The organism is Fulvivirga sp., from assembly GCF_040218215.1.
GTDB lineage: Bacteria > Bacteroidota > Bacteroidia > Cytophagales > Cyclobacteriaceae > Fulvivirga.
Map to the genome: position 1 here is coordinate 1 of NZ_JAVJQL010000017.1, position 57,671 is coordinate 57,671.

A 57,671-nucleotide genomic window follows, 5' to 3' on the forward strand; every position below is an offset into this window, starting at 1 on the left:
GACGCATGACGGTGCAGGCACGTTGAGCAATGAGACAACGGACTCTCCAACTTACACACCAGGTGCAGCTGATGCAGGAACTACTGTTACATTATCAGTAGAGGTAATTGGCAATGGTACTTGTGCGACAGTAAATGATACCAAGCCATTATTTATTAATATTCCACCAACACCAACATTCACTTCGGGTGCTGCAACAGCATGTTTGGGTGATAGTGAAATCTATACTACAGAACCTGGGCAAACCAATTATATTTGGAATGTATCTGGTGGTGTGATTTCTATAGGCGGTTCAGGTAGTTCTATTGTGGTTGATTGGACTGGTGTTGCTCCCTATGAAGTTTCAATAAATTATACAGATGCTAATGGGTGTACAGCTTCAACTCCAACTGTTTTGGCTGTAAATGTCATTAATACAAATTTAACCCTAACACAAAGTCCTGATCCTGGCTTATGTGTTGGTTCATCTATTGAGTTATCTGCAGGTGGTGATTTTGATACATTTGAATTTAGAAATGGAGTAGGCGGACCAGTTTTGCAGACAGCGTCTGCTGATAATACATTTGATGCGACTTCATTTACAGATGGTCAAATTATTGAGGTTGAAGGGTTCTCTGCAACTTGTGGCACATTTACTGAAACTATAACGGTATCTGTGAATCCGGCTACTGCTCTTGTCTTATCTCAAGATCCTAACCCTGGTTGTAATGATGGCTCAACAATTGAAGTACTGGCATCAGCTGGATTTGATACTTATGAATTTAGAAATGGTGTAGGTGGACCTGTACTACAGGCTGCGTCAGCAGATAATAGTTATGATGATATAAATCTGACAGACGGTCAAATTATTGAAGTAGTTGCTACTTCAGCAACTTGCGGTAACTTAACAGAGACGATTACACTTGATGTGGTTGCGCCAATAGTGTTGACATTAGCTCAAAGTCCTGACCCTTCATGTTCGGGTGCATCGGTTGAAATAATAGCTACTACTGGCTTCGATTCTTATGAATTCAGAGACGGGATAGGCGGACCTGTATTGCAAGCGGCTTCAGGTGATAATACTTATGATGCGACTAACTTTACAGATGGACAAGTTATTGAAGTAGAAGCAATATCTAGTGCATGTGGCACTACAATTCAAACCATTTCAGTTAATATTTCTTCGGTACCTGCTCTTACATTAACACAAACACCGGATGCTGGGTTATGTACTGGCACTTTCATTACAGTTGAGGCAGTCGCAGGTTATGATACGTATGAATTTAGAAATGGAGTAGGCGGACCAGTTTTACAGGCAGCTTCAGCAGTAAATACCTTTAGTTCAACCTCATTTACTGATGGTCAGGTTATTGAAGTCGAAGCATTTTCAGCTACCTGCGGTACGATTATAGAAGTAATTACAATAAATATTAATGTAACTCCAACTTTAACCATAACTCAGAGTCCTGATCCTGGGTTATGCGCAGGTTCATCAATAGAAATAACTGCAACAGCAGGTTTTGATACTTACGAATTTAGAAATGGTGTAGGTGGACCTGTGATTCAGGCAGCATCTGCTAATAATACATTTGATGCTATAACTTTTGTAGATGGTCAAATTATTGAAGTGGTTGCCACCTCAGCAACATGCGGTGATATTACAGATAATATAACAGTATCTGTTAATCCTGCATTGAGTTTGACCTTATCACAATCTCCTGATCCAGGATGTTTAGGAGGAAGTATTGAAGTTAGCGCGACAACAGGTTTTGACACCTATATCTTTAGAAATGGAGTGAGTGGACCTGTATTGCAGGCTGCCTCAGCAGATAACAGCTTTGATGCGACAAACTTTACTAATGGACAAACTATTGAAGTAGAGGCATTTTCAGCAACTTGTGGAACTATTATTGAAACTATTAGTCTGAATGTTTCCTCACCCATAACTCTGACTTTAAATCAAGTTCCTGATCCAGGTTGTGCTGGTGGTAATGTAGAGATTTCGGCAACAGCTGGTTTTGATACTTATGAATTCAGAGATGGAGTAGGTGGACCAGTACTTCAGGCAGCTTCAGCCACTGAGACTTTTAATTCAACTGCCCTTACAAATGGACAGATCATTGAGGTTGAAGCTATCTCAGGAGCTTGCGGATCGGTATTAGAAACCATAACCGTTTCAGTTTCTACTGCTCCTACTTTAGCACTAGTTCAAACACCTGACCCTGCGTTATGTCCAGGAGTATCAGTAGAGATTTCAGCTACTCTTGGTTTTGATTCCTATGAATTTAGAGATGGTATAGGTGGTCCTGTGCTTCAAGTGGATTCTCCGTCCGAGATTTTCACATCGACTTCACTTACTGATACACAAGTAATTGAAGTTGCAGCAACTTTAGCCGGTTGCGGTACGGTCACTGAAACAATTACTGTTAACATATCAGCTACCCCAACTTTGAGTTTGAGTCAAACTCCTGATCCAGGAATTTGCGCTGGAACTGCAGTTGACATTGAAGCAACACCTGGTTTTGATACATATGAATTTAGAAATGGAGTTGGAGGACCAGTTTTACAGGCTGCTTCTGCTTCAGAAGTATTTAGTTCTTCTTCGTTGTCTGCGGGACAGGTGATAGAAGTAGAGGCTGTTTCAGCTACCTGTGGTACCTTTACTGAAACAATTTCAGTCAATATTATTCTAGCGCCATCAGCACCTAGTGTTTCTGGTACAACTATTTACTGTGTCAACGAAACGACAATAACAGATTTAACCGTTGCTGGTGGAGTTGATATTAATTGGTATAGTGATGCCGGCTTAACGAATCAGATTGGTTCAGGAAACACATTTGATCCTGAAACAGGAATTCCCGGGTGGAGTGTAGCAGCAGCAGGTACTTTTAATGTTTTTGTTACTGAAACAAACCTATGCGATGAGAGTGTACCAACTGCAGTTACTATACAAATTGTAAGTACTACACCTGCCCCAACGGGAGATTCGAACCAATCGTTCTGCAGTACTTCTACCCCGACAATAGATGATATTATCGTATCTGGAACGGGAATACAATGGTATGATGCTGCTTCTGGAGGTAATCTGATTGCTGCAGGTACGGCATTAACAGATGCCACTACTTATCATGCATCTCAAACAATAGGCGGTTGTGGTGAAAGTACAACAAGATTAGCTGTAGCGGTATCATTATTTACCTCAACTCCTGCGCCAACTGGCAATGCAACTCAAACCTTCTGTAATGCTTCATCACCAACAATTGGAAATTTAGCGGTTACTGGAACTGGTATCCAATGGTACGATGCATCAACAGGTGGTAATTTGTTAGCAGATACTGATCTACTGGTTGATGGAACAACTTATCATGCATCACAAACTGATGCAGGATGTGGTGAAAGTACTAGTAGACTGGCAGTTACTGTGTCCGTTGTGACTTCTACTCCTGCGCCAACTGGTTCTTCAGGTCAGACTTTCTGTCCGGTAACTAATGCTACATTAGCTAATTTTAATGTATTTGGAACTGGAATAACTTGGTATAGCACGTCTACCAGTACAACACCTCTTGCGAATAATACTCCATTGGTTAATGGAACGACTTACTTTGCAACGCAAACAATACCTGGTTGTGGCGAAAGTACAACTAGATTAGCAGTTACGGCAACAATTCTTGCCGCTAATGATCCACTTTGTTCAGGTGGTGGCGGTGGCACCGGTGGGCCAATCTGCTCTGATATTGCTTCACTGAGTGTTACAGATGTTATAAATCCTGATTGTGGATTAGAGAATGGGTCGTTGACCATTAGTGTTGAATTTAATGCTGATCCGGGTAACATTATATATGGATTAAAATATTTTGATGCGGATTTGGCTGATTCTGTTTTCACTACTCAACTAAATGATTCGGTGTTTAACACCCTTGCAGCACTTAACTATAGATACTTCGTTACAGCTGGGGTTGATACTTGTTTCTTGGACTTTAATCTTGCATCAAGAACAACTGTAGATGCTTCTATTACAAGTACGAGCACAGTTACATGTAGTGGAGAGACCGGAACTGCTGTTGTTCAGCGATCTGGTTCTTCAACGGGTAGTTACTTCTATTCCATAGATGGGGGCGTTAGCTGGCAGTTGCTATCCGGTGATAATACAATATCGGGACTCACAGCAGGTTCTACAACTACAGTCCTGATTGGAGAGTCAGTTGGAGATACCTGTCCGGCTGAAGTAGAGGCGTTCATACCAGACAATAGTGTGCCAATTGTTTTTGATGCTCGTGTTACTCAAAACCTAACCACATGTGACTCCAATGACGGAGAAGTTCAGGTTGATTTCCCTCCATCTGGTGGCGCCAACGCAGCTGGTGATACATGGGAGATAGCTTTTAAGCCTTCTAATATTGCATTGCTGGAAAGTGACTTTGGAGCATTTACAGAATCTCTGACTTTCAGAAACTTGGTATCCAATACTTATACAGTATTTATAAGAGATATATCAGGGTGTACAGTAACTGAGGAATTTGTTATTACAACACCTGGCCAAATAGAAATTGATGAGTTCAACTCCTTTGCACAGTCAGCATCATGTGATGCTCCTTCTTCAGGAAGTGTAGTAATGAGATTGGCTAACCTTGGTGCTGTTTCACCACCATTTAATGTAAGCATAGCTACCGCAGATGATCCTGAAAATCCGGTTTATGTTGATGATCAGGGATGGAATGGAGATACAAGAATATTCCCAAGAACCGGTGATGGATTATTAAGTGGTGATTATATAGCTACAGTTTCATCCAATACTGATGGTATCTGTGCTGGAACATTTGAATTTACAATAGATGGTGGGCCAGTACCTGTTAGTTTCGATTATGAGCTGCAGCAGTCATGCTTTGGTACCACCAGAGAGTATGTGAATGAGTTACTGCTAACCGATATTACTGGTGAAGCAGGTATTGACTATGTTTTGACTGTATTTAATGACCAACAGCAGGTGGTTGATATGCTGACTTTGACGCTTCAAATAGGAAATCAAATTCGAGTGACCAACAGATCATTCCTTCAAACTCCTGATAGGACATTTAGATTAAGGTTAGGACAAAGTCAGAATGCATGTCCTGATAATATCTTCTTTGACCATCCTAGTTCATTAGAAGTACCTGAAATTGTGGCTCCATTGTCAGTAGAGGTTGGAAACATAACAAGTTCATTACCAGAGAGAAGTACAGGAACATTTGACATCGTTAGCATTTCAGGTGGTGTGTCACCTTTTAATGCAGTGTTGGAAGGAGATGTACCTGGATTTGGAGGCCTCGGTCCTGATGAAGTGCCATTTGATGCATTCTCAGGTAAGTTCACACTGGGTTATAATGATTTAGGGGTAGGGGATTATGATCTGTTTGTAATCGATGCATTGGGTTGTGAGATTGAATTGGATATTGATATACCCAGGGATTCTTCACTATTCATTCCTAATGTGATTACACCTAACGGTGATGGAATTAATGACTATTTCGTAATTAGAAACCTTGATATAAGTTCAGCAGATAAAGGCGCTAATTTAATCATTACCAGTAGATGGGGTAAGCAGATTTATAGTAGTGATAACTATACCAATGAAAACCCTTGGGGTGGTGATGAAGCTGCGGAAGGTTTGTTCTTTTATAAACTTGAAGCGGGGGGCAAGGTGTATACAGGATGGCTCGAGGTAATATTTGGAGGCAGCCCTTGATAAAAGTTGATATGAAAAATATATAGCGGAGTTTAGCTCCGCTTTTTTTATGCCCGGATAATTGAGGTTACCATTAGCCATAGTCTTTATGCCGATTAGCACTATACTAAAATTTTGAGATTATTTATTCTTAAATTGTACTTCATTTATAAGAAAAGAAGTATTTTACATTGAATTAAATAAACTTAAATGACTGATAATTTATCCACTTGGTGGGAAGCGTTGGAGCTGTTGGAAAAGATTTATTGGGGGATAGCAATTCCCTTCACCCTGTTTTTCTTTTTGCAGATGCTGTTGACATTCTTTGGTGGGGACATTCCTGATGATGCTGGTGCAGATGCTGATGTAGAAGGTGATGGCGGAATCGGGTTCCAATTTTTCACCTTAAAAAATATGGTGGCGTTTTTTACCATATTTTCATGGACTGGTATTGCTTGTCTCGATTCAGGTTTGTCCAATGGTGTTTCTATTGCTGTTTCCCTAATTGCTGGCTTGGCAATGATGTTTTTGATGGGCCTTATATTCTATTACCTGAGCAAAGCCAATGAAAGTGGCACCTTGAAAATGAAAAATGCAATTGGTGTGGTCGGGGAAGTATATATGGAAGTGAAAGCCAATAGAGGGAATATAGGAAAAGTGCAGGTGAAAGTTCAAAATTCATTACGAACCCTGGAAGCCATCACTGATGATGAAATAGACTTAAAGCCAGGTAAGGTAATCACGGTAAAGAATATTGCAAACGATAATTTATTAATCATAACCACTAATAAAATAAACTGATGAGCGTACAGTTTCTCCCCGTTCTTGCCCTTGCGGCATTTTTCGTATTTGTTGTTTTAGTCACTTTTTTCCGTAGGTATAAACGTTGTCCATCGGACAGGATTTTAGTTGTATATGGAAAAGTGGGTGGCGATTCTGCCAAGTGTATTCACGGTGGTGCGGCATTTATTTGGCCGGTTTTTCAGGATTATGAGTTTCTTGACCTTACCCCAATTTCCATAGAGGTGATGCTTACCAATGCCTTGAGTAGACAAAACATTCGGGTGGATGTACCGTCACGTTTCACCGTAGGTATTTCAACGGAGCCTGGCGTAATGAACAACGCTGCGGAACGTTTGCTTGGCCTTTCTCAGGAAAGTATTCAAGATCTTGCAAAGGACATTATTTTTGGTCAGTTGAGGTTGGTTGTGGCTACAATGGACATTGAGGAAATCAATAGTAATAGGGATAAATTCCTTGAGAATGTGGCCTCCAATGTGGAGACAGAACTTAAGAAAATTGGCCTTAAGCTGATTAACGTAAATGTTACCGATATTAAAGATGAGTCAGGCTACATTGAAGCATTAGGAAAAGAAGCTGCAGCCAAAGCCATTAATGATGCAAAAAGATCTGTTGCTGAAAAGGACCGGGATGGAGCAATTGGTGCCGCCAATGCTGTGCAGGATCAAAGAGTAAAAGTAGCAGATGCAAATGCAAGTGCTGTTGAAGGAGAAAACTTAGCGAAAATAAAGGTAGCACAGTCAGATGCTTTAAGGCGTGAAAGAGAAGCTGAGTCTCAAAGACAGGCGATAGCTGCCGAAAAGGTGCAATCAGCAAAGGCGCTGGAAGAAGCATATGCTGCTGAACAAGTTGCTGAAAATGCCAGGGCCACCCGCGATAAGGCTGCCCAAACAGCAGATATAGTTGTTCCAGCTCAAATTGATAAGGAAAAAGTAGAAATAGCAGCTGAAGCCCAGGCTGAACAAATTAGAAGATTGGCGAAAGGTGAAGCCGATGCGATCCTTTTCAAGAAACAAGCTGAGGCACAAGGTTTATATGAAATCCTTACTAAGCAGGCGCAAGGCTTGAAACAAATTGTTGATGCCGCTGGTGACAATGCCAAAGATGCGGTCTTGCTGTTGGTAGCTGACAAATTACCTGAACTTGTAAAACTTCAAACTGAAGCTATTAAAAATATCAAAATTGATAAGATCACGGTTTGGGAAGGTGGCGGAAATGGCCCTGAGGATAAAACCTCAACTGCCAATTTCATTTCAGGTCTATATAAGTCAGTTCCTCCCTTGCAGGAAATGTTTAATATGGCTGGTATGGATTTACCTGAATACCTAAAAGGCAAGTCTCCTGAAGAAATTAAGCTCATGGCTGAGAAGGTAGTGGAAGAGAAACAAAAACCAGAATCTCCAACAGCTAAACCAACACAGAAATCTGATAAAGGAAGTCCCGAAAAGGGCGGCAAATAATCAATGACTAATAAAAAATGCCTGCTCACTAAGCAGGCATTTTTTATAATGACTCAAGAAATTTCATTGTATCTACATTATCTGCGTAATCATCTAAACCTGGAGATTGAGCTTGTCCAAATGGCAAGCTCCCTGTCAAGAAGCCTTTTTTGGAAACAATACATTGAACCTTTTCTACTTGTTTATCCAGAGTTAGCTGCAATGCTTTATCTGTTTCATAATACTCATAATATAACACCGAAATAGGGGAGACAAGATCGGGTGATTCTTTTAGCAGAAGAAAACCATTGTCCAAATGCTTTTCATTGTTTACTAAATAGATGGACTTGTTGTATTCGTAGTTGTTATTATATTTATGATGATGCCTTACCTCATTAAATTGCTCAATTGCGCCAAAGAAAGTATTTAAATCATATCCTTTTGGAATAAATATTTTGGAGACATTTCTGCAACCAAGACCAAAGTAAGTAAAAATATCATCGCCTAAAGACTTGAGGTCGTCCTCTGCCTCTTCTCCTGTAAGTATACCAACTGATGTTCTGTTCCTTCTAATAATATTTGGATACTTAGAAAAGTAGTATTCAAAGTACCGTGAAGTATTGTCGCTCCCTGTAGCTATAATGGCATCCATGTTAGCCAGTCTGTCCACAAAAGTAATTTGCTTTTTAAATTCGGAATTTAGTTCAATTAGCAAGTTGCAAATGTGTTTCATCAGATACTCATCCTGAGAACTCACCTTAATCATAGCCTTATGTCCACTAATGAGAATGCACAGTAGGTCATGAAAACCTACCAATGGGATATTGCCGGCCATCACAATACCAATGGTTTTTGAGGTGTTATCAAGTGAATACTTACTAGTCCAGCGCTCTAGATCACTTTTGGTAAGAAACTGATTAATCCCATTTAGAGCATGTTGTATGCTGCTTTCTACAAACCAGCTGTTATTATTTTTGGCATGGATACACAGATTTTCAAACTCTTTTTCTGATATATTTCTAATCTTATTTCCTAATTCGGAAAAGGCCTCTATTCTTTGTTGAATATTCATGTGCATAAGTTAAACCATTCATACTCAGATGTTGTTTGTATGCATGGATATAGTTTATATTTTTGCAAAGTTCTTAAATTAACTGAAGGATTAAAACTAGCTGTTGATATGGCGATAATGATAACAGATGAATGCATAAATTGTGGGGCCTGTGAACCAGAATGCCCAAATACTGCAATTTATGAAGGTGGGATAGAATGGAATTGGAGCGGAGGTACCGAGCTCAAAGAGGTTGAGATGGAAGGTGGCGTTGTGATTGATGGAAATGAGTCGCAAGAACCCGTTTCTGACGAGTTTTATTATATTGTTTCAGGTAAGTGTACGGAGTGTATGGGTTTCCATGAAGAGCCACAGTGTGCCGCTGTTTGTCCTGTAGATTGCTGTGTCCCTGACCCTGATTATGAAGAAACAGAAGAGGAATTGTTAGAAAAGAAGGCCTGGATGCATAACGAATAAAGGCACGTATATTAATACACAATAAGCCAATGCCTCAAGCATTGGCTTATTTCATTTTAGCCCTTTTAATTAGGTATGCTTTGAGTATCTCATTATAATCACCAGCAATATCAACTTCAATAAAATCTATTCTTAGCTGCGCGCAACGTAATTTCAGGTTTTTATAAAATTCTTCGGCCTTTTGCTGATAGTGCTCCTTTACTTCATAAGGTTGCAATTTAAGTCGCTCCCCAGATTCTAAATCTATAAACTCGTGCGGACGATCTTCAAAGTCAAAGTCATATTCGGTAGTCTTGTCTGTAACATGAAATAATAGCACTTCATGTTTGTTGTGTTTCATATGCTGAAGTCCTGAAAATATTTCATCAAGATCCGCAGCATTATCAAACATGTCACTAAATATTACTATCAGGGATCTTCGGTGAGTTTTTTCAGCAACCTCATGGAGGATCCTGGCCACCTGCGTAGACTTGCTGACCTGATTTTGGTTAAAAAGCTCTTGAAGCGAAGTAAATATTTTATTAAGGTGAGTAGAAGTAGATTTGATTTCAGTCATCAGCTCTATCTTATCAGAGAAAGTACAGATACCAACAGCATCTCTTTGCCTTTGCAATAGATAAGCAATAGCCCCAGCTGCTATTATACTAAAACCTATTTTACCCTTATTAGCTTCAGGGTAATACATAGAAGAACTGTTATCTATGATGATTTGGCACCTGAGATTGGTTTCTTCCTCGTATCTTTTGGTAAAAAGCTTGTCAGTCTTGGCGTATACTTTCCAGTCGATATGTCTGGTGCTTTCACCATTATTATATAGCCTGTGCTCGGCAAATTCAACACTGAAACCATGATAAGGAGACTTGTGAAGACCTGTTACAAAACCCTCTACAAGCTGTTTTGCAAGAAAATCTATACTTCCTATGTCCTTTACCTTACCTAAATCTAATTTCATTACCCGAATTTACAAGAAGTCATTATCAAAACCCCGTCAACGACAGAATTGTAAAAATGTTTTACAATTAATATGGTCTGTTTGCTTTAAATATAAATATTATACTATATTTAAATTCTATTTAATGTAAATGTGGGCATAAATTTGATAATTAAACACTAGGACTGTGGAAGAGAATAACAATGAAAGAGAAGAAATTTATTCTGAAAGAGTAAGAGCTGGAAAGAGAACCTATTTCTTCGATGTGAAGGCCACTAGATCAAATGATTATTACCTAACGATTACGGAAAGTAAAAGGAGGTATAAGGATGAGGGCTATACTTATGAAAAACATAAGATTTTCTTGTACAAAGAAGATTTCAATAAGTTTACTGCAGCACTGAACAATACAGTCAATCACGTGAAAGATGAGTTGCTTCCTGATGTTGATTTTTCACAATATGACAGAGACGAAGAAGCTTTGGACAACGAGACCGCTGACGTGGATACAGAGCTGAAGTGGGATTGAAAATAAAAGTAATTAGGTAAAAGCCTTGACTCCTTGGTCAGGGCTTTTTTTATTATGTTTGTTTAAGATCATGTTAAGAAATACGTTACTGTTCATATTCATATCTTTGTCCTTGCTCATTTTTCTGGCTTGGATATTTTCGGATATCTTTCTTTATCTGGCATTTGCCATTGTCCTTAGCTCAATATTAAGACCCCTGATGCGGTATTTGAGTAATACTCAGTTTTTCGGCTTAAGGATGCCCAAGTTGCTTGCCGTAATACTCTCCTTCGCAATATTGACTTTATTGGCCTCTTCCTTTGTTGTGCTTTTTATCCCTCTGATATCTGAGCAGGTAGAGGTGCTTTCAGGGCTGAATTATGAAGGTCTTTATGAGCGCTTTACTACACCTCTACATAACCTTGAAGTATTTCTTATCTCAAATGACTTAACTACCCAGCCTGGAGGTTTTATTGTAAATAGCCTAAAAGAAAATATAGTGGAGATTATCTCAACAATACAGTTCAGTAACCTCCTTAACGCAATATTGTCTTTTACAGGTCAATTTTTTGTTGGGATAATGGCTGTCACCTTTATTTCTTTCTTTTTTCTTTATGAAATGGGCTCTATGCGTAAGAAGCTGATAGCGCTAATTCCCAATCAATATTTTGAAGTAACTATTACCGCCTACAATAAAATAGAAAAGTTGTTGTCAAACTACCTTACGGGGTTGCTCTTTCAGATGTTTTCGATTTTTAGTATAGCAGCGTTAGGCTTAAGTATTGTTGGTATTAAGTATGCTTTAACTATTGCCTTGTTTGCTGCAGTAGCTAATTTAATCCCATATCTTGGGCCAATATTAGGGGCTACCTTTGGAGTAATTGTGGGGGTGAGCACCGGGGTGGACATTACCAGTTTCCAATCAGTATTAATTCTTTTTCTTAAAATAGTTTCTGTTTTTGGCATTGTGCAAATAGTAGATAATGTTTTTCTTCAGCCTATAATCTTCTCTAAAAGTGTCAAAGCCCATCCATTAGAGATTTTTATAATTATATTTGCAGGCGCTTCTTTGGCAGGCATACCAGGCATGGTTGCTGCCATTCCTTTTTATACAATTTTGAGGGTATCATTCTCTGAATTGTATGAAGGGTACAGGAGCTACAATATTTTTAAAATACAGAAAAAATAAACTTTCATGGCCCTAAAATGTGGTATTGTTGGATTGCCAAATGTTGGTAAATCAACATTATTTAATGCGATTTCTAATAATAAAGCCGAAGCGGCAAACTTCCCTTTTTGTACTATAGAACCAAATGTTGGTGTTATAACTGTTCCTGATGAGCGCCTTCATATTTTGGAGGACTTAGTTAATCCACAAAAAGTATTGCCAACAACGATTGAGTTTGTTGATATAGCAGGGTTAGTGAAGGGGGCCAGCAAGGGTGAGGGTCTCGGAAATCAATTTTTGGCCAATATCCGCGAGGTTGACGCTATCGCACACGTTGTGAGATGTTTTAATGATGATAACATCGTACATGTTGATGGTAGAGTGAATCCTATGGCTGACAAAGAGGTAATAGATTTTGAGTTACAGCTTAAAGATTTAGAGTCAATTGATAAAAAGATTCAAAGAATAGAAAAGCAGGCAAAAACCGGAGATGCTAAATTTAAAAAGGAACTTGCTATTCTTCAGGAATATAAAAAGCACCTGGAGTCTGGAGAGAATGCCAGAACAATTGAAATGGATGCTGAAGATAAAAAGGCGGTTGCAGATTTACAGCTGCTTACTGCCAAACCTGTTATTTATGTGGCAAATGTTGAAGAGTCTGCTTTGCCAGCAGGTAATGAGCATTCAGAAAAACTAAAAGAAGGTGTTAAAAATGAAAATGCGGAGGTAGTTGTTGTTTCTGCATCAATAGAAGCTCAAATTGCTGAATTAGAAGACCCTGATGAACGCGCTATGTTCTTAGGAGAATATGGTCTCAAGGAATCTGGTCTTAATAAACTTATTAAGGCAGCTTATTCTATTTTAGACTTGATCACCTATTTTACTGCAGGTGTTAAAGAAGTTAGGGCATGGACAATTAAGAAAGGGTGGAAGGCACCACAGGCAGCCGGAGTAATCCACACGGACTTTGAAAAAGGGTTTATCAGGGCAGAGGTAATCAAACTTATCGACTACGAAAAGTATAAAACTGAAGTGGCGTGTAAGGAGGCTGGTAAAATGTCAGTGGAAGGAAAGGAGTATGTAGTTTCGGATGGAGATATCATGCACTTCAGGTTTAATGTGTAATAATTAAACTTTTATTTAACCTCTGCTTTTAGAATTGATTTTTTAGACTTATTTTTATTAACTATTGCCCAATGGACCGCCCTGTAATAAGGAGCATTGGCAGTTTTTTATGATTGAACTATCTGAATAGTTCTTGTGTGACCGAGGTCCTTATTTTTTTGAACGGTTAATTTTTAGTCAATTGAGAGTCCGTATTGTTTTTATTTTAAAGAACAGAGGAAGCCACGTCCCCTTCCATCACCAGTATATGCTGGCGCAGATGATTAAAGGGATACTGATGAAAGGTGGTAATAAGGATATGATCGACTATGCCTTTTATAATTTCTCAGGATTAAAGGGGCAAACCAAAGTCAGTAGAAAGGGACTTCATTTCTATTCAAGCAGGGTTACATTGGTACTTTCAAGCCCTAATAAGGATTTTATCGATTACTTCTTATCCAACCTTTTCAACTTTGATCAGGTAGAAATTGGCAGCTTATTTTTAAAGCCAGAATCTGTTGAGTTGGAAGAAAGTATCAAATTTGAGGATTCCATAAAGTTTATCTGTATTTCGCCATTGGTACTGCTCAGTTCATCATTTAATGACAGCACTGCTAAGAGGTTTATACAGCCAGAGACAGATACCTTTTCTGATCTGCTGTATGAGTCAACCATACAAAGAATGCAGGATACCGGTATGTTCTCAGAAGAGCAGTTGACCAGCTTCTTTAAGTTTCAGGTGGTGCCGGACAAAGGGTATATTGCCAGGCTCACCGCAGCTCAAAAGAAATTCGCCAGAATCTATCCGGTTTTTGATCAGGATGTGAAATATGAAGTGCGCGGCTATACCTTTCCCTTTACCTTATATGCTGCACCAGAAGTACAGGAATTCGTATTCCATTGTGGCTTAGGACAATTCACTCATAAAGGCTTTGGTATGCTGGATGTTGCTAATTCAAACCCAAATAGTAGGGTTTTAAAATACGAATTTAGCTACGCTTAATTGTCCCGGTTGTTTAAAGTTATTTGCCTGTAAGCAAGTAATAAGTCCCCTCTGAGGCTTGGTGCCCTGTAATACACAAAAATCTCGTAATCATTTTCCGTTTCAAAATGATTGCCTTCAAGGTAGTTGTTATTAAGGCTATCACCTTTAATAAGGTACTTGTAGTCATATATACCCTGTTTTAGAATTTGGGAATTGGTATAGACTTTACGTTTTGGATTATATTCCATTTTTGTAGAATTGTCCATTTTATAATTGTTCATTTTACCTACTACATATACCTCCCCACCTAATGCTTCATTGGCCAATAATGTGAAATTGGTATACAAGTAATCTGATTCTGAGGAGCCACCTGTGTCCTGATTCTGGATATAAAAGTCACCATTAAGGTCATTATATTGAGCATAGGCCTGATATATTCTGGGTTGGTCGGGCATGATATTTACTGTTGTAGGCCGTGTTCCAAAGTCTACATTAGCCACTCTCTGACCAGGATATCTTAATGAGCGCATGTCAAAAAAACGATATTCGTTACCAGCGCTAAAATTGTTTTCATAGTTAAAAAACCTATACTCCAGTTCTCCCTCATGAAAGAAAGTAGGCCGGTCAAGGGTAATTGTATTATACCATTGCTGATTTTGCCGCAGCACGACCTTAACCGATTCCATAGGATTGATCAACTCATAATTTTCATAGGTTATTTTAAAATCAATTTGTTGGTTAAGTCGATTGGTTGAACTTATCCCCATCAAATTAGTCATTAACTGAATGTTTAAATTTGGATTGAAAACCATGAACCGCTTACTTAATATGATGTCTTTCTCATCGGTTCCCCTATAGGCTACCAGCAGATAATTGCCAGGTAATTTTATTGGTGGCAGGTTAAATGTATAGTGTATGTAGGCGATTTTAGTATCTGTTGAATACTCATACTTTGTGATGTTAAACTCATTAAAGTCATTTAAAATATCGAGGTTATTAACCTGGCTGGGCTTCCAGTCATAAGTGCATGGTACTATCTTTACCCGATATTGTTCGTGCGACTCTACCAAATCATCAAACTGCAAGACTAAGTTGTTGCTGCCTAATGCTGTTACAGGGGGCGAGAATACATCAGTGGCCCTACCTGCGTTGGGGTATAAAAGCACTGTCCTTATTTCTTCTTCATAATTTGCATCTTCATAGAGCAATTTTTTATTATTTGGAGGGTATTCATTAAGAGTGAAACCTAATGAAAGTACTGTGACAACTGCTAATGAAGCTCGGAGACCAAAATTCCTCATAAATTTGAGTATAATTTTTGCTAGCTAAGATAAGTATTCCAACCTTAACGACTTAGACTGTGTCTAATAAACACGATAAGTACTGAAATATTTTAAATGGACTCCGAAAAGGCGCTGATTCAAGGATGTATCAAAGGTGACCGCAAAGCCCAAAAGCAATTGTATGACCAATTTGCTGGACGGATGCTTGTTGTTGCTATGCGTTATTCCAAGTCCGATTTGGAAGCCGAAGACATCATTCAAGAGGCATTCATTAAAATATTTGAAAAAATAAAGACATTCAGAGAAGAGGCAAGGCTAGGATTTTGGATTAAAAGAATTGTAGTGAACACAGCATTAAACCATCAAAGAAGTAAACTTTATATGTTTCCTATGGTGGATGTGCAGGAATTGAACAACATTTCAGACGGTGATTTTTCACTATCTAATTATCACTTCAAAGAACTTTTGGCTTTTATAAAAGAGCTGCCTTCGGGGTGTCAGATCATCTTCAATTTATACGCTATTGAAGGTTATTCGCATCAGGAAATTGCGAAGATGTTAGATATAAGTATTGGAACGTCAAAGTCACAATACTTTAGAGCTAAGGAGCTATTGAAAGCTCGAATTGGTCAAGAAGAACAAAAAAGCTATGAAAGAGTCAGATAGAGGGATGTTTGAGAACGAGTGGGAGAGTGCATTTGAAGGAGCTGAAATGGCTCCATCTGAAACTGTATGGTCAAAAATAGAAGTGGAAGTTGCCAATAATGAAGGCAAGAATTACAAAAGAAGCCTTTTGTTTTTTAAACTTTTAGCAGCGGCCTCAGTATCATTTGCCATGAGTATTGGAGGCTGGCAGTTGTATGAAAACTACTACAATCAGGGAAATTTATTCGAGGTTACGGCAGATCAGGAATCGGATAATTCTAGTCAACCGGAAGTCGACACTAAAGAAAAGCAACCGTTAATTGCTCAAGAAAAAGAGAGCGTAAGTAAAAGAAATGAGCGCAGTGTGCCAAGCTCGAAATCAAATGATAATGAGGGTTTAGGCTTAGATGAAACCACTGATAAAGAGGGGAAAAGTACCGAAAAGGAAACATCCGCTAATCAAACTTTATTGGCAGTAAATGAGAGTGGTTTAAATGATGACGTGACTGATAGTGACAATAGTGTAGCAATAAATAATGCTGCTTTTACTGCCCAAAATGAGACCAGTTCCCCTAATAGAATGGAACATATGGGAGTTGATTTTTTTGAAGTAAATGGGGAGCTTGTTGAACCCAAAATGGTGCCTTGGTTATCCAATATTCCGTCTGGTAAATCAGATGATTTTAAAGGGCTTTGGGCAGGGGTTGGTATGAGTGCAGGGAGTTTTAACAATAACAATTCTTCTTCGAGTTCACTTGCTCAGGGTATTCTGAATTCCGATGCAGGTCAAGCCTCTTCACTAGATGTGGCAAATGACGAATCGAATGGAAATGCATACAGCTTTGGCTTGAACGTGGGGACCCAAATATCTAAGCGATTTGTGTTGATGAGCGGCTTAAATTATGTTCAACAATCTAATACGTCTAGCTCAAACATAGTGGCGCTAAATACAGAAGGATTTAGTGCGGTGAATAGGAGTGCTTCATTGTCTTCTGAAGAGTCATATGCCTATACAGATTCATATAAAATCTCCAACACTTATGAGCTTTTGTCAGTGCCGTTGCAGGCTGGTTACATCCTGTTAGACAGGAAGTTTAATATCCTTTTGCTCAGTGGGGTCTCCAATGATATCTTCTTAAGGCAGAAGATTACTGACGAGTCTGGCAGGGCGCAATCTGTAGAAAATAATGGTAGCGATAATGGTTATTCTACATATTCTTTAAGTGGTTTGATAGGCTCTGAATTTAGCTATGACGTTGGGGAAAGCTACATGCTTTCCCTCCAGCCACAGCTGAGACAAACTATAAATTCGTTCACACCAGAAGGTAGTAGACCTACCTATTTTGAAGTAGGCTTTAAGTTTAAATACATCATTAAGTAGCATTTCTATATCTAATTATTTTCTAAAGGAAGTGATTAGATATTTCTTTAATAATCGACTTTTAAATAATTGATTAATAATTATTTAAAATCTCATTATTGAATTATCACTTACATTAAAACGGCTCTTTTTTTTACTGACAGATTGTCTTAAAGAACAATTTCCTCACTTTCCAACCATTTCATTTTAATGTGTGTCTATAAGCCACACACCAATTAAAATTTAAGCATATGAAACCGATAAAAATGGAAATGTCCAGAAGGGAAAAACTAATAATTGGCTTACAGCTCTTGGCTTATTTTTCTTTACTGACACTAGTAGCTTTTGTGCTACCGTCTTGTACAAATGAATGCGATGTTGAGAACACATACTTCTATTATGAACCTGTGTATACATCGATGGAAGAGATAAGGAGTTCGGTAGAGTTGCTGCCTCCGGTGGAGTTAAAGCAAGTTGGTAAAATCTATTTTAACAATGGATATCTTTTTATCAATGAACCTAATGAAGGTGTTCATATTATTGATAACAGAGACCCAGCCAACCCTATTAATTTTGCTTTTATAAATATCCCGGGAGCTTTTGATTTGGCGGTAAGAGGAAATATACTTTTTTCTGACAGTTATATGGATTTGGTGGCCATCGATATTAGTAATCCGACAGCGGTAACTGAGCTTGGGAGAATCGAAGGTTTGTTTGAAGAATACAACTCTTATGGGTACTATGCAAGTGCTGAATATGGTGTGGTAACTGATTGGCAATTGAGAGAAGAAGTAACAGTTACAGAATCGTCTTGTGTAGAGCCACAATATGATTGGGGAGTGCTTTATGCAGAAGGAATTGCTTTGACTAATGACGCCAGTTTTAGAGCCTCTCAAGCTGTATCTCCTTCTAATCCTGGTATGGGTGGCTCGATGGCTCGCTTCGCATTGGTAGACAACTTTCTGTATGCAGTAGATAGCTATAACCTCAGAACAGTTGATGTGACCAATACTACCACCATGACATCTGGGAATCAAGTGCAGTTGAACTGGGGAGTAGAAACAATTTTCCCTAATGGTGAGAATCTGTTTATAGGAACAACAAGCGGTATGCATATCATGGATATTTCAGATCCTTTGTCTCCACAATTGATCTCTACCTATGAGCATGTGCAAAGTTGTGATCCGGTTATCGTTGATGAAAACATAGCCTATGTTACCTTAAGATCTGGCACAGAGTGTCAAGGATTTACAAATCAGCTTGAAGTAATCGATATTTCTGATTTAACCAGTCCGCAATTACTTTACACTTATGAGATGTTCAATCCGCATGGTTTGGGTAAAGATGGGGATGCTCTTTTTATCTGCGATGGTACTGATGGACTTAAGGTCTATGATGCCTCTGATAATTCTAAAATAACAGACAATCTGTTAGCACACTATCAGTCGATTCAGGCATTTGATATTATACCATTTAATAATGTAGCCATGATGATTGGTGAGGATGGGTTGTACCAATATGATTATTCTGATCTTTCAAATATTAAGTTTCTAAGCCATATCAATATCAGCAATGAGTAAGCTCTTATTTGTTTTTCTCGCTAATCTTTTTGCTCTGGCTTCTTTTGGTCAATCGGATTCTGTTGAGATCGAAACCAAACCCAAAAGGTTTATCCATCAGATTGAGGCTGGTTGGATGAACTATGAGAATGAAGAGAGTGGGTTGCTGTCTGATCTCACATCAAGCTATGTCTTTTCTTATGCTGTGCAGCCGGAAATATCTGTAGGCTTGGGTATTGGCTATGAGCGCTACATGGTTTTTAATGCAGTGCCTTTTTTTCTGCAAGTAAGAACAAAACTCGTTGATAGGGATAACCATCCATTTTTGTACCTAAGAGGTGGAAAGACTTACATGAATGACCGAAGTGAAAGGTATAAAGAGGTCAATGGTGGCTATGCTTACGCTGGTGGGTTAGGATATCAGTGGAAGTTTGAAGCCGCCAGTCTCTCACTAAGTCTTGGGTATAAAAATCAGTTATTGAAGACAGTTAGTGATCAGAATTACTACTATTATTTTGATGCATTATCTTCATACTTCGCACCATACCCGGATAGCCGAAGAAAAACAGATTGGAAAATGCAGCGTGTGGAATTTAAAATAGGTATTAGTTTCTAACACCTATTCCATTTCATCAATCGCTTCAGCTTTATCTTCCCAATCTTTATTCAACGTTTCCAATGTTGATTTTAAATCGTTGTACTTTGTGTTAATGGTTAGCAGCTTGTCAGGGTTGCCAAATACATCCGGCTTAGACATCTCATTTTCACAATCTTTTAGCCCCTTTTCAGTGGCTTCAATTTTTTGTTCTACTTTTTCAAGCTCCTTTTTGGCATTGATCAATTGCTTCTCTTCCTGATCGTTGCGCTCTCTTTTAGGCTTTTCCTTTTTCTCCATTTTAGGAGCTGGCGCAATATCCTGAACTTCATTTTGACTTTTCCAGTAGAGGTACTCATCATATGTGCCAGGGTATTCTTTTATTTGATGGTTCTCAATGTACCAGATTTTATTGGCCACTTGAGTCACAAAGTGTCTGTTGTGAGAAACAGTAATAAAAGTACCTTGATATTGTTGCAACGCCTGAATCAAAATGTTCTCTGATAGGAAATCCAAGTGGTTGGTTGGCTCATCGAGTAAAAGGAAATTACACTCCGAGATCAGGGTTTTAGCCAAAGCTACCCTTGATTTTTCACCTCCTGATAACACCTTGATCTTTTTAAAGACATCATCATTAGTAAATAAGAAACAACCTAGTACTTGTCTTAATTCCAATTCAGTTTTTGAGGTTCCCGCTTGTTTAAGCTCTTCCAATATTTCATTCTCTATTCCCAGCGATTCTAGCTGGTGCTGAGCATAGAAGCCTGTAATTACATTATGGCCTTGCTCTCTTTTACCAGAGATATTTTCTGTGCCGGCAATAATCCTTAACAGGGTGGATTTACCTTTTCCGTTGGCACCTATTAACGCAATCTTGTCGCCACGCTCAATATGGCCAACCGAGTTTTTAAGGATTTGCAAATCTCCATAAGCCTTGCTTACATTATCCAGTCTGATAACATGGCGGCCAGATTGCTGTTTAAAATTGAATTTGAAGTTTACTACAGCAGAGTCATCAACCACATCTTCAATGACATCCATACGCTCAAGGGATTTTACCCTTGATTGTACCTGGCGGGCTTTTGTCGCTTTAGCTCTAAAACGCTCTATAAATTTCTCGGTCTGCTTTATTTTTGACTGCTGATTTTCAAAGGCATTTTTCTGAATCTCACTTCTCATTTCTTTCTCTTCAAGGTAGAAATCATAATTACCCTCATAAGACGTGAGTTGAGAGTTGGCCACTTCCACAATTTTAGAAACAGTATTGTTTAGGAAGTGTCTATCGTGAGATACAACTATCACAGATCCCTCATAAGTTCTCAGGTAGTTTTCTATCCACTCTATGGAAGGTAAATCGAGGTGGTTAGTAGGCTCATCGAGCATGAGTAACGATGGCTTTTCCAATAAAAGCTTAGCGAGCATCACACGCATGCGCCATCCACCTGAAAACTCCTTTAAAGGCCTTTCTAAATCTGATGTATTAAAACCAATTCCCTCAAGAATCTCTTCGGCCTTGGCCTGCATGGAATAACCCTCAAGCCTTTCAAACTTTTCCTGCTGTTTGGTTAGTTTTTCTACAAGATCATCAGAATAATCCGTTTCGAGCTTTTTAAGAATGGCTTCTATCTTTTTATGTGCATCTACGGCCTCTTCGAAAGCCATCATGGCCACATTTAAAATGCTGTCTTCAGACTGATAGGAGAGCAGGTCCTGATTTAAGAAACCAATGGAGCAATCTTTGCTCATGCTAATATCGCCAGCATCGAGCTTGTAGTCACCATGTATTAGTTTTAGCAGCGTAGATTTTCCTTTTCCATTGAGTCCGATAAGGCCTATTTTGTCTTTGGGCTTAATGTGCAGGGATGCATTTTCATAAAGCGCACGACCACCTATGAAATAAGAAATGTTGTTGATAGAAATCATGGCCGCAAAGGTACTCTGCCTTTGGCCAAAAGCCAATGAAGGCTCAAATTATATAATCTGGGCCTCATCTTTATTTTGAGTTTATTTTTTACGGGTGTAATTAATCTGCCAGAGGAGATTCCATGTTTTTCCACCATCCTGAGTGCCTTCCCAGTTCCAGGTGAAACTGTCTGGTGTAATGTCGTAAAAAACCATTCTTTGGATGGCTATTTTACCATCCTTTTCCACGGGAAGCGTTTTAAATATCTTCTTGTCCCCATCTATTTCGCCAACAAGGTTGATAAAACCACCTTGATTATCTACCCATGCCTGGTGCCACTGTTTTGTTCTGGGATTGTAAACGGATACACTATTGCCAAGGTATCCTGCATTCTGGCCTTCCAGAACCCTAAAATCCTCATTGATGACTTTATCATCCAGCTTTTTTGTAATGGTGTTTGTGCCACTTCCGGCTGTTTCTCCTTCTCCCCATTTGGCATCCCATTCACCTACCCAGAAGTCAAATGCTTTGGTTATATCATTATCTTGAGCGTTGGCGCTTAGAGCGGAAGCGATTAATAAAATTGTAAAAATTGTTTTCATGTGTTTATATGGATTTAATTGGCCACATGGAATTCGCATAAAGGAGCTTTGTTATTGGATAATACTTCTCATAAATGCTCATTTCATAGTTTTTTTGAATGAAGATCATTCAAAAGGAACTACAGGAGGGAAAAACTTATAATATTTTACCAAAAACTCAGGCAATGAGTTTATTTCTACTCATCTGCTGAAACTCAGAGGGCGAGTAACTGGTGAATTTCTTGAAAGCGTTATTGAAAGAAGTCTTATTATTAAACCCAGAGTCATAGGCCACTTCAATAAGCTTTAGGTTTTGGTTGTCATTAGTAATGATACGTTTGGCTTCTTCTATGCGATATTGATTGATAAAGTCTGAAAAGTTTTGTCCAGTAATATCATTGATCACCTGAGAAACCTGATTAACAGATAGTGAAAGTTGTTCTGCTAACAAGTTCAGTTTTAATTCACTATTTAAGAATGGCTTTTCTAATTCCATATGCTTTTTTATACTTTCAAATATTGATTGAGAAGCAGCTGAACCTATTTGAGTTTTTTCATATTTGAGTCGCTCCAAAGATTTTAGGGTTGATGGATTCTTATGACTATAGTATCCAACGTAATAAATAAAAAATGACGAAGCCAATGAAATGAAGTAGTCATACTCAATTTTCAATGCTCCTGTCCACACCAGTAAATAGTATAGATTAAAACATAGTGTGTAGCCAATAAATGACCAGGCGATATTCTTTTTCCACACGGCCTCTTTTGATGCACTCGCTTCCTTAATGGCCGTTTTGTAGATGAGTAATGAATAGATAATCAAGTGAATATTCTGAACTATAGCCACGACCATTCCTGCAGTCATTCTTTCTTCGTGACTCAGAGATGGGGCAATGGCAAAGTAGATGCAATACAGTAGAAATGGGAGAAAGTGAATAGGTTTAAAGTATAAGCTGCCTTTACCTGATTTAATATAAAACCACAATAGTGGCGGAAAGATAAAAGTAAAGGCTCCTGCGATGCTTATGATTCGGGGCAGCGATTCATGCAGGCCCGTCCAGAAAGTAATGTAAAAGATTAACATCAATGAAAACGACAGCACCACACCTGCCAGCAAGCTGCTGATCTTAGATTTTCTTGAAAAGATGACAGCAGATAAGAACAATCCTTGTCCCGCAGCCAGCCAGAAAATGAGCATCCATATATTGATTCCGGCTAATTGCACTAATTGTTGGGATTAAATTTTTGCTTGCCTGTAAGCAAGTGAAAGAACAAAATAAAATCTGATGCAAGGCTATAGCCAGGATAGTGAAATGTGGCTGGTTTGTTTTTTTCAAAGAAGAAATGACCAACCCAGGCAAAGCCATAACCCACAAAAGGTATGGCTGCAAGCAACAACCACTGCTGCTGAATAATAGCTATGAATAGAATTACAAAAACCAGTCCCGTGCCAATAAAATGTAACACACGACTGGTCGGATTACTATGCTCTGTAAGGTAGAATGGATAAAATTCTTTTAATGATTGGTATTTCTTTTCCATTCTACAATTTAAGAAAAATGTCTTTTAATCAGTAATGAAAGTCACAGGTATTGATACCTCAGTTTTCTCCCACATCATTTTCAACGCGGCATTTTCATTCTTTTGCTCAAAAGCAATGGTGAATGGTTCATATACTACTTTTTCAATTTTTTGAGTAGGCACTTCCACTCTTATTACGTCTGCATTTTCTGAATAGTTATATGCACCCCACTGTCCCAGTTGTTTGTTGAAGATAATTGTCCATCTGTCAATATTAGGAATTGTGAAAATGGTATAAGTACCGGCTGGCAATAGCTGATCTTTCACCTCAAGGTCACCTGTCAAAGTAATTTCGGTAGCTTCATTGGCGCCTGTTCTCCAAACCTGTCCGTAAGGCACTAACTCACCAAATATATTTCTTCCTTTTTTGTGGGGCTGGCAGTAGGTTATTTTAACATAAGTATCCTCGTATTTCATGGTTACAATAGCGGTAGGGCTTGGGCGGGGTGTCACTGCCTCCTGAGCTTTAGAAGCACCAAAAACCAATAGTAAGAGAGTTGTTAAGATAAAAAGTCTGGAATTCATAGCTTTGATTTAGTTTTGTTTGATTTCGATTTTAAAGTTAGTCAACATTCTACCAAATATTATACCGTATAAACAATGATGTAATGGAGAGACCCAAATTTGATGACATTTACATGGAACTAGCGGTAAACCTCGCTAAAAAATCTCATTGTATTAAACGGCATGTAGGTGCTGTTCTTACTAAAGAAACAAGAATTATCTCCATTGGTTATAATGGTCCACCGGCAGGCACACATAATTGTGATGAACAGTGGCCAGAAAAAGGCTGTCCCAGGGACTCGAAAGGAGGTTGTTCACTAGCTATTCATGCCGAGCAAAATGCATTGTTATATGCCGTTAAAAATAAGACCGAAGTGGTAGGTGCCACTTTATATGTTACACTATCTCCTTGCCTGGCTTGCAGTAGAATAATTTTCACCATGGGTGTCACTAAGGTCATCTATCTCAACTCCTATGCTGAATATAAAGGGATAGGCAGCGATGAAGGACTGGATTTCCTAACAAAGTTCGGGGTGGAGGTTGAGCGTTATTCAGGGCAGCTACAGAATGTTACTCATATGATTTAAATCAAACTTTATTCAAACTGGATAATGTATTCATACCTATCCATTTTATAAGTGCCTTTAAATTTTATGAAAGAATTATTAGATAGTTCTTTTGCTGAAAACTCATAAAAACCTAAAACATCCTCATCTCCAAGGTATTTTTCGATCTCAGAATAATTTTTCTGTCGAAATGCATCGTTAATCTCTTTGTGATGAACCCTTAAGACCGGCTCGATTTGTTCAGTTGAAACATCAGAATCCCTTTCAACTAACACCAAAAGGTATTTTTTAACAGCTGATTGATTAAAATTATTCCAATAAATTAGCCTTGAAGGATTTGATTTATCTACATTGAATTGTTTCTGAAGTACAGGTTCACTAAGTGCTGCTGTATCTTTCAATTCATATATTAGAATTAACAGTTCATCATTTTTTGTTGAAATTACGCTTAAATCCTCACTCAAATTGATGGCGGAAATCTTTATGCTAATGCTATCACCAAATTGAAATTTTTCTTCCAAACTATCACGAGATTTAGAATTGGCGCTATTGCAAAAAGTTATGAGGGTGCTTATTAACAGAGGTAAGACGATCAATAATTTTATGTTCATTATGGTCAGATAAAATTCACTTCTGGTGTCAGTTCAATACCAAACTTATCAATTACCGACTCCTGAATTTCTTTTGACAAGGCCGCAATATCACTGCCTTTGCCACCTCCGTAATTTACAAGAACGAGTGCTTGGTTTTTGTGTACGCCAATCCCGCCTCTTTTTAACCCTTTCCAACCGCATTGTTCAATGAGCCATCCGGCAGGTACTTTAATTTCATTTTCGGAAACTATATATCCGGGTATATTCGGAAACTCAATTTTTAACCCCTCATAGTCGATTTTATCGATAGTGGGGTTTTTAAAGAAACTGCCAGAATTTCCTATTTCTTTTGGGTCGGGAAGCTTACTTTGCCTTATGCTGATCACCGCATCACTTACATCTTTTATAGCAGGGTATGAAATGCTTCTTTCCCTCAAAACATCTTGTATTGCGCCATAGGATGTATTGATTTTATGATTTGATTTAGTCAGCTTAAAAGTAACATCAGCTATAAAGTATTGTCCTTTCGCTTCTAGCTTGAATATGCTTTCCCTATATCCAAATTGGCATTCCTCTTTATTGAACAGTCGCGTTTCACCAGTTTTAAGGTCTAAAGCAGTTAGTGATTCAAAGACCTCTTTTATCTCAATGCCATAGGCACCTATATTCTGCATTGGGGCGGCACCAACTGTACCAGGGATAAGTGACAAATTTTCGATACCTCCCCAATTGTTATCAATAGCATGAAGCACAAACTGATGCCAAATCTCTCCGCCACCAACTTTTACAAAAACATGATCCTCATCTTCGCTGACAATATCAATTCCAGTAATCTGGTTTCTAATAACCAATCCGCTAAAATCACGGGTTAATAAAATGTTGCTTCCACCACCAAGTATCAGCACTTCATTATTTTTAAATGCATCTGAAGTAATTACCGATTGCAGTTCAGCTATTGAGTTAACCTCCATGAACAGAGCTGCATTCGAATCCAGTCCGAAGGTATTGAATGGTTTGAGGGATACTTCTTTTTGTATGATCACGCTTGCGAAATAAACAAATTAACCATTAAAAATGGGAAAATGAGATTGGAATTAGTACATTATTACCGATTCTGAAACTAATAAAATAAAATGAAAAAGAAGGAGTGCCCGTCCTGCGCCATGGAAATTGATAACAAAGCAAAGGAGTGTCCCATCTGCGGATATGAATTCGCTACATTCAACACCTCTCAACGTGTCGTAGCAGTTTTGCTGATTTTGGTGATTCTTTGGTTTCTTGTTTTTTAAAATTAAGTGATTTACATCCATTATTTTTTGATAGAATATAGCCTACACTCTCATTTATAATCTATTTTAGAGGTTTGCGATTGAAAATATGACAAAATTAAAATGTTTGCTGCTGTTCGCTTTTTTTGCAGCCATTAATCAATGCGTATTCGCTCAAGAAGTTTTGAGCAATAACCCCACTTCAACTAAATGGAAGCAGATTAAAACACCAGGCTTCAAGATAATCTTCCCTGAAGGTTTTGAACAATCAGCCAATGAGGTGGCCAATACCCTTGAACACATAAGAGAGCCTGAAACCAACACAATGGGCAAGAAGAATCCGAAGAGGATTTCGATTATTCTTCAACGCAATAATGCAGTTTCTAATGGCTTCGTAACACTTGGGCCAAGAAGATCGGAATTTTATACCATGCCACCACAAGATTATAATTTTGCTGGTACCAACAAATGGTTGAGTTTGCTGGCTGTTCATGAATACAGGCATATAGTCCAGTTTCAAAGAAGCAAGACAGGATTAAATAAGGCCTTTTCGATATTGTTTGGTGAAAATACGCAGGCAGGGATGGCCTTTGCTGCTGCACCCAGATGGTTTTGGGAAGGTGATGCTACTTTGATGGAAACGGCAGTGACAAGCAGTGGCCGCGGCAGAATTCCATCTTTTGACAGGGTTTTCAGAACCAACTTGCTTTCCGGAAAGCGATTCAATTACAATAAACAGCATTTACAGTCCTTTAAAGATTACATTCCTGATCATTATAAGCTCGGTTATTACTTTACTGCCCATTTGAGAAAACGCACTAAAAATCCTGAGATATGGAATGATATTGCTAAGAGTGCCTTTAACACCCCCATTATTCCATTTACATTCTCCAATGCCATGAAAAAGCATACAGGAATCTATTTGGTAGAGAACTTTAACATGATGATGGATGACCTGGAAAATACTTGGAGTGAACAAATTGCTGATTTACAGCCATCATCCTATGAAACAATTAATAAGAGAGGGAATGATGTATTTACAGAATATGCTTTTCCCCAGACTCTGGAAGATGGATCCATTGTAATTTACAAAACGGGATTAGGAGATGTTGGCCAGCTGGTAAGGTATGATTCTGAGGGTAATCAAATTGACAGGGTAGTTACAGGTGTCAATAATAACACAGGCATGCTGACGTCAACCCAATACAAGGTTTACTGGAATGAATATGAGTTTGACCCTAGATGGAGGGCCAAATCGTATTCTGTTATTAAGTCTTATGATTTTGCTACTGGCGATCTTAAGCGAATAACAAAGAAGACACGCTACTCTGGTGCAGGCATTTCACCTGATGGGTACAGGCTTGTGACGATAGAGAATGATCTTGAGAATAAGAATAACATTGTAATTCTGGATGCTATTTCTGGCAATGTCATCAAGAAGCTCAGCAACGATACCGATGCTCAATATGGTATGCCAAGCTATAGTGCAGATGGTGAATCAGTAGTAATGATTAAAATTACAGAGACCGGTAAGTCAGTAATAAGTATTAATGTTGAAACAAGTGCTCAGACAACACTGATTGAAGAAAGCAATGAGAATATTGGCTATCCCGTTCTTACTGACCAGTACCTGTTTTATAATTCCCCATTCAATGGAATAGATAACATTTATGCTTTGGAGCTTACTACTAAAAACAGGTTTCAAATAACGAAAAGTAAGTTTGGTGCATATAACCCCAACCTGTTAGATGATAAGACATTAGTTTATAATGAGCATACGCCAAACGGTTTAGACATAGTCAAGGCCGAATTGGCACCAGGTAGCTGGACTCCATTAGAAAACGTAGTGGATAGAAATGTTAGATACTATGAAGAGATCGTAGAGCAGGAGGGGCATGCAGATTTATTAAGTGGAGTACCCGATAAGCAATACGAGACAAAGAACTATAGCAAACTGGGACATGCTGTCAACATTCACAGCTGGGGACCTTTTGCCTCAACCGATGTAAACAATATACAGGCGGGCATTTATTCACAGGATGTACTTAGTACAACTAAAATGTCTGTAGGATATGCTTATGATGTGGAGGAGGAGACAGGTTATGCATCCGCTAAATTTAGCTACCAGGGTCTGTATCCTATTTTTGATCTGGAAATTCAGAAAGGCAACAGGACTTCAAACGAAGGCGTTATAAATGGAGAAGAGTTAATTTTTGATTGGAAAGAAGAAGGAGCTCTTGGAGAGTTAACCGTTCCATTACTCTTAACAAGGTCTAAATATAACAGGCAATTAAATTTTTCAGCAGGAGTGGGTTATACTGATGTTTATGATTTTGAGAATAGTGTTTTAGGTTCAAGCCGTCTGGCTCCGATTAGTGATACTTTGGCTTTTTTCTTTAGGGATATCCAAAGCAATGGCAAGTTGTTTTATAACAAGCTTGGTTTAACTTTTAATAATTTTTTTAAAAGAAACAGCAGAGACATACTTAGCCAATGGGGTCAATCAGTGGCATTAGAGTCTTATAAATCTGCGTACAATAGTGATTTTGAAGGAAGTCTATTTGCTCTAAGAATGGCAGCATACTTCCCATCACCGTTGCAATTAATAAGCACGAATGTCTTTAAACATCACGTTCTTAATTTTAGGTACGGTTATCAAAATAGATTGGGTGATTTGTCATCTAACCTTTATTACTTTAGGAATAGGATCAATAAACCCAGAGGGTACAGCTATCCTCTGCATGATGAGTTTGCGTCATTCTCAGCCAACTATACCTTTCCTTTAATCTATCCTGATATAGCACTAGGTCCTTTTTTAAATATTCAGAGAATCAGGGCTAATGCGTTCATGGATTTTGGACGAGGTATAGGGAAGAACTATTTTGTTGAGTATCAGGAGAATGACCCATTAGTGTATTTTAATAGCAATACTGAAGATTATCAATCAATTGGTGTGGAAGTTTTGGTCGACTTTAATGTGTTGAGATTTCCTACCATGATATCTACTGGAATAAGATATAGTTATTTAACAACAACGAATGAAACTAACCTCGAGTTTGTTGTTATTGATGTCAGCTTTTAATTTACAATTATGACTTTATTTTTATTTGAATAAAGTCTTTTAACACCTATTTTTGAACGCTTAATTAAGAACTAAAGATTATGGCCGAAGTTATAAGAATGCCCAAGATGAGTGATACCATGGAAGAAGGTGTGATCGCTTCATGGTTGGTGAAAGTTGGAGATGAAATAAAGTCTGGGGATATATTAGCAGAGGTAGAGACTGATAAGGCTACTATGGAATTGGAGTCTTATGAAGACGGAGTATTACTTCATATTGGTGTAAAAGAAAAAGAGTCAGTGCCTGTTGATGGTATTATTGCCATCTTGGGAGAAAAGGGCGAAGATATAAGTGAACTATTGAAAGGTGGAGATAGTGCCCCTGCTAAAAAGGAAGCTGAGGCATCGGCAAGCGCAGCTTCTGCCGCGCCAGTAGCTGAGGCAATAGACACTTCTGATATAAACGCACAGGTAATCACCATGCCTAAAATGAGTGATACCATGACTGAAGGTACAATTGCTTCATGGTTGAAGAAGGTAGGTGATAAAGTTTCTGCGGGAGATATTTTGGCTGAAGTTGAGACTGACAAAGCTACTATGGAACTTGAAGCCTATGAGGATGGTACATTACTGTACATTGGAGTTGAAGCCGGTAGTTCAGTGGAGGTAGATGGCGTAATTGCTATCATCGGAGAAAAGGGAGCGGATTACGAGACTTTATTGAAAGCTCAAAAGGCGAAGCCAAGTGCCGATGCTGCAGCTTCAAAAGAAACACCCGCACCTGAATCAGGATCAACTCCCGCACCTGAGGCAGCTAAGCCTCAAACAAATGGCCAATCATCTGCTACTGATAACGGAAGAATAAAAGCATCTCCTCTGGCTAAGAAAATGGCTGATGAGATGGGGTATGACATAAGCCAGATAAAAGGAAGCGGGGATTTTGGTAGAATAGTAAAACGCGATGTAGAAGAGTATAAGCCGTCAGCAGCACCTGCAACTGCTTCAGAATCTGGAGGTCAGGCACCTGTTGTATTGCCATCTGTGGTAGGAGAAGAATCTTACGAAGAAGTGGCAGTTTCTCAAATGAGAAAGACAATTGCTAAGCGTTTAGCTGAAAGTAAGTTTACAGCTCCTCACTTCTACTTAACAATGGAGATTAACATGGATAATGCTATTGAAGCAAGAAAGTCCATGAACGAGTTTGCCCCTGTTAAGATCAGCTTTAATGATATTGTTATTAAAGCTGTGGCCGCTGCACTAAGACAGCATCCAAAAATCAATTCTTCATGGTTAGGAGATAAAATAAGATACAACAAGCACATACATATAGGTGTGGCGGTAGCAGTTGATGAAGGCCTTTTGGTTCCTGTTATCAGGTTTGCTGACAGCAAGTCCTTATCGCACATTTCTACTGAGGTAAAGGACTTAGCTGGTAAGGCTACAAAAAAACAACTTCAACCGAGCGATTGGGAAGGAAATACATTTACCATCTCGAACCTTGGAATGTTTGGTATTGAAGAATTTACTGCGATTGTCAACCCACCAGATTCATGCATTTTAGCAGTAGGTGGTATCAAAGAAACCCCTGTTGTTAAAAACGGCCAGGTAGTGCCGGGTAATACAATGAAGGTTACACTATCTTGTGACCATAGGGTCGTAGATGGAGCTTTAGGAGCGGCATTCTTACAAACCTTGAAAGGGTTGTTAGAGAATCCGGTGAGAATATTAGTATAAGAATAGAAACTGATGAACGACAGCACGACCACAAGTCGTGCTTTTGTTTTTAATAAGGAAATACAAATGACAAAGATAAGATCTACCACAGTATTGGCTGTGATACATAATGGAGAAGTGGCAATAGGTGCTGACGGACAGGCTACAATGGGTAACTATGTGGCTAAGAGCAATGTGAAGAAGATTAGGAAACTGCTTGATGGCAAGATTGTAACTGGTTTTGCAGGCTCTACCGCAGATGCATTTACTCTTTTAGAAAGATTTGATGAGAAACTAAAAGCCTATAGCGGTAGCATGAAACGGGCTGCTATAGAGCTGGCCAAGGATTGGCGAACGGACAGGTATTTAAGAAAGCTGGAAGCCATGCTGATTACGGCTGATAAAGATGAGTTACTTGTGGTTTCAGGAACAGGTGATGTCTTAGAACCTGACAATCAGGTTGCTGCCATAGGCTCAGGTTCTATGTACGCTCAGTCCGCAGCATTGGCGTTAAAAAAGCATGCTACACATCTTTCTGCTGAAGATATAGTTAGGGAAAGCTTAAATATAGCCGCTGATATCTGTATTTATACCAATCATAACCTGATCATTGAAAAAATAAAATAGCATGAGCGACCTCAGTATATTTCACAATCCCAGGTGTGGAAAAAGCAGGGATACACTAGCCATTCTCAATGACAAAAACCTTGAAGTGGAGGTTATTGAGTATTTAAAAACACCTCCAACCGAAGTTGAACTCAGGGCAGTTATGAAAAAGCTGGGAATCAAACCAGAGGAATTGGTCAGGAAAGGAGAGGCAGTTTATAAGGAGAATTATAAGGGAAAACAGCTAACTGATGATGATTGGATCAAGGCCATGGTTGAGCATCCGATATTAATTGAAAGGCCAATAGTTATCAAAGGAGATAAAGCTGTTATTGGCAGACCTCCGGAGAATGTTTTAATGCTTATTTAGGTTAATCATACTTTATCAAGTTAAGCCCTGGTGTCTTGCTGAGCTTGTTGAAGCATGTTTATAATGAGATTTCGACAGGCTCAATCTGACATTCTTGGGCAATCTGATGAAACATTACAAAGTAGGGTTAATCAAGCATCAAAGTGAATCAATAGCTGCTCTTATAACATTACAACTTTTTATAATTTCTGCATCGGTAATGTTCAAAGGAGGTGCAATTCTGAAGCTATTAGGGCAGGAGAGAAACCAAAAAGTGATTATACCTTTTTCAAGACAGCTACTAACGATTTTACTTACTTCATCAGCGGTCTCAAATTCAATGGCGAAAAACAAACCTATCCTTCTGATTTCTTTTATTCTCGGGTGTCGTAACAACTCTTCAAAGCGTTGACCTTTCGATTCTACACTTTCCAAAAGTCTTTCATTTTCAATCACCTCTAAGGTTGCATTCGCTGCGGCACAGCAAACTGGGTTGCCTCCAAAAGTCGTGATATGGCCTAGCATGGGATCATGTGTTAATGCCTGCATCATATCATGGCTCGATATAAACGCGCCTATGGGTAGTCCACCTCCAAGGGCCTTTGCGGTGGTTAGTATATCAGGTACAACATTGAAATGTTCAAAGGCAAACAGCTTACCTGTTCTACCCATTCCTGATTGTATTTCGTCAAAGATCAGAATAGCACCCGTTGCTGTGCACTTATCTCTTAAGGCTTGCATATAGGCTTGGTCAGGTATTCTTACACCGGCATCACCCTGAATGGGTTCCACTATTACACCGGCTGTCTGATCAGTAATTGCATCCAGTTCATCAATTTTGTTGAAATTGATGAACCTAACATCAGGTAAAAGAGGCCTAAAGGCAAATTTTTTATATTCATTTCCAGAAACACTTAACGAGCCATGCGTACTGCCGTGATAAGCACCTCTAAAGGCTATAATCTCTGAACGGCCTGTGAAACGCTTTGCAAGCTTTAAAGCGCCTTCATTGGCTTCTGTACCACTATTTACAAAGTAACAGCAGTTAAGCTGCTCAGGTAGCAGGCTTGTCAAGGTCTCTGCAAGCATATTTGGGCTTGACTGCACAAACTCGCCATACACCATTACATGCATGTGTTTGTCCAGCTGTTCTTTAAGGGCATTAATTACATAAGGGTGTCTATGGCCAATAGCACTAACACCAACCCCTGAAATCAAGTCCATATACTTTTTTCCATCAGGTGTATGTAAGTAGATGCCTTCTGCTGATTCAATATCCAGCAGAAATGGGGAGGAAGTTGTCTGAGCTAATTTATCTAGAAAAGTTTTATGGCTGAAATTCATTAAGCAAATCTAATCCAATGCTGCAAATTAGAATACTGTAAAATCAACTCTTCTTTCGTTTTGTTTCTTGTCCGAGGCTTGTGCTTCTTCTGAATGTTCTTCTCCGTAACCAACTACTGAAATATGGTCATCATGAACGCCCATTTGAATCATAAGCTCACGAATCCTTTCCACTCTTTTTATAGACAAGGCAACATTGGCCTTAAAATCCCCTACATGATCTGTATGTCCTTCTATCAAAATTATTTTTCCTTGCAGCGCATATTCAACCGCCACAAGAAATGGATCCATATCTACAAAGGCAAATTCATCCTGACCAGTGACAAAGTATAGAGGTTCTAATTTAATTGGTTTTTCATTTTCAAAATTCTCTAGTTTTTTTTCTACTTCTTTTCTTATTTGCTCATGTTTGGCAGAAGTAGGGGCAGGCAGGTTATTCTTTTTTAATACTTCATCTTCCACATTATGCTTTTCATCCAAATCCATTTTATCTATATCTGGTTTGGTATCTGTGCTGGCCACAGGTTGAGGTTTTGGTTTGGGTGCTGGTTTTGAAGGGGTTTCATTATAGTCAACTTCTGCCATTGGTCTTGATTCCCAACCTTTATTCTTCGAAGCTATAACTTTCCTGTTTTTGTAGTTGGTTTTCTTTTTAAAAAGCTGAAAACATTGGGTGTTTGCCGGTTTCGTGGAGCTGGCATATCGCTTCTTATAGTAAGCCCTGTTATTTCTTTGATGCGCACTTTTTGTCTTCCTCTGACCTGAGGCGCATGAGCTCGCAAAAAAAGTCACAAGCAAAAAAATGATCGCATGTAACGCAAACCTTCTGTAGTACATTTTAATTATGTTGGTTTCTAACAATCTGCAATATCACTTTTCTAATGAAGTATGTCAAATTAATGTTAGCCTTAATCCTACATTAATTATCTATTTATCAGATAGTCAGTTACTTGTATTGAATAAGTATAAATGAATAAAAAATTGTACTTATTCTATTTTTACCTGATATTATTTTCTATGCGCCTGTTAATCAATGATTTATAGACTTTAAGTTTATAAAAAAGTGATTTATTTCTTACATCAATTTAACACGTTTTGGTTAAAAATAATTTGATTAAACTGCTGATAATTAAACTTTTAATATCAGTAACGATATCAAAACAGATTAATGAATCAGTTTTTTTGTAGCAGGGTTGTAGAATTTAAGCCTCGATTTTTTATATTCGGTTAGCAAAACTTGAAACTATGGCAACAAAAGGATTAAAAAGATCTAAGAGCAATGCAGTACTTGGGGGTGTATGTGCAGGAATAGCTGATTATTTAGGATGGGATGCCGGAAGGGTCAGGCTTTTGTATGTTCTGCTTTCAATTCTTAGCGTAGCGTTCCCAGGAGCTTTGGTCTACCTTATCCTGTGGGTAGCCATGCCTGCTGAGTAATTATAAATTATGCAATTTTAGAAACTCCTTAACATTTGTTCTTACAGCATTGGTTGCATTGCCGTCAAAAGGAGCGGTGGCTATGGCTTTAAAAAGTTCACCAACTACGCCCGCTTCAAAACCCAATCTTTGTGCATAGACTGCGGCCACTTCCAACTCAATGTCTTCTACAATATTGTCCATGTATATCATATGCACCAGATGATATATAGCCTCCATTTTTTCAACTTTGCTTTCTGCGTCATGAAATTCCAACCTATCAAATTCACCTTCAATTTTATGAAGATCTTCCTGACTCAAATTAAGTTGGGCACTCCACTTCATGAGGCAAGCCACGTACTTACTTTCAATTTTATCCTGACTTAGAAATAAGGCCAGAATATTGAAAAAACTATCTTTTATGGATTGTAATTCTTGTGCGTTTAGATTCATAAGTGAAAGCAGTAAAAGCTTAACCAAGACATACTATCAATTAACAAAATAAATTGATAATTAGTCACAAATAATCTGATTTTTTACACTATTCATAGACAAACCTCTATCTAATGCACGTTTGAGGTCGAGGCATGCCCTGTCTTTTTGGCCAAGGTTATATTTGGCCCTTCCTCTGAGGAAATACATTTCCGATCTTTCAGGTCGTAAAAAGATGGCCCAGTTACAATCTTTGATTACTTCCTCATAATTGGACTGTTTAAACATAAGTTCAGCCCTTATTTTGAACATTTCAAAGTATGACTCAGGCACCTCTTTAGGGTCAATGATAAATTCGAAAGCGTCACCATAGGCATCGCTCTGGTATTTTTTAAAGGTGTATCTGGCCTCAGTGTAGTAGTCAATTGCTTTTTCTATATTGTTTAACTTGTATTGATAGAGCTCTGCAATTTTTAACATTAATTGGAGGTTGCCTGCATCCCTTATTAAAATATAATCATAAGCATGGGCTGCTTTTCTATATTCCTCAAGCTTCATGTAACACTCAGCCATCAACTGCCATGTTTTTAACCTCATAGGGTGCTGAAAGTCCCTAAGCACTTCTAGCTTGCTAACAGCCTTTGAGTAATCTGCTTCATTAAATTGATTTACCGCCATAATATTCAGATTGCTTAGCATCTGATCTTTGGCCTCATAGAACTTGTGCTCGATAGGATTGTCACTTTCGAGTTTGATAATCATCTCCAATGATTCCCTATATTGACCTTTGTTGTACAAGGTCTGTGCTTCAGCTACTTTTTGATTATTGTATTGCTCAATTCTTGCAGCCTCCTTCTCATCCAAATATTGATTGATTTTTGCAAAACTTACAGCTATGGCCGCAAAAGCTATAACTACAGCAAAAGCTAATACCTGATTTTTAAAATAATTTTTATCAACTTTATAAACAGGGGCAGTCTTGTATCTTGGAGCGTTACGCCAATCATATCGCCCATACCTGTTATAAACATTGGTTTCTTTTGGGGGCTGTCTTGGAGGCGGTTTTGGGGTAGTGTAAACGTGTTTAGTTTGATATGAATAGTTGAGAAGGAAGTCGTACCTATTCTTTTTTTGAGGGTCTATTAAAGTTTGATAGGCCTCATTAACCTGTTTAAACTGTTCTTCTGCCCATTTATCACCAGAATTACGATCAGGATGGTATTTTAACGCAAGCTTTTTATAGGCCGCTTTAATAGTGCCAGGGTCAGCTGATCTTGGAATGCCTAAAATCTGATAAAAATCAAGCATACATTAAGTTACTAAACAATCACTTTATTTTTTATTGATGACTTTACCTTTTTTAATCAGCCTTAGATAGAAGTATAGGGTAACACTAACAATTATTAATGATATAAACTGTGAGTTGGATAAATAACCATCAATTACAAAACCGCGACTTAAATCGCCTCTAAACTCTTCTATTATTGATCTGCCAATAGCATAAAGAATAAGATAGGAGAGGAAAAGCTGGCCTTCAAACTTTTGATATTTTTTAATTATCAGAAGTATCAACAATATCAGCAATATCATGCCTGAACTATAAAGTTGAGTAGGATGCAGTGGGGTGTTCAATGGAGCAAGGCAGGCTTCATCAGTAAATACAACAGAAAGCGGTCCGTGCCACTCTACACCATGACAACAGCCAGCCATAAAGCAACCTATTCTCCCAAAGAAGTGAACAATACAAGTTGTAATGGCCATTATATCCAGCATAGGGTAGAGTGGCAGCTTATGCTTTTTGAAAAACCACAACATAGCGGGAATGCAAAAAAGCAATGATCCATAGAAAACGAACCCTCTGCCGGTTAATAAGGCACTTAGGTTATTGGCATAATATCCAGGTTTTTCAAAAAAGAGGAACAGTTTACCTCCAACTATGGCCGCTACCAATAATAGAAGAAATAATGAGTTGATTTGATCAAAATTGGTATTGAATTGCTTTTTGGATTGCCACCAGACATAAGTAACCCCGCATATGGCACCTATTACAATAAAAAACCCGTACGAATAAATCGTAAAAACATCGCCTATTTTAAATATTACCGGGTTCATCTATAATTTCTAATTGGTTTGCAATTTGAGCCTCTTTTAATACCAAATTAAGGTTATTTGCGGAATGATTTCAAAGGGCTTAAAATACATGATTTTGGCAACATTCTTATTTGCATTAATGAATGTATTTGTCAAAATGATTCCAAATATACCGGCTGTTCAGGTTGTCTTATTTAGGTCTGTTGTTTCTTTAGTACTTAGTGCGGCATTTCTGAAAGGACAGCGTGTTAATTTATGGGGTAATAATAAGAAGTTGCTTCTGCTAAGAGGGGCATTCGGTTCAGTGGGGTTGATATTGTATTTTTATACCTTGCAAGCCATGCCTCTTGCTAGTGCAGTTACCATTCAATTTTTGGCGCCTATTTTCGCTACTATATTGGGTATTTTTATAGTCAGGGAAAAGGTAAAGCCTTTACAGTGGTTCTTCTTTTTACTGGCATTTACAGGAGTGGTACTAGTAAAAGGCTTTGATCCGAGAATAACTCCCTGGTTATTTTTAGTAGGTATTATATCGGCATTGTTCTCTGGACTGGCATATAATGTCATCAGAAAACTCAAACTGACTGAACACCCTCTGGTTATTGTTTTTTACTTTCCTCTGGTCACCATACCTTTTGCAGGCATATGGTCTTATTTCAATTGGGTAGTGCCTACTCCAGTTGAGTGGGGGATATTACTAATAGTAGGTGTGCTTACGCAATTGGCGCAATACTTTATGACTAAGGCTTATCAAGTAGAGGAGCTTTCTAAAGTGTCCAGCCTACAATACATAGGTATTATTTACGCTCTTGGTTTTGGTTTTGTACTGTTCGATGAGCTTTTCAATGTTATGTCTTATGTAGGAATGGCCATTATGCTAATTGGTGTGTTTGCCAATGTGTGGTATAAAAACCGTATCTCCAGAGTATAAAAAAAGCCATCCGCTAGCTGGCGGATGGCTTTTCAAAATATTGATTATTCAATTAGGCAATCTTGGAAATAAGGTCAGCCACCCTGTTAGAGTATCCAGCCTCGTTGTCATACCAGGAAACAACTTTTACTAGGTTTCCATTAACTGAAGTCATTTGAGAATCAAAAATAGAAGAATGTGGGTCTCCTACAATATCAGAAGACACAATTGGATCTTCAGTATATTTCAAAATTCCTTTCATAGGGCCTTCAGCAGCAGCTTTCATTGCAGCATTGATTTCTTCGATTGTAGTTTCTTTTTTCAAGATACAAACCAAGTCAGTTAAAGAACCAGTTGGAGTAGGTACGCGTACAGCGTTACCATCAAGTTTACCTTTAAGATCAGGTAGCACAAGACCAACAGCCTTTGCAGCACCGGTAGTAGTAGGTACAATATTGATAGCAGCAGCCCTGGCTCTTCTCAAATCCTTGTGAGGCGCATCCTGAAGATTTTGATCAGAAGTATAAGCGTGGATTGTAGTAATGAAACCCTTATCAATGCCAAATTTGTCGTTCAACACCTTGGCCACAGGGGCAAGGCAGTTTGTAGTACAAGATGCATTAGACATGATAGTCTCGCTACCAGTTAGGATATCATAATTAACGCCTAAAACCACAGTAGGAATATCGCCTTTAGCTGGTGCAGAGATAACCACTTTCTTAGCTCCGGCAGTTATATGTTTAGAAGCACCCTCTTTGTCCACAAAAAAGCCAGTAGACTCTAAAACAATATCAACACCAAGTTGAGCCCAAGGTAAGTTAGCCGGGTCGCGCTCAGCAGTTACTTTTATTGCCTTTCCATTTACTTTAAATCCGTCTGCAGTTACTTCTACAGTACCATCAAACCTGCCATGAATAGAATCATACTTTAATAAGTGTGCAAGAGTGGTAGTGTCTGTAAGGTCATTGATAGCAACAACTTCAACATTGTCTTTAGCCAGCAATGATTTGAAGGCCAATCTACCGATTCTACCGAAACCGTTAATCGCTACTTTAGTCATTTTTATTGGGGTTATTAGTTATTTTTTCGATTAGGGCTCAAAAATACAATACCCAAATACTAAAACCAATTAATAAAATGTCTATTAGCCGATATATTTGAAGATCGGAAAAGGGCTGATTTCCTCAATCGAATGAAACGGCTTATTTGGACAAATTGGATATTGAAATAATTGAGGATTTTTCTGATGATAAAAAAAAAAGTAAAAAATTTTAACCCAAGATTTTGCATTATTAATTCACGGTAATATATTTGCACCACCTTAAACAAAAGGCCCGTTCGTCTAGGGGTTAGGACGCCAGGTTTTCATCCTGGTAACAGGGGTTCGATTCCCCTACGGGCTACTAATAAAACGCTGTAATTCAATGAGTTACAGCGTTTTTTTTTGTTTGAAATATCTGACTGAATCCTGCTGTTTATCTATTTACTTTGGTTTCATTGCTATACCTTCGGTTTTCAAAATCTAGGGCAAAGGAATTTCTGAATGCAATTGAGCCTTCCTTTGAGTTTTCTGACAGGCATTTTTTTCTGATTATATTATTGGCAATAGGGTCATTAATTTTTTAACCTCTAAAGAAGGGTTCTAAATAGGTTATATGAATTAGGCATGAATGGACTATTAAACTTAAAAATTAGAGTCTAACAGTTACGAAGTGCAAGAATAAATACCGTTCAATAAAAGGATATTCCTTTTATTAGCCCATAAAATGCGATCCTAACAACTCGCATGAAGAGCAAATTAAGTTATCTCAACTCAATATTTTTAGTTCGTATCCATTTCTCGGCAGATGAAATGGAATCAAATAATACTGTTGGAACTTTCTTATTTCCACTTTTATGCAGTTCAAAAGAGGATAGTTTGGAAAATAAATCTGGCGAAAGAATACTTACATTATACCTTAATCCAAAGTTATAGGCCTCACTAAACAGTTCATTATTGATCCAGTCTATAAGGTTTATCCATGCTACCTCTAGTTCTTTGGTGTTATGCACATGAAAGTGACACTTTTTTCGCCAGCCAAATTTAACTTGCCAGTCTAACATGAGCAGAGAAGCTGATTTAATTTCTTCATCACTACATTTACCCACCCATTTCATTAATAGATAATTCTTTAATGGCTCATAGCTAAGTTGCGCATAAACCTCATTGTTTTTATTAATGATTTTTTCTAGAATTATCATGGTAATATAATATTCAAGGTCAACATGTGATTTGCTGACCTTGAAATCAATTAGTCAAAAATAAATTATTCTTTTATTTCTTAAGGTATTAAAAACTCAACTCCATAATCAGGTGCATATTTAAATGCCGCAGCAACATCTAACTTAGTAATATCGGGCACTACATTTAGGTTCGGCATTTTTGTAAGCTCTTGTAGTGGTGTGCCTACCTTTTTGAAGTATTGTTCTAACTGTCCGGGTGTTATAATTACTATCATTTTACCCATCTTGTTACCAACATTTTTGAACGTATGTAAGGCATTGGATGGCACATGAATAACGCTACCGGGCAACACTTTAAATGGGCTTGCAAGATCATTTAAAACAAATTCAAATTCGCCTTCCAGAATGTAAAAAACCTCTTCATCCATATGTTTGTGTGGGGGTGGCCCACCCAATGGTGGTACACTTTCTTCAAAAATGGAATACTGACCATTCGATGATGTTTGTGTAGCAATCAATTTAATTACATTTGTAAAAACAAGTAGCTGCTCATTTTTATCACCCAATTTGTTTTCGCTTAATGTGTTTGTCATTATTAAATTTATTTTAGTTTATGCAAAACACGGAAGCGCTGTTAACTTAACACTTGATTTGAATCAAGAAAGGTTTATTCTATAGTGCTGTTACGAGATCTGTACCTGCTGAGAGTTTCTGGAGTGATGGATAAATAGCTGGCGATGTACTGCAGAGGCACTCTTTTGAAAATTTTAGGATGTTCCTCTGTTAATTTTCTAAATCTAATTTCCGGAGGATCTGTTATAAGAGACCGTTCTCTATTTTCCATTTTTATTAACTGATCTTCAAGGATTACCTTTCTTAAGTACTCCCACTCACCATGTTTTTGAACTAGCCAATTTAGCTGGTCATGCTCGATAGTCGCTATCTCACTCTTTTCTAATGCTATTATATTAAACCTGCAAGGAGTCTTTGATAGAAAACTGGCAATAGAACCAATAAAGTCGTTATCAAATGCAAAACCTTTTACGACCTCCTTTTCATTTACATTATAGTACATTTTAAATGTTCCCCTTGCCACCAGTCCAACCTCATTACATGTTTGCCCTTCCGATATAAAATATTGATGCTTATCTATTGTTCTTACATGCACAGTTTCTAAAAAGGTGGCTAGAGCAGCTTCAGATGGTTTGAAGACTGACTTAAGGTTGTTTATTAACTGATTCATTTATGATGATTCTTTAATTTCTTGATTTGAATCAAGAAAGATAATTGAGTACAAATTTAATTTTGCAAGAAGATATTCAATCATTATATCCATTTAAACCTGACATTTTCAATAAAAATATGCAGAGAGATTGTCATCTTCTAACTCATTTAATCAAATTAAAAGTTTTGAAATTTTTACTTACCAGGCTTTGTTTACTTGTTTCCTTTCTACTGATCATCAAAATAGGGAATGCTCAAAATACCTCGGAGCTATGGGGCGAGACTACGGCCGTGCCTATATTAGATAATGATAGGTTGCTATGTCTGGCAGCGTCAGGGCAAAGTTTATATGCTGGAACCACTAATGGCATATATGTTAGTAGCGATGAAGGAACCAGTTGGCAACCACTTAATTCTCCATTAGTTCCGATTTACCAACTAAAAATTAATAAGGGAATAATGTGTGGGTTGAGCGTTGATAATCGGTTAGTTGTGTCTATTGATGGAGGTGAAAATTGGAAGAGTAAAATTGTAGTCGGAGCAGAGGCGATCACTGATATTCTAATTTTAGACGATGGTGTTATCTATGCCGGAACAGGAAATGTAATAACTGTGAATGGAGTTGCACGATTTGAAGGGAACGGTTTGTACAGATCGACAGACTATGGTGATTCCTGGAGTTTAGTAAAAACAGGTGTATCAGATAGTCAGTATATAAGTCATGTTATAAAAGATTCTAAAGGGCATTTAATAGTAGGGTACAATGAGTTATCAGCTCTTGATGGCCGAATCGTTTACTCGGAAGATGCAGGAGAGACCTGGCAAAACATACCTGATATTCTATTTGACTGGGGAGGTTCCAAGGCAACTTCCAACATTGCCCGGATAACTCATTTGTCTTTTGATCAACATGATAATCTCTTTTTGTCCTTTCAAGGAGCGCTGGAAAGAGCTGCTACCTCTGTCAACCTTAGAAGTTCCTATGAGCTTGCCAAAGCAGGAGTTGAATGGAATCATGTAAACATTGTGGGTTATGGGTATCCATGGTTTTATATGGAATCCTATAATATGTTCACTTCAAAATGCGGAGATACTTATTCCAGTCTCTTAGGAATGTCATTTAACTTGTCGGGTATTTTTTATAAGCCCCACGGTAATGAAGAATTTAATCGTGAGAGCATAGAGCCTATTTACTTTGATGATGGAAGCTTTTACTTCAACTATGTTTCGTTTGCTGAATTGAGTAATGGAAAAGTATTTGCTATTCAGCAATTAGACAAATATGTATATTACTCTAATGCCATGACTTGTATGCCAGTTGGCCTTCCTGAGACTCCGCCAGACTTACAATTTGAAATCTTCCCAAATCCGGTAACTGATTACTTTACCATTCATTATGATGGCCTCGAAATGGCTGACTTATCTATTATTTCTATTGGCGGAGAAAGGAAAGTCGTTACAAAAATTAATAATGAAGATATTATTTACACATCTGACTTTGAGCTTAATCAAGGTGCCTATTTGTTGGTGCTTCAAATTGGAAGCAAAAGATATTTTCATAAGCTGTTAATCGCTCGCTAAACAATACTAATCTTTAATAATAAAATCATGAGAATTTCGACTTTGGAAAAAACGAGGTTGACAGAAATTATAGATTGCATACAACAGTCATTTGCAAATTACTTTGTGCCAATATCAACTGATATAGAATACTGGAATATAAGATTTAAAGGTGCCAGGGTTAATTGGAACCTGTCTTTCGGTGCATTTGATAATCACCGATTAGTAGGGGTGGTAATTCATGGTATTGACAATTATCATGGAAAGCCCACTGCTTTTAATTTATGTACGGGGGTTATTGAAGAATATAGAGGTCAAGGCATCATAGATGCCATTTATAAAGAAGCTGCGACATTGTTAAGAAAATTCAATGTTTTGGAATGCAGACTTGAAGTCATAAAAGAAAATAATGCTGCCATAAAGCTGTATACAAGACTTGGTTTTGAATGTAAGAACTCCTTTTTATGCTTTCATGGAAACATAAATAAAAGGGATTGTTCGGGTCATATTCAGCAGACGACTTTGGATAACCTAATAGCTATTAGTAAACATGATGACTTAAACTATTCATGGGAAAACAACTTTTCTGCCATAAAACAAAATGAAGAATGCTACGAATATTACATAGTACTTGCTAATGATCATCATGTTATAGGTTATTTCATCATTAATCCGAAAAACTCCTATATAGTGCAAATTGAGGCTTTGCAAGACGAAAATTTGCATTGGGTACTTGAAGCACTCGGTGAAAACTTTAATGAGGCGAGATTGAACAATGTTAATGAAGGGAATAGGTTAAGGGTAGAAAAATTACTACAAAGCGGGTTGGGTGTAAGTCTAAAGCAATATGAAATGGTCAAAGTGCTTGATTCATGGTATGATTTTATATAGGAATACGAAATTTTAATTCGCAACTCTATAGAATTTTTCAACTACTGGATTAGGATTTGAAGAGTACAATACTTCTCTGGAAGAAGATTTGTCTAAAGATATACTTGATTTAAAATGGACATTTTTAAAATATAATATGAGAAATGTTTGTTTTGATTTAACTGGCAGAAATAGATAGAATTGACTTGCAAAAAGATTGAAATTAAAAGATAAGCAAGACATGATCTTCAATTTTACCTCATTCGTCAAATATCTCAATACTATATTAGATCAGTTAGTATTGAATGAAAAATAGTATGCTGATTGTAAATAATCTAAAATGTCTCAAAATAAAGATGCTATAGTTTAATACTACGTTACTTTTGATTTTTTAATTGAATTAATATTGAGTTTGTAAGGTACTGAATTGAGCTCTTCCATAGTTAACCTGGCCATTAAAAAGCAAACTGAAGATTCAGCGCCCTCATTTAGGTTGACATTGTTTGTTTCCAGACCATCATAACAGCCTCCTGTCAAGGGGTCATACATTACTTGTCTTATTTGGTTATTGCCCAAAAACCAACTAAATGCTCTGGTAGCTAATATGTGATAATGTTCAATGTTTAAAATTTGGAAAAAGACTTTAAGTGATAGGATGGTATAGGATACATCAATTGGCTGTTCTCCATGCGACTCCTGAATATTGTCTCTTTGTAACCACCCTCTATTAGAAATAACCTTTATATACTCCTTTAAAAAAATATGTGAGATTAAAAAGTTCATTGTACTTATTCCAATGTTCCTGTATATTAATCTTCCTGTAATGTCATAGGCAAGTATTAGGGCTTCAGGAAGGATACTGTTGGCATAAGTAAAAGAGTTTTCAAACCATGTCCAGTTATTCCCATAGGTAGCAATAAATCTCGCAATCAATTTGTCTGCCAATTGGGCTATAAGCCTTTTGAGTTCTTCAGACGGATGAATTTCATAAAAAGCATGCAAGCCCTTTATTACAAATGCGATTGCCCGTGGAGAAGATGTTTTTGATAACCAAGGAGACGTATTTTTAAGACAGGAGTCGGCCTTTTCAACTATGGATTTTGGAAGATGTGCTCCATTGGCAACAACAAAACCCAAAGCCCAAATGGCACGACCGTTCGAGTCTTCCAAATTTACATAATGGTTGAGTTTGTGAAACTGCTTTTGATAATCCACATAATTCTGAAATGTACCATCTTCATTTTGACAGTATTCTATAAAATCTAGATATGTTGAAATGTAAGATAGCACCTCGTGATCAGCAGAGTTTTTATAATACATAATCAGCGCTATTAAGGCACGCGCATTGTCATCAAGGGTGTATCCACTTGATGGATCAGGCTTGGTAATCTTACTAAACTGGATCATACCAAATTTATCAGTAAGCTTTAGAATATGATCAATGTTAATTTCTGGTTTTCTATAATTTACATTTTGGGTTGGGACGGTCATTTGAAAAATATCATGATAAGCAATGGCTATATTTTCCCACCTGGTGGTTCTTGTTTTTTGATAGGCATGCAGGGCCATTTGTTTTCTTTTTAAGCGGTTTTTCAGTAAAGGTGTAAGGGTTTTGATCAGCGATTTTGGGTTTTCAAAATCAAAGAACCTGCCTGATTTTTTGTCAAGTTCTTCCATAGCATGAGGTATTGGTGTAGAAATAACAGGACAGCCGCAACTCATGGCATAGGCGAATGTGCCACTTACTGCTTGGTGTGGGTCTTTTGAGCTGAAGATATAAATGTCAGTAAGTTTTAAGTATTCCAATAATTCCTTTAATGAAAGGTATCTATTAACAAATTCCACATGGTTTTGAAGCGCAAGTTTGTCAACCAGCTTTTCTAAATATGAGCGATAGCTTTCTCCCTCGTTCTTGATAATTTCAGGGTGCGTCTGGCCAAGGATTAGAAACTTTATTTTTGGGTGTGATTTTATCAGATCAGGCAAGGCAAGGATGGTGGTTTCAATGTTTTTATTTGGACCGAGCAAACCGAAAGTGGAGAGTACAATCTGGTCAGTGTATCCGTATCTTCTTTTTAAGGTATTTTGGCCGTTCCAGGATATATGATGTGTGCCATGTGGAATAACGTGCACCTTCTTACTTATGATTCCGTAATCTTTGGCCAACAGAAGGGCGGAGCTTTTGGTCATTACCAATAATTTACTGGAATGTATATCAATCTCTTTTATAATGAATTTTTGTTCTTTATTAGGATTGGGAAGCACTGTGTGAAATACTGTTATTATTGGTTTTTTAATCAGCGGCAGCAAGTCTAAAAGAAGATTGCCATACTTTCCGCCCCACAGTCCAAACTCATGTTGCAGGCATACCAGTTGAATATTCGGGTCATTATTGATTTTTGCCCCGGTTTTCAAAATATCAATTGGGCTATTGGTATTTAGTTGGTAAATGACTTCCTCCGGATATACATGATTATTATGATTTGAATTTTCCAGGGCACAGACCCTTAGTTCATAATTGCCGCTGAATTTATCATGGATTGCAGTAATCAAATCTTTACTAAATGTTGCAATGCCACACGGCCTTGTTGGATATGAAGTCAAAAAAAGAACAACTGGTTTATTAGGATACTGACTCATATTATTTCTTTTTTGATTTAATTAATTCATTTATAAGCGCATCGAGTTTTACTTGTGCTACCCCTACACTTTCGTCAGCAGCACCATAATAGATATATAGATCATTGCCAAACAAGGCACTCCCTGTGGGGAAGATTACATTGTTTACATAGCCCTCTTTTTCCCAAGGGAGTTCTGGCGAAATTAGTGGATAGGGTAGCCGCGCTATTTCAATGACTGGGTTTTCAAGATCGAGTAAAGCAGCTGATGCATGATATACATTGCCCTTTGCAGTGGCTTCTACGGCATGATAGATAAAGAGCCAACCTTCTTCTGTTTCAATAGGGGGGCATCCACCACCAATGTGGTTGGATTCATGTGGAAGCTCAGGATCCATTACTACATGATCGCAAAGCTTAATAAAATAATGCTCCCAGAAATCTAAATTCAATTCTTCAAAACTATTGAACATCACCAGCTGAATACCAGGGTGAATGCGATGCAGCAAAGCAAATTTACCGTTGATTTTTCGTGGAAAAAACATCAGGTTTTTATCCCAAACCAGTAGTTTGCTGGCCACTTCCGGTCCTAAGCCGTGCTCTTTGAATAGTTTATAATGGAAAAGATATTTGTCAGAAAGCCCGTTACTACATTCTATGAAGTGTTTGTATTCGCGATATGTGAACTTTGGGGTGATAATACCTTGCTTATGGAATTCAATTAAATTTTTGCTTGTGGCGTATGCCCCTCTCACATTTGTGTTGTCATAAGCTGAGTATGTGAGGTAGTATGTATCTTTTATTTTGGTAATTCTGGGGTCTTCTACGCCTTGGGATTCATATGGCCTTTCTGGAAAGATCAGCGGCTTGTCATGTCGTTCTTGTACAGTCATAGGACCATTTAATTTGCAATATCCAATACTGGAATAATTACCTGTTCTTACAGCCCTGTAAAATAGATGGACAATATCACTATCAGGCTCCTTATAAACTGCAGGATTAAAAGCACCTTCATTCTCAAAACCATGCTTGGTTTTGGTTATTAATCTGGTTTTGTTCGTGACGTTTATCATGGTGCTTAAAGTTGAGTGTTTTAAATAAAAACAGCCATGATACCCGTCAATGCCACCTATGATACCAGTCATTCAACTTGTAAGTCATAGGCTCTAATTTTGATAAAATAAAGAACACAAAACAAAAAGGGAATGAAACCAATTGTCAATCTAAACGACTTAATGCAAGAAAAGCTTTGCACCATCTATGACAGTGAAAAGCAATTAAAAAACAAACTTCCTCTAATCCTTAAAAAAACCACAGATGGGAGGTTAAGGAATCTAATAGGCACCTTTGTTGAAGAACAGGAGAATCAAAGATGGAGATTGAAGCAGGTTTTTGAAGAGTTGTTTTTGCAAAAGAGTGGGAAGGAATGTGAGGCAATTAAAGCAATGTTGGATGAAATCAAAGAGTTGGATCAGTGCTGTATGGATACTGAAGTGATGGATGCGGGAATTATCACCACCTTACAGCATGTTATTCACTATCAAATAGCTGATTACGGGGCTGTTTCTAATTATGCTAATACTTTGGAATTATTTAAAGTGGCCAACAAAATCCATTTGAATCTTGAAGAAAAGAAAATCATGGATAAAAAGCTGGCTATACTTGCAGAGGAATGGGTTAATTTGAAAGCCAAAGAAGTCAGGGTTTAATTATTTTTCAGGAATGGTTAGAATGGGTAAAGGTAAATGCTGTACTAGTTCTTTTGAAACACTATCATGCCACAGCCACTTAAAAAAATTATATTTCCGTGGCATTATGGCCATTAAATCGGGTTTGTTTTTATTTATATAACTTGATAATCCAGACATGATTGAACTGTGTTCTATTGTTTGGAACTCGTGATTAACACCACTAAAATAATCGTCTAGTTTGGTGGATTCATAAATCTCTAAAGTATTCTTTCTAGTGTCTGAGGTTTTAACGTGAAATATTTCCAATTTGCTATTATAGGCATAAACAAGGTCCAATAGAATATCAAGTGTTGATGTATGCTCTAGGAGTTTGTAGTCTACTCCAAAACCTATTTTATGCGGTGGTATATATGGGCAGTTTTCCGGTATGGTTAACAGAGGAAGCTTGCTATTAGATATGACATGGTATGTAAAGGATCCTACTAACTCGTCAAATGGTCTATGTGCACCCTCAGTGCCCATAATTATCAAGTTAATATAAAACTCATCTATTGCCCAATATATGGCATCCTTAGGAGTTTTTTCAGTAATGAGAATATCATTTATAATACTTGAAACATTAGGCTCATTGTCTAAGATGGCAGATATCTTTTCAATATGTCTTTGCTTTTGTTCTTCAACCATTTTAGAAGTGAGAATATTACCATTATCGAGTGCATGAATAATTAATAATTTAGCCTCGAATTGTTTGGCTAGTTGCCCAGCGTATCTAAGGGCATTAATGGAACAATCAGAATAATTAATAGGTACAAGAATTTTTTTTATCCTCATGACATCTGTTTTTTTAATGTTCTAAGCTCTAATTATTTCAATCCAAACACCATGATCCACCTCAATGCCAGTATTGATATCAGTCACTACTAGAGTTCAGACCTTTTGATGACAATCAATGAGGTGGTTGACAGGCATCATCAGAATGAATTTAATAATCACGGAAATTTATTTTCTAAACACAATACTACTAATATGACTTTTCGGGATAGACATGAGGCCGCTTTTCTGTTGGAAGAGCAACTTGTTGAATTTAAAAATTGTGATGGAATAGTGGTTGCTCTCCCCAGGGGAGGAGTGCCTGTAGGTTTTGTAATTGCAGGTTCTTTGCATTTACCACTTCAAGTTGTACCTGCCAAAAAAATAGGGCACCCGCAGAATAAGGAATATGCCATTGGAGCAGTAACACTTGCTGGTTATAAGGTGTTAGCTTCAATAGACCAAGTTTCAAAAAGCTACATTAATGAAGAAGCTGAGCGGATATCAAAATTATTGGAGAAACAGAATTCTATGTACAATGAGGGGCGATATCTAAAATCATTTGAAGATAAGATAGTAATTGTTGTTGATGATGGTTTGGCAACAGGATATACGGCAGAGGCAGCTTTAAAATATATTAAGTCAAAAAAGCCTAAACAATTAATATTGGCCGTACCCGCTGCTTCAAAAAATGCATTAAATAAACTAAAACCTCTTGTTGATAAATTGTTTTGTTTAAAACAAAATGATGATTTTCAGGCAGTGGGTCAGTTCTATCAAAAATTTGATCAAGTGGAAGATTATGAAGTTATCGATTACCTTAACAGGTCAGAAATTCTCCAATTTTAGTATAATTCTTCTTTTTAACAACGGATAAGTTAACTCGGAGCGCTTTAAATTTCTTGAAATTCAAGAACGTGTTAACGTTGATAAATGTCAATATACAAAAGGTGGGCATTGATCATATTATGAAATGCCCACCTCATTTAGTAAATCCTTAGCTTTACAAAATGTCAAGTTACAGTTATTACGGCCTCGTCATCAAAGCATTAAGCTCATTAGATTCAAACTAAATGAGTCTTCCTTCATCCCAATCCCCTTTCTTGCGAACGGAAAAATTTCAAAAATCAGTAAAACATTTAGTCAAGCTTTTCAAGGCTAACCTTTTATCTCTGGCTTGATAATGTAAAGGTAATAAGGCAATGTATCGCTTACGATGATTTAGGTCATCGCTGGTAATGATTATGATTAACAGAATTTTATTGATTGAAATCAACTGATCGGCTACCATATATCATTATTAAATAGGCTTTTGTCTTATAATTTAGGGTGCAAAAGCAAATTACAGATGCACAAGCGACTTACTTTTAAAAATTTTAATATTGCAGATTGGTTTTCATTTTACAGAATAGCTATCTCACCCATATTGGTCTGGCTGCTTCTAATAGATAAAAGAGAACCATTCACCTGGCTGCTCTTAATCAGCTATGCAACTGATGCAATTGATGGCTACCTGGCGCGCAGGCTTAAAATATCAAGTCCAAGAGGATCACAGCTTGACTCTATGGGTGATCAGGTGACATTTGTGATAGGCGTAATAGGTGTTTTGGTGTTTGATCACACGTTTATCCTAGATCATTATATATGGCTATTGCTTGGTTTTGGACTGTACTCACTACAAATGCTGTTGGCATGGAGGAAGTATAGCAAAGCCACGGCCTTCCATACCTATCTGGCCAAACTTTCTGCTGTAGTACAGTCTCTTTTCATACTGTCCGCTTTGTTCTATCAACCTTTAGAGTGGATGTTTTTTAGCATGCTTTTCATTGGTATACTGGAAACCCTGGAGGAGATTGTATTAATATTTATATTCGATAGCTGGCAATCAGATATCAAGGGCATCTACTGGGTATTAAAAAGTAAGCGATAAGTTTGACCAGTTAGTAGTTACCTTTATCACCAGAATCATTCCCTTAAGGAGTCTGGATATAAGTAGGCTCCCAAAGGGAATATCATTGAAAGAAAAACTACTCTAGTTTCTCCTCAATTTTTGATAATACATATTCAGTAGTAGAATCTACGTCACGCATCATTGAAGCTGAACTCATTCCATCAATTCCTTTGATCCTTAAATCACCACTACCCGAGGTCCCTATAATAATTAGCTTTTCAGGCTCTTCAGCTCCATCAATAAATTTTGACGCATCTTTTTGAGGCTGATTATATTCCCAGGTGTGGATTATTACAATTGCATTCCAAGAGTCTTCATCTACATTTTTCAAATCCGTAACGTCAATAACCTTTAGATATACCTCTTTATCCCTCAGATTATCTATAATTGATGAAACCAAGTTCATTTTGAAGTCACTTCCTTGTGAAGCTATCAGTACCTTGTTGGGAAGTTCTGAACTATTTACCTCAAAACTTTCGGCCTTATCCATTGAATATTGCCATTTATACCAAAAGGCAAATAGTATCAGCAGAGTAAAGACAACAAGAATCCCAATCCCTGTTTTTTTTATAGTGGTCATGTTTTGCTAAGCTTAAATTGATGACTTTTCTTTCTTCTCTAGCATTTTTTCAATTAAGTCAGGTACTTTTTCAAAGACAGCCGCAATACCCTTACTTGACTTATTTACACCCAAAAAGGAGATCTCATCATCTTTGGTTACCAAAAAGCCTATTGGCTCTATACCCATACCAGCACCTGCTCCGGCACCTTCTCCTTTACCTGTTTTTGGTGCATCTCCACCGCCACCGCCACTTCCAAAGCCCATACCAATTCTAATAACAGGCACACAATCAAACTGTCCCAATTTAAAGGGTTCTCCTATTACTGTATCCGTTTTCGCTTCGGACTTTATGAAATCGGTAATTTTTTTCAGTAATTCATCAAAATTCATTTCCATGATTTCTATTTGTTAAGTTGATAATTGTTTTATTCTAATTCAGCCTTTCATCTCAAATACGCCCATCCCATTCTCCATAAGGAATTGGTTATGATTAATTGGCAATCATTTTTCCCTTGAAAATTAATGGACACCTGAAGTCCCATATGTGTAAAAAGTAACATCAAGGGAGTGAGCAGGGCATTCCAGTAATAATCATCAGTATCTATATTTATTCTAAATTTTTTAACCTTAAATGACCTTATGACACTTATGATTTTAGAGATAGGTATGTTTCTTTTGATTTTTTTAGATGGCACTTTTTCATTCTTTTTCCATTTTCGACTATCAGTAGGATCTAACTCAAATCGATAGAATGGAAATTGGATTGAAATCTTAAATTCACCGGAAGTCCATGAGGGAAAAATTGTCAGGATTCCCAATAGCTTTAAATAATAGATGTTGTTTACGGTATCCAACCGTACTGTTATCGGGCTGAAAAGGAGCCAGAATACTATTAGTGAAATAATTCCTATGGTGAATATAATCGATGCCACACTTCATTCTCATTTCATTATGCGTAGGTACTATCATTATCCGAAATTTCTGATGATGCCCATCATCAGGGAGCTTGATTGTTCTCAATGACTATCGGTATTGATTAAGATCATTGGGCAATTTGATGCACATCATTTCTTGTGATGCCATTGTCAATTACATTTGTATCATACTTCCCGAGGTTACTAACCCGGAAGTAATAAAAGGAGGCTGCACACTATCCTGGCAGATATGTCAGGAGGTATAGCCAACCCAAAAGGCGAGTTAAACTCGCCTTTTGGGTTTATATAGACTTACATTATGTATTCAGCCAATAGTAAAAAGCTTCTTGAAGCCAGATATCTCAGGCGTACATCAGAAGGCGTTATCAACGAAACTCCTGAAGGGTTATTTAATCGAGTGGCCACTTCTATTTCTAAGTCTGAATATAAATATGGAGGCAAGACCGCAGTAGATCATTGGCATCAGGTTTTTTATCAGATGATGGTGAAACTTTATTTCTTGCCAAATTCACCCACATTAATGAATGCAGGGCTAAAAAAGGGGCAGTTGAGTGCCTGCTTTGTACTGCCCGTTGAAGATAACACAAATGCCATTTTTGATACCCTACATCTGGCAGCTCTTATTCAAAGGAGTGGTGGTGGCACTGGTTTTAATTTTTCGAAAATAAGACCCGCTGGCAGTTTGGTCACTAACAGCGGTCTAATTGCTTCTGGGCCAGTCGGGTTTATGGGTTTGTTTGACAAAATGACTGATCAAATTAAGCAGGCAGGTAAAAGGCGTGGAGCAAATATGGCTATCTTAAATATTGATCATCCTGATATTGAACAATTTATAACATCTAAAAGCTGGAATGGCGAACTCAGTAATTTCAATCTTTCTATCGGTATTACCGATGAATTTATGCATGCTGTTGTTTCTAACAACACATGGACATTAAGACATCCAGCAAATACTCAAACCAAAGAAATAAGTGCTAGATTACTTTGGGGGCAAATCAGTGAAAATGCCTGGAATACTGGTGATCCGGGGGTACTATTTCTTGATGCTATAGAAAGAGCCAATCCAACACCGATACTTGGAAAGATAACGGCCACGAACCCTTGCGGGGAAATGCCATTGCTTGATTATGAGTCCTGCAATTTGGGATCAATAAATTTATCTAAGATGATAATCCAGAATTCTAAAAAGCCAGCAGTTGACTGGCTCCTTTTAGAAAACACCATTATGCATGCTGTTCGTTTTCTGGATGATGTTATTGATGCCAATCATTATCCTAAAAAGATATTAGGGCAAATGGCAAGGGCAAATCGTAAAATAGGTCTTGGTGTAATGGGTTGGGCAGAAATGCTCATTAAATTACAAATTCCTTATGCTTCTGCTGAGGCAGTAGAATTGGGAAGAAAAATTATGTCTTTTATAGATAAAATTGGCAAACAAACTTCTGAAGATTTGGCCATTTTAAAAGGCTCTTTTCCTAATTGGGGGAAAAGCATCTATTTCCCTGATCATCCGCTCAGAAATGCAACCATTACGAGCATCGCACCTACAGGTAGTATTTCAATAATTGCAAATACATCTTCCTCGATAGAGCCTCTGTATGGGTTGGCATACGAGCACCATGTATTGGATGGGGAAAGTCTATCGGAAGCTAATGAACACGTAATGCAGTTTATTGATAAGTATAAACTTGACAATGGCGACCTTAAGAAACATATATTGGATTATGGCAGTGTGGCATCTGTGAAAAAGATAGATAAAAGGGTGAAAAAACTATTTATGGTAGCCAATGAAATACCCTTCAAATATCATTTGTTGCATCAACAGATATTTCAAAAACATACAGATAATGCTGTTTCAAAAACCATCAATCTCCCTGAAAACAGCACTCAAGATAAAATAGCTGAAATATTTATGCAAGCATGGAAAATGGGCCTTAAAGGAATCACCGTTTATAGGGATGGCTCTAAGTCAGATCAGGTGCTGCAACATTCAGGAAGTAAAATACATAAGAGAAAAATTGTTCTCGAGGGCTGCAAAATATGTCAGTTGTCTTGATCATTTGTTTTTTATGTAAAGTGCAAATGGAAAAAAACCATTCCAATTTTCTGGTCATAGATAAGTTTGCTCCTTTAACTTATTGCTACTGTTGATAAATATCAACATCGCCACTAACAGGGATCATCGCATCTTAAACTATCATTTATTTGATTTGGGTACAGAATTTCGATGGAATATCATGATAGAGGAGCAAGAAAAAATCAGGATTGATAAATATACCGAAGTACGGCCTTGGGGTAATTTTGAGCAATTTACCCACAACGAGCAAACCACAGTCAAGCTCATTAATGTTAATGCACAATCTGAATTGAGCCTTCAATATCATGAATACAGGAGTGAATTTTGGAAAGCAATCAGCGGTAATCCAATTATCGTGGTAGGTGATAGAGTTGAAGAGGCAAAAAAGGGGGATGAATTTTTCATTCCAAAACTAACTGAACATCAAATCAAAACCACTGATAGTCCAGCGCAGATATTGGAAATTGCTTTTGGCCAATTTTATGAAGATGATATTATCAGAATTAAAGATCGTTATAACAGAGTTTAAACTAAATAATTAAAGTCATGAATAGGGTGAAAAATAAAGTAGCAGTTGTAACTGGCGGTGCCCAGGGAATAGGTCGTGCTACGTGCCTGATTTTTGCTAAAGAAGGAGCCAAAGTGGCGGTTACAGATTTGTTGGAAGAAGATGGGGAAGCGTTGGTTACTGAAATCAAAGCATCAGGGGGTGAAGCAGCCTATTGGAACATGAATGTCAGTAATGAAAGGGATGTTGAAAATACAATGAAAGCTGTTTATAATCATTGGGGCCCTATTAACATTCTGGTTAATAATGCGGGGATTGCAGGCGTAAATCTGCCTACTGATCAGGTTACCGAAGAAGAGTGGGACAAGGTGATGAACATCAATGTCAAAGGAGTATTCTTTTGTACAAAACATGTGATGCCATATATGAAGGAAGCAGGTAAAGGAAGTATCATCAATTTGTCTTCTATATATGGATTGGTTGGTGCCGCAGATGCGCCACCTTACCATGCATCCAAAGGGGCAGTTCGCATTATGTCAAAAACAGATGCTATGATTTATGCCCCTTATAAGATTCGCGTCAATTCTGTGCACCCAGGTTATATATGGACTCCAATGGTAGAGAATCACTTGAAAGCGCAGGGTATAGATTTGGCGGAAGGACGGAAAAACTTGGATGCACTCCATCCGATTGGTCATGTGGGTGAGCCTGATGATATCGCTTACGGTATTTTATACCTTGCTTCTGACGAGTCAAAATTTGTAACCGGTGAGGAATTGGTTATTGATGGTGGATATGTAGCCCATTAATTGAAATAAAAAATAAGCTGTTATGCAGTCATTTGAATTTATACATCAACTTACTGAAATAGGCCTTTCAGATTTGCCTAAAGTAGGTGGAAAAAATGCCTCTTTGGGTGAATTATTTAAGAAGTTGGAACCCAAGGGAATCAATGTGCCGAATGGATTTGTAATCAATGCAGCTGGCTATTGGAAGTTATTGAAGGATAATAATTTAGAAAGGAAACTAACTTCATTGGTAAATGGACTAGATATTAAAGAATTTAGAAACCTTCAGATTATTGGTGCAGAATGCCGTAAACTTTTACTTGAAGCTAAATTACCGCAGCAGCTGGAAACTGAGGTAAAAGCAGCTTTTAAACATTTAAAATCCCTTTATAGATCAGATATACAAGTGGCTGTCAGGAGTAGTGCTACTGCAGAAGATTTGCCAGAAGCCAGTTTTGCAGGTCAATTGGAGAGTTATCTCAACATCGAATCAGATGAAGAATTATTGGCCGCCTGTTCTGCCTGTTACGCCTCATTGTTTACTAATCGCGCTATAAAGTATCGAGTAGATAATGGCTTCAGGCACATGGATGTAGCACTTTCAATCGGGGTGCAGAAAATGGTAAGATCAGACCTTGCATATGCAGGAGTCAGTTTTACCCTAGATACTGAAACAGGTTTTGATAAAGTAGTAAATATCAGCGCTTCCTGGGGGCTTGGAGAAAATGTGGTAAAAGGAAATGTCTCACCAGATGAGTATTGTGTTTTTAAATTGGGATTAGAAAATAACACGAATCCCATACTCTACAAACATCTGGGTGCAAAGGAAAAAACCATGACCTATGTTGTGCCTAATAATAAAAATAAACTATCATTCGAAACCAAAACCATCAACCTTAATACTGAGGACGACAAAAAACAGCAATATGTGTTATCTAATAAAGAAGTGATAACCCTTGCAAAGTGGTCGGTTCTGATAGAGGAGCATTATAAAAAGCCAATGGATATTGAATGGGCTAAAGATGGCTTAGATGGTGAATTGTATATAGTACAAGCCAGGCCAGAAACAGTCCATTCTTTAAGGTCCAAATTCCAATTTTGTGATTATCGGCTCAAGGTAAAGAGCAGGGTACTTGTAGAGGGAAAAAATGTTGGCAGTAAAATAGCGTCTGGCCGGGTTCGAATTTTACATGATCCATCAGAAATTGATCAACTTAAAAAAGGTGAAATACTGGTAACGGGAATAACCAATCCCGACTGGGATCCAATACTTAAAAAGGCAGCGGCCATCATTACAGATAGAGGGGGGCGCACGAGCCATGCCGCGATTGTTGCCCGTGAAACTGGTGCT

54 protein-coding genes and 1 tRNA gene (1 of these 55 running past the window's edge) are annotated in these 57,671 nt (G+C 37.8%); 30 read left to right on the forward strand and 25 right to left on the reverse strand.

Annotation, left to right across the window (positions count from 1 at the left end; all coding sequences use genetic code 11):
• The 3 genes from RIB54_RS12850 to RIB54_RS12860 form a co-directional block, all read left to right on the forward strand.
• A partial coding sequence (locus RIB54_RS12850; RefSeq protein ID WP_350101285.1) for an Ig-like domain-containing protein occupies nucleotides 1-5,701 on the forward strand: 5,701 nt, incomplete at its 5' end.
• Nucleotides 5,702-5,890: 189 nt separating this feature from the next.
• On the forward strand, nucleotides 5,891-6,481 hold the full coding sequence (locus tag RIB54_RS12855) for a hypothetical protein (RefSeq protein WP_350101286.1): 591 nt from the start codon (nucleotides 5,891-5,893) through the stop codon (nucleotides 6,479-6,481).
• Nucleotides 6,481-7,941 carry a flotillin family protein gene (locus RIB54_RS12860; RefSeq protein ID WP_350069849.1) on the forward strand — a complete coding sequence of 487 codons (1,461 nt, stop codon included), beginning with the start codon at nucleotides 6,481-6,483 and terminating at the stop codon, nucleotides 7,939-7,941. Before RIB54_RS12855 ends, RIB54_RS12860 begins: the two co-directional genes overlap by 1 nt.
• A 43-nt stretch (nucleotides 7,942-7,984) precedes the next feature.
• Here RIB54_RS12860 and RIB54_RS12865 read toward each other — a convergent pair whose 3' ends face one another.
• Nucleotides 7,985-8,992, reverse strand: coding sequence for an acyl-CoA reductase (locus tag RIB54_RS12865; RefSeq protein WP_350101287.1), 1,008 nt, complete (start codon nucleotides 8,990-8,992; stop codon nucleotides 7,985-7,987).
• A gap of 108 nt (nucleotides 8,993-9,100) precedes the next feature.
• Here RIB54_RS12865 and RIB54_RS12870 point away from each other — a divergent pair, with 108 nt between their 5' ends.
• Nucleotides 9,101-9,448, forward strand: coding sequence for a 4Fe-4S dicluster domain-containing protein (locus RIB54_RS12870; RefSeq protein ID WP_350069855.1), 348 nt, complete (start codon nucleotides 9,101-9,103; stop codon nucleotides 9,446-9,448).
• A gap of 46 nt (nucleotides 9,449-9,494) precedes the next feature.
• On the opposite strand, the gene RIB54_RS12875 is transcribed toward RIB54_RS12870, so the two are convergent.
• Nucleotides 9,495-10,400 carry a DUF58 domain-containing protein gene (locus RIB54_RS12875; RefSeq protein ID WP_350101288.1) on the reverse strand — a complete coding sequence of 302 codons (906 nt, stop codon included), beginning with the start codon at nucleotides 10,398-10,400 and terminating at the stop codon, nucleotides 9,495-9,497.
• Between the two features lie 166 nt (nucleotides 10,401-10,566).
• Here RIB54_RS12875 and RIB54_RS12880 point away from each other — a divergent pair, with 166 nt between their 5' ends.
• The 4 genes from RIB54_RS12880 (at nucleotide 10,567) to cas6 (ending at nucleotide 14,162) form a co-directional block, all read left to right on the forward strand.
• Nucleotides 10,567-10,908: a DUF3276 family protein gene (locus RIB54_RS12880; protein ID WP_350063197.1), complete on the forward strand. Its 342-nt coding sequence runs from the start codon at nucleotides 10,567-10,569 to the stop codon at nucleotides 10,906-10,908.
• A 70-nt stretch (nucleotides 10,909-10,978) separates the two neighbouring features.
• Nucleotides 10,979-12,076 carry an AI-2E family transporter gene (locus RIB54_RS12885; RefSeq protein WP_350063198.1) on the forward strand — a complete coding sequence of 366 codons (1,098 nt, stop codon included), beginning with the start codon at nucleotides 10,979-10,981 and terminating at the stop codon, nucleotides 12,074-12,076.
• Nucleotides 12,077-12,082: 6 nt separating this feature from the next.
• Nucleotides 12,083-13,180, forward strand: coding sequence for a redox-regulated ATPase YchF (gene ychF / locus RIB54_RS12890; RefSeq protein WP_350101289.1), 1,098 nt, complete (start codon nucleotides 12,083-12,085; stop codon nucleotides 13,178-13,180).
• Nucleotides 13,181-13,361: 181 nt separating this feature from the next.
• Nucleotides 13,362-14,162: a CRISPR-associated endoribonuclease Cas6 gene (gene cas6, locus RIB54_RS12895; protein ID WP_350063200.1), complete on the forward strand. Its 801-nt coding sequence runs from the start codon at nucleotides 13,362-13,364 to the stop codon at nucleotides 14,160-14,162.
• On the opposite strand, the gene RIB54_RS12900 is transcribed toward cas6, so the two are convergent.
• Entirely contained in the window at nucleotides 14,159-15,445 is a 1,287-nt protein-coding gene (locus tag RIB54_RS12900) for a type IX secretion system plug protein (protein ID WP_350101290.1), read from the reverse strand. The genes cas6 and RIB54_RS12900 overlap by 4 nt on opposite strands.
• A gap of 96 nt (nucleotides 15,446-15,541) precedes the next feature.
• Between RIB54_RS12900 and RIB54_RS12905 the strand changes: the two genes are divergently transcribed.
• From RIB54_RS12905 to RIB54_RS12920, 4 genes are all read left to right on the forward strand, one after another.
• On the forward strand, nucleotides 15,542-16,093 hold the full coding sequence (locus RIB54_RS12905; RefSeq protein ID WP_350101291.1) for an RNA polymerase sigma factor: 552 nt from the start codon (nucleotides 15,542-15,544) through the stop codon (nucleotides 16,091-16,093).
• Nucleotides 16,077-17,453: a hypothetical protein gene (locus RIB54_RS12910; RefSeq protein WP_350101292.1), complete on the forward strand. Its 1,377-nt coding sequence runs from the start codon at nucleotides 16,077-16,079 to the stop codon at nucleotides 17,451-17,453. Before RIB54_RS12905 ends, RIB54_RS12910 begins: the two co-directional genes overlap by 17 nt.
• 230 nt (nucleotides 17,454-17,683) lie before the next feature.
• Nucleotides 17,684-19,012, forward strand: coding sequence for an LVIVD repeat-containing protein (locus RIB54_RS12915; RefSeq protein WP_350101293.1), 1,329 nt, complete (start codon nucleotides 17,684-17,686; stop codon nucleotides 19,010-19,012).
• A complete protein-coding gene (locus RIB54_RS12920; protein WP_350101294.1) occupies nucleotides 19,005-19,607 on the forward strand; it encodes a hypothetical protein in 603 nt (200 codons plus the stop codon). The genes RIB54_RS12915 and RIB54_RS12920 overlap by 8 nt, the downstream gene beginning before the upstream one ends.
• A gap of 3 nt (nucleotides 19,608-19,610) precedes the next feature.
• Here RIB54_RS12920 and RIB54_RS12925 read toward each other — a convergent pair whose 3' ends face one another.
• The 5 genes from RIB54_RS12925 to RIB54_RS12945 all read right to left on the reverse strand — a co-directional run bounded on the left by RIB54_RS12925 (nucleotide 19,611) and on the right by RIB54_RS12945 (nucleotide 24,176).
• Complete coding sequence (locus tag RIB54_RS12925; protein ID WP_350101418.1) at nucleotides 19,611-21,509, reverse strand: ABC-F family ATP-binding cassette domain-containing protein; 1,899 nt, start codon at nucleotides 21,507-21,509, stop codon at nucleotides 19,611-19,613.
• 81 nt (nucleotides 21,510-21,590) lie between these two features.
• A complete protein-coding gene (locus tag RIB54_RS12930; protein ID WP_350101295.1) occupies nucleotides 21,591-22,091 on the reverse strand; it encodes a hypothetical protein in 501 nt (166 codons plus the stop codon).
• Between the two features lie 157 nt (nucleotides 22,092-22,248).
• Nucleotides 22,249-23,295 carry a helix-turn-helix domain-containing protein gene (locus RIB54_RS12935; RefSeq protein ID WP_350101296.1) on the reverse strand — a complete coding sequence of 349 codons (1,047 nt, stop codon included), beginning with the start codon at nucleotides 23,293-23,295 and terminating at the stop codon, nucleotides 22,249-22,251.
• Complete coding sequence (locus tag RIB54_RS12940) at nucleotides 23,295-23,612, reverse strand: Mpo1-like protein (protein WP_350101297.1); 318 nt, start codon at nucleotides 23,610-23,612, stop codon at nucleotides 23,295-23,297. The genes RIB54_RS12935 and RIB54_RS12940 overlap by 1 nt, the downstream gene beginning before the upstream one ends.
• A 24-nt stretch (nucleotides 23,613-23,636) precedes the next feature.
• Nucleotides 23,637-24,176, reverse strand: coding sequence for a DUF2911 domain-containing protein (locus RIB54_RS12945; RefSeq protein ID WP_350063209.1), 540 nt, complete (start codon nucleotides 24,174-24,176; stop codon nucleotides 23,637-23,639).
• Between the two features lie 83 nt (nucleotides 24,177-24,259).
• Between RIB54_RS12945 and RIB54_RS12950 the strand changes: the two genes are divergently transcribed.
• Nucleotides 24,260-24,742 carry a deoxycytidylate deaminase gene (locus RIB54_RS12950; protein WP_350101298.1) on the forward strand — a complete coding sequence of 161 codons (483 nt, stop codon included), beginning with the start codon at nucleotides 24,260-24,262 and terminating at the stop codon, nucleotides 24,740-24,742.
• An 8-nt stretch (nucleotides 24,743-24,750) separates the two neighbouring features.
• On the opposite strand, the gene RIB54_RS12955 is transcribed toward RIB54_RS12950, so the two are convergent.
• On the reverse strand, nucleotides 24,751-25,242 hold the full coding sequence (locus tag RIB54_RS12955; RefSeq protein WP_350101299.1) for a hypothetical protein: 492 nt from the start codon (nucleotides 25,240-25,242) through the stop codon (nucleotides 24,751-24,753).
• Between the two features lie 95 nt (nucleotides 25,243-25,337).
• A complete protein-coding gene (murB, locus tag RIB54_RS12960; protein WP_350063212.1) occupies nucleotides 25,338-26,357 on the reverse strand; it encodes a UDP-N-acetylmuramate dehydrogenase in 1,020 nt (339 codons plus the stop codon).
• Nucleotides 26,358-26,447: 90 nt separating this feature from the next.
• Here murB and RIB54_RS12965 point away from each other — a divergent pair, with 90 nt between their 5' ends.
• The 5 genes from RIB54_RS12965 (at nucleotide 26,448) to arsC (ending at nucleotide 32,331) form a co-directional block, all read left to right on the forward strand.
• Nucleotides 26,448-26,603, forward strand: coding sequence for a zinc ribbon domain-containing protein (locus RIB54_RS12965; protein ID WP_350063213.1), 156 nt, complete (start codon nucleotides 26,448-26,450; stop codon nucleotides 26,601-26,603).
• Between the two features lie 88 nt (nucleotides 26,604-26,691).
• Complete coding sequence (locus tag RIB54_RS12970) at nucleotides 26,692-29,664, forward strand: hypothetical protein (RefSeq protein WP_350101300.1); 2,973 nt, start codon at nucleotides 26,692-26,694, stop codon at nucleotides 29,662-29,664.
• 80 nt (nucleotides 29,665-29,744) lie between these two features.
• On the forward strand, nucleotides 29,745-31,376 hold the full coding sequence (locus tag RIB54_RS12975; RefSeq protein WP_350101301.1) for a pyruvate dehydrogenase complex dihydrolipoamide acetyltransferase: 1,632 nt from the start codon (nucleotides 29,745-29,747) through the stop codon (nucleotides 31,374-31,376).
• A gap of 66 nt (nucleotides 31,377-31,442) precedes the next feature.
• The gene (hslV, locus tag RIB54_RS12980) at nucleotides 31,443-31,982 is read left to right on the forward strand and encodes an ATP-dependent protease subunit HslV (protein ID WP_350063223.1); all 540 of its coding nucleotides are present in this window, start codon (nucleotides 31,443-31,445) and stop codon (nucleotides 31,980-31,982) included.
• A gap of 1 nt (nucleotide 31,983) precedes the next feature.
• The gene (arsC, locus tag RIB54_RS12985; protein WP_350063216.1) at nucleotides 31,984-32,331 is read left to right on the forward strand and encodes an arsenate reductase (glutaredoxin); all 348 of its coding nucleotides are present in this window, start codon (nucleotides 31,984-31,986) and stop codon (nucleotides 32,329-32,331) included.
• Between the two features lie 138 nt (nucleotides 32,332-32,469).
• Here the strand turns inward: arsC and RIB54_RS12990 are convergent, their stop codons facing one another.
• Entirely contained in the window at nucleotides 32,470-33,654 is a 1,185-nt protein-coding gene (locus RIB54_RS12990) for an aspartate aminotransferase family protein (protein ID WP_350101302.1), read from the reverse strand.
• A gap of 27 nt (nucleotides 33,655-33,681) precedes the next feature.
• A complete protein-coding gene (locus RIB54_RS12995; protein ID WP_350101304.1) occupies nucleotides 33,682-34,491 on the reverse strand; it encodes an OmpA family protein in 810 nt (269 codons plus the stop codon).
• Between the two features lie 408 nt (nucleotides 34,492-34,899).
• Here RIB54_RS12995 and RIB54_RS13000 point away from each other — a divergent pair, with 408 nt between their 5' ends.
• Nucleotides 34,900-35,091 carry a PspC domain-containing protein gene (locus RIB54_RS13000; RefSeq protein ID WP_350101305.1) on the forward strand — a complete coding sequence of 64 codons (192 nt, stop codon included), beginning with the start codon at nucleotides 34,900-34,902 and terminating at the stop codon, nucleotides 35,089-35,091.
• Here RIB54_RS13000 and RIB54_RS13005 read toward each other — a convergent pair whose 3' ends face one another.
• The 3 genes from RIB54_RS13005 to RIB54_RS13015 are packed head-to-tail and all read right to left on the reverse strand — an operon-like array spanning nucleotide 35,092 to nucleotide 37,614.
• Nucleotides 35,092-35,523 (reverse strand): hypothetical protein, encoded by a 432-nt coding sequence (locus RIB54_RS13005; RefSeq protein WP_350063220.1) that lies wholly within the window; start codon nucleotides 35,521-35,523, stop codon nucleotides 35,092-35,094.
• A gap of 60 nt (nucleotides 35,524-35,583) precedes the next feature.
• Complete coding sequence (locus tag RIB54_RS13010) at nucleotides 35,584-36,810, reverse strand: tetratricopeptide repeat protein (RefSeq protein ID WP_350101306.1); 1,227 nt, start codon at nucleotides 36,808-36,810, stop codon at nucleotides 35,584-35,586.
• Between the two features lie 24 nt (nucleotides 36,811-36,834).
• Nucleotides 36,835-37,614 carry a prolipoprotein diacylglyceryl transferase gene (locus tag RIB54_RS13015; protein WP_350101307.1) on the reverse strand — a complete coding sequence of 260 codons (780 nt, stop codon included), beginning with the start codon at nucleotides 37,612-37,614 and terminating at the stop codon, nucleotides 36,835-36,837.
• Between the two features lie 64 nt (nucleotides 37,615-37,678).
• On the opposite strand from RIB54_RS13015, the gene RIB54_RS13020 reads away from it, so the two are divergent.
• On the forward strand, nucleotides 37,679-38,524 hold the full coding sequence (locus RIB54_RS13020; protein WP_350101308.1) for a DMT family transporter: 846 nt from the start codon (nucleotides 37,679-37,681) through the stop codon (nucleotides 38,522-38,524).
• A 52-nt stretch (nucleotides 38,525-38,576) separates the two neighbouring features.
• Here RIB54_RS13020 and gap read toward each other — a convergent pair whose 3' ends face one another.
• Complete coding sequence (gap, locus tag RIB54_RS13025; protein ID WP_350101419.1) at nucleotides 38,577-39,569, reverse strand: type I glyceraldehyde-3-phosphate dehydrogenase; 993 nt, start codon at nucleotides 39,567-39,569, stop codon at nucleotides 38,577-38,579.
• 265 nt (nucleotides 39,570-39,834) lie between these two features.
• Between gap and RIB54_RS13030 the strand changes: the two genes are divergently transcribed.
• Nucleotides 39,835-39,906: transfer RNA gene (locus RIB54_RS13030), tRNA-Glu, on the forward strand.
• A gap of 400 nt (nucleotides 39,907-40,306) precedes the next feature.
• On the opposite strand, the gene RIB54_RS13035 is transcribed toward RIB54_RS13030, so the two are convergent.
• The 3 genes from RIB54_RS13035 to RIB54_RS13045 form a co-directional block, all read right to left on the reverse strand.
• A complete protein-coding gene (locus RIB54_RS13035; protein ID WP_350101309.1) occupies nucleotides 40,307-40,744 on the reverse strand; it encodes a hypothetical protein in 438 nt (145 codons plus the stop codon).
• A gap of 80 nt (nucleotides 40,745-40,824) precedes the next feature.
• A complete protein-coding gene (locus tag RIB54_RS13040) occupies nucleotides 40,825-41,319 on the reverse strand; it encodes a cupin domain-containing protein (protein WP_350101310.1) in 495 nt (164 codons plus the stop codon).
• 74 nt (nucleotides 41,320-41,393) lie between these two features.
• Nucleotides 41,394-41,969, reverse strand: coding sequence for a Crp/Fnr family transcriptional regulator (locus RIB54_RS13045; protein WP_350101311.1), 576 nt, complete (start codon nucleotides 41,967-41,969; stop codon nucleotides 41,394-41,396).
• Between the two features lie 167 nt (nucleotides 41,970-42,136).
• On the opposite strand from RIB54_RS13045, the gene RIB54_RS13050 reads away from it, so the two are divergent.
• Nucleotides 42,137-43,531 (forward strand): T9SS type A sorting domain-containing protein, encoded by a 1,395-nt coding sequence (locus RIB54_RS13050; protein ID WP_350101312.1) that lies wholly within the window; start codon nucleotides 42,137-42,139, stop codon nucleotides 43,529-43,531.
• Nucleotides 43,532-43,558: 27 nt separating this feature from the next.
• Entirely contained in the window at nucleotides 43,559-44,401 is an 843-nt protein-coding gene (locus RIB54_RS13055) for a GNAT family N-acetyltransferase (protein ID WP_350101313.1), read from the forward strand.
• Nucleotides 44,402-44,752: 351 nt separating this feature from the next.
• On the opposite strand, the gene RIB54_RS13060 is transcribed toward RIB54_RS13055, so the two are convergent.
• Together RIB54_RS13060 and RIB54_RS13065 are read right to left on the reverse strand one after the other, a co-directional pair.
• Nucleotides 44,753-47,020, reverse strand: a complete 2,268-nt coding sequence (locus RIB54_RS13060; RefSeq protein ID WP_350101314.1) for a glycosyltransferase — start codon at nucleotides 47,018-47,020, stop codon at nucleotides 44,753-44,755.
• A 1-nt stretch (nucleotide 47,021) separates the two neighbouring features.
• Nucleotides 47,022-48,143 carry a glycoside hydrolase family 130 protein gene (locus RIB54_RS13065; RefSeq protein WP_350101315.1) on the reverse strand — a complete coding sequence of 374 codons (1,122 nt, stop codon included), beginning with the start codon at nucleotides 48,141-48,143 and terminating at the stop codon, nucleotides 47,022-47,024.
• Nucleotides 48,144-48,203: 60 nt separating this feature from the next.
• Between RIB54_RS13065 and RIB54_RS13070 the strand changes: the two genes are divergently transcribed.
• Complete coding sequence (locus RIB54_RS13070; protein WP_350101316.1) at nucleotides 48,204-48,707, forward strand: YciE/YciF ferroxidase family protein; 504 nt, start codon at nucleotides 48,204-48,206, stop codon at nucleotides 48,705-48,707.
• Here RIB54_RS13070 and RIB54_RS13075 read toward each other — a convergent pair whose 3' ends face one another.
• Nucleotides 48,708-49,520: a universal stress protein gene (locus RIB54_RS13075; RefSeq protein ID WP_350101317.1), complete on the reverse strand. Its 813-nt coding sequence runs from the start codon at nucleotides 49,518-49,520 to the stop codon at nucleotides 48,708-48,710. It lies immediately after the preceding gene.
• A gap of 108 nt (nucleotides 49,521-49,628) precedes the next feature.
• On the opposite strand from RIB54_RS13075, the gene RIB54_RS13080 reads away from it, so the two are divergent.
• Together RIB54_RS13080 and RIB54_RS13085 are read left to right on the forward strand one after the other, a co-directional pair.
• Nucleotides 49,629-50,348 carry a phosphoribosyltransferase gene (locus RIB54_RS13080; protein WP_350101318.1) on the forward strand — a complete coding sequence of 240 codons (720 nt, stop codon included), beginning with the start codon at nucleotides 49,629-49,631 and terminating at the stop codon, nucleotides 50,346-50,348.
• A 499-nt stretch (nucleotides 50,349-50,847) separates the two neighbouring features.
• Nucleotides 50,848-51,429: a CDP-alcohol phosphatidyltransferase family protein gene (locus tag RIB54_RS13085; RefSeq protein WP_350101319.1), complete on the forward strand. Its 582-nt coding sequence runs from the start codon at nucleotides 50,848-50,850 to the stop codon at nucleotides 51,427-51,429.
• Between the two features lie 97 nt (nucleotides 51,430-51,526).
• Here RIB54_RS13085 and RIB54_RS13090 read toward each other — a convergent pair whose 3' ends face one another.
• Genes RIB54_RS13090 through RIB54_RS13100 form a run of 3 tightly spaced genes read right to left on the reverse strand, consistent with a single transcriptional unit; the run spans nucleotide 51,527 to nucleotide 52,944 of the window.
• Nucleotides 51,527-52,030: a hypothetical protein gene (locus RIB54_RS13090; protein WP_350101320.1), complete on the reverse strand. Its 504-nt coding sequence runs from the start codon at nucleotides 52,028-52,030 to the stop codon at nucleotides 51,527-51,529.
• A 12-nt stretch (nucleotides 52,031-52,042) separates the two neighbouring features.
• On the reverse strand, nucleotides 52,043-52,408 hold the full coding sequence (locus tag RIB54_RS13095; protein WP_350101321.1) for a GerW family sporulation protein: 366 nt from the start codon (nucleotides 52,406-52,408) through the stop codon (nucleotides 52,043-52,045).
• Nucleotides 52,409-52,455: 47 nt separating this feature from the next.
• Entirely contained in the window at nucleotides 52,456-52,944 is a 489-nt protein-coding gene (locus tag RIB54_RS13100) for a hypothetical protein (RefSeq protein ID WP_350101322.1), read from the reverse strand.
• 301 nt (nucleotides 52,945-53,245) lie between these two features.
• On the opposite strand from RIB54_RS13100, the gene RIB54_RS13105 reads away from it, so the two are divergent.
• The 4 genes from RIB54_RS13105 to ppsA all read left to right on the forward strand — a co-directional run.
• A complete protein-coding gene (locus RIB54_RS13105) occupies nucleotides 53,246-55,003 on the forward strand; it encodes an adenosylcobalamin-dependent ribonucleoside-diphosphate reductase (RefSeq protein WP_350101323.1) in 1,758 nt (585 codons plus the stop codon).
• Nucleotides 55,004-55,094: 91 nt separating this feature from the next.
• Nucleotides 55,095-55,553: a phosphomannose isomerase type II C-terminal cupin domain gene (locus RIB54_RS13110; protein WP_350101324.1), complete on the forward strand. Its 459-nt coding sequence runs from the start codon at nucleotides 55,095-55,097 to the stop codon at nucleotides 55,551-55,553.
• A 17-nt stretch (nucleotides 55,554-55,570) separates the two neighbouring features.
• Nucleotides 55,571-56,341 (forward strand): SDR family NAD(P)-dependent oxidoreductase, encoded by a 771-nt coding sequence (locus RIB54_RS13115; RefSeq protein ID WP_350101325.1) that lies wholly within the window; start codon nucleotides 55,571-55,573, stop codon nucleotides 56,339-56,341.
• Between the two features lie 22 nt (nucleotides 56,342-56,363).
• A protein-coding gene (gene ppsA, locus RIB54_RS13120; RefSeq protein ID WP_350101326.1) for a phosphoenolpyruvate synthase crosses the window boundary here: on the forward strand, nucleotides 56,364-57,671 show its 5' portion. It continues 1,116 nt past the right edge of the window; only the first 1,308 of its 2,424 coding nucleotides appear in the window; it begins with the start codon at nucleotides 56,364-56,366; its stop codon lies beyond the right edge, outside the window.

Coding starts and splice junctions, on each gene's coding strand:
- RIB54_RS12855 (WP_350101286.1), top strand. CDS start 5,891: ATGACTGATAATTTATCCACTTGGTGGGAAGCGTTGGAGCTGTTGGAA.
- RIB54_RS12860 (WP_350069849.1), top strand. CDS start 6,481: ATGAGCGTACAGTTTCTCCCCGTTCTTGCCCTTGCGGCATTTTTCGTA.
- RIB54_RS12865 (WP_350101287.1), bottom strand. CDS start 8,992: ATGAATATTCAACAAAGAATAGAGGCCTTTTCCGAATTAGGAAATAAG.
- RIB54_RS12870 (WP_350069855.1), top strand. CDS start 9,101: ATGGCGATAATGATAACAGATGAATGCATAAATTGTGGGGCCTGTGAA.
- RIB54_RS12875 (WP_350101288.1), bottom strand. CDS start 10,400: ATGAAATTAGATTTAGGTAAGGTAAAGGACATAGGAAGTATAGATTTT.
- RIB54_RS12885 (WP_350063198.1), top strand. CDS start 10,979: ATGTTAAGAAATACGTTACTGTTCATATTCATATCTTTGTCCTTGCTC.
- ychF (WP_350101289.1), top strand. CDS start 12,083: ATGGCCCTAAAATGTGGTATTGTTGGATTGCCAAATGTTGGTAAATCA.
- RIB54_RS12900 (WP_350101290.1), bottom strand. CDS start 15,445: ATGAGGAATTTTGGTCTCCGAGCTTCATTAGCAGTTGTCACAGTACTT.
- RIB54_RS12905 (WP_350101291.1), top strand. CDS start 15,542: ATGGACTCCGAAAAGGCGCTGATTCAAGGATGTATCAAAGGTGACCGC.
- RIB54_RS12910 (WP_350101292.1), top strand. CDS start 16,077: ATGAAAGAGTCAGATAGAGGGATGTTTGAGAACGAGTGGGAGAGTGCA.
- RIB54_RS12915 (WP_350101293.1), top strand. CDS start 17,684: ATGAAACCGATAAAAATGGAAATGTCCAGAAGGGAAAAACTAATAATT.
- RIB54_RS12920 (WP_350101294.1), top strand. CDS start 19,005: ATGAGTAAGCTCTTATTTGTTTTTCTCGCTAATCTTTTTGCTCTGGCT.
- RIB54_RS12925 (WP_350101418.1), bottom strand. CDS start 21,509: ATGATTTCTATCAACAACATTTCTTATTTCATAGGTGGTCGTGCGCTT.
- RIB54_RS12930 (WP_350101295.1), bottom strand. CDS start 22,091: ATGAAAACAATTTTTACAATTTTATTAATCGCTTCCGCTCTAAGCGCC.
- RIB54_RS12940 (WP_350101297.1), bottom strand. CDS start 23,612: ATGGAAAAGAAATACCAATCATTAAAAGAATTTTATCCATTCTACCTT.
- RIB54_RS12945 (WP_350063209.1), bottom strand. CDS start 24,176: ATGAATTCCAGACTTTTTATCTTAACAACTCTCTTACTATTGGTTTTT.
- RIB54_RS12950 (WP_350101298.1), top strand. CDS start 24,260: ATGGAGAGACCCAAATTTGATGACATTTACATGGAACTAGCGGTAAAC.
- RIB54_RS12965 (WP_350063213.1), top strand. CDS start 26,448: ATGAAAAAGAAGGAGTGCCCGTCCTGCGCCATGGAAATTGATAACAAA.
- RIB54_RS12970 (WP_350101300.1), top strand. CDS start 26,692: ATGACAAAATTAAAATGTTTGCTGCTGTTCGCTTTTTTTGCAGCCATT.
- RIB54_RS12975 (WP_350101301.1), top strand. CDS start 29,745: ATGGCCGAAGTTATAAGAATGCCCAAGATGAGTGATACCATGGAAGAA.
- hslV (WP_350063223.1), top strand. CDS start 31,443: ATGACAAAGATAAGATCTACCACAGTATTGGCTGTGATACATAATGGA.
- arsC (WP_350063216.1), top strand. CDS start 31,984: ATGAGCGACCTCAGTATATTTCACAATCCCAGGTGTGGAAAAAGCAGG.
- RIB54_RS12990 (WP_350101302.1), bottom strand. CDS start 33,654: ATGAATTTCAGCCATAAAACTTTTCTAGATAAATTAGCTCAGACAACT.
- RIB54_RS12995 (WP_350101304.1), bottom strand. CDS start 34,491: ATGTACTACAGAAGGTTTGCGTTACATGCGATCATTTTTTTGCTTGTG.
- RIB54_RS13000 (WP_350101305.1), top strand. CDS start 34,900: ATGGCAACAAAAGGATTAAAAAGATCTAAGAGCAATGCAGTACTTGGG.
- RIB54_RS13005 (WP_350063220.1), bottom strand. CDS start 35,523: ATGAATCTAAACGCACAAGAATTACAATCCATAAAAGATAGTTTTTTC.
- RIB54_RS13010 (WP_350101306.1), bottom strand. CDS start 36,810: ATGCTTGATTTTTATCAGATTTTAGGCATTCCAAGATCAGCTGACCCT.
- RIB54_RS13015 (WP_350101307.1), bottom strand. CDS start 37,614: ATGAACCCGGTAATATTTAAAATAGGCGATGTTTTTACGATTTATTCG.
- RIB54_RS13020 (WP_350101308.1), top strand. CDS start 37,679: ATGATTTCAAAGGGCTTAAAATACATGATTTTGGCAACATTCTTATTT.
- RIB54_RS13035 (WP_350101309.1), bottom strand. CDS start 40,744: ATGATAATTCTAGAAAAAATCATTAATAAAAACAATGAGGTTTATGCG.
- RIB54_RS13040 (WP_350101310.1), bottom strand. CDS start 41,319: ATGACAAACACATTAAGCGAAAACAAATTGGGTGATAAAAATGAGCAG.
- RIB54_RS13045 (WP_350101311.1), bottom strand. CDS start 41,969: ATGAATCAGTTAATAAACAACCTTAAGTCAGTCTTCAAACCATCTGAA.
- RIB54_RS13055 (WP_350101313.1), top strand. CDS start 43,559: ATGAGAATTTCGACTTTGGAAAAAACGAGGTTGACAGAAATTATAGAT.
- RIB54_RS13060 (WP_350101314.1), bottom strand. CDS start 47,020: ATGAGTCAGTATCCTAATAAACCAGTTGTTCTTTTTTTGACTTCATAT.
- RIB54_RS13065 (WP_350101315.1), bottom strand. CDS start 48,143: ATGACTGGTATCATAGGTGGCATTGACGGGTATCATGGCTGTTTTTAT.
- RIB54_RS13070 (WP_350101316.1), top strand. CDS start 48,204: ATGAAACCAATTGTCAATCTAAACGACTTAATGCAAGAAAAGCTTTGC.
- RIB54_RS13075 (WP_350101317.1), bottom strand. CDS start 49,520: ATGAGGATAAAAAAAATTCTTGTACCTATTAATTATTCTGATTGTTCC.
- RIB54_RS13080 (WP_350101318.1), top strand. CDS start 49,629: ATGACAATCAATGAGGTGGTTGACAGGCATCATCAGAATGAATTTAAT.
- RIB54_RS13085 (WP_350101319.1), top strand. CDS start 50,848: ATGCACAAGCGACTTACTTTTAAAAATTTTAATATTGCAGATTGGTTT.
- RIB54_RS13090 (WP_350101320.1), bottom strand. CDS start 52,030: ATGACCACTATAAAAAAAACAGGGATTGGGATTCTTGTTGTCTTTACT.
- RIB54_RS13095 (WP_350101321.1), bottom strand. CDS start 52,408: ATGGAAATGAATTTTGATGAATTACTGAAAAAAATTACCGATTTCATA.
- RIB54_RS13105 (WP_350101323.1), top strand. CDS start 53,246: ATGTATTCAGCCAATAGTAAAAAGCTTCTTGAAGCCAGATATCTCAGG.
- RIB54_RS13115 (WP_350101325.1), top strand. CDS start 55,571: ATGAATAGGGTGAAAAATAAAGTAGCAGTTGTAACTGGCGGTGCCCAG.